41 protein-coding genes and 1 tRNA gene (2 of these 42 running past the window's edge) are annotated in these 57,671 nt (G+C 34.1%); 20 read left to right on the top strand and 22 right to left on the bottom strand.

The window, feature by feature from the left end:
• The 5 genes from ACJTDF_RS04115 to rpsF all read right to left on the bottom strand — a co-directional run.
• Positions 1-1,485 carry the 5' portion of a replicative DNA helicase gene (locus ACJTDF_RS04115; RefSeq protein WP_407965073.1) on the bottom strand. 15 nt of this gene lie to the left of the window's left edge, so the window shows 1,485 of its 1,500 coding nt (coding positions 1-1,485); it begins with the start codon at positions 1,483-1,485; its stop codon lies beyond the left edge, outside the window.
• A 109-nt stretch (positions 1,486-1,594) separates the two neighbouring features.
• The gene (gene rplI, locus ACJTDF_RS04110; protein WP_407965072.1) at positions 1,595-2,173 is read right to left on the bottom strand and encodes a 50S ribosomal protein L9; all 579 of its coding nucleotides are present in this window, start codon (positions 2,171-2,173) and stop codon (positions 1,595-1,597) included.
• Positions 2,174-2,199: 26 nt separating this feature from the next.
• Complete coding sequence (locus tag ACJTDF_RS04105) at positions 2,200-3,177, bottom strand: hypothetical protein (protein WP_407965071.1); 978 nt, start codon at positions 3,175-3,177, stop codon at positions 2,200-2,202.
• A 143-nt stretch (positions 3,178-3,320) separates the two neighbouring features.
• Complete coding sequence (rpsR, locus tag ACJTDF_RS04100) at positions 3,321-3,569, bottom strand: 30S ribosomal protein S18 (protein WP_407966218.1); 249 nt, start codon at positions 3,567-3,569, stop codon at positions 3,321-3,323.
• Positions 3,569-3,976, bottom strand: coding sequence for a 30S ribosomal protein S6 (gene rpsF / locus ACJTDF_RS04095; protein WP_407965070.1), 408 nt, complete (start codon positions 3,974-3,976; stop codon positions 3,569-3,571). Before rpsF ends, rpsR begins: the two co-directional genes overlap by 1 nt.
• 387 nt (positions 3,977-4,363) lie before the next feature.
• On the opposite strand from rpsF, the gene ACJTDF_RS04090 reads away from it, so the two are divergent.
• The 7 genes from ACJTDF_RS04090 to gmk all read left to right on the top strand — a co-directional run bounded on the left by ACJTDF_RS04090 (position 4,364) and on the right by gmk (position 10,514).
• Positions 4,364-4,948: an undecaprenyl-diphosphatase gene (locus ACJTDF_RS04090; protein WP_407965069.1), complete on the top strand. Its 585-nt coding sequence runs from the start codon at positions 4,364-4,366 to the stop codon at positions 4,946-4,948.
• An 80-nt stretch (positions 4,949-5,028) separates the two neighbouring features.
• Positions 5,029-5,973, top strand: coding sequence for an ACP S-malonyltransferase (gene fabD / locus ACJTDF_RS04085; RefSeq protein WP_407965068.1), 945 nt, complete (start codon positions 5,029-5,031; stop codon positions 5,971-5,973).
• Between the two features lie 18 nt (positions 5,974-5,991).
• A complete protein-coding gene (fabG, locus tag ACJTDF_RS04080; protein ID WP_407965067.1) occupies positions 5,992-6,729 on the top strand; it encodes a 3-oxoacyl-[acyl-carrier-protein] reductase in 738 nt (245 codons plus the stop codon).
• A 255-nt stretch (positions 6,730-6,984) separates the two neighbouring features.
• Positions 6,985-7,221: an acyl carrier protein gene (locus ACJTDF_RS04075; RefSeq protein WP_013544895.1), complete on the top strand. Its 237-nt coding sequence runs from the start codon at positions 6,985-6,987 to the stop codon at positions 7,219-7,221.
• Positions 7,222-7,325: 104 nt separating this feature from the next.
• Positions 7,326-8,585, top strand: coding sequence for a beta-ketoacyl-ACP synthase II (fabF, locus tag ACJTDF_RS04070; protein WP_407965066.1), 1,260 nt, complete (start codon positions 7,326-7,328; stop codon positions 8,583-8,585).
• Between the two features lie 107 nt (positions 8,586-8,692).
• Complete coding sequence (gene mltG / locus ACJTDF_RS04065; protein ID WP_407965065.1) at positions 8,693-9,796, top strand: endolytic transglycosylase MltG; 1,104 nt, start codon at positions 8,693-8,695, stop codon at positions 9,794-9,796.
• Between the two features lie 52 nt (positions 9,797-9,848).
• Complete coding sequence (gene gmk, locus ACJTDF_RS04060) at positions 9,849-10,514, top strand: guanylate kinase (protein ID WP_407965064.1); 666 nt, start codon at positions 9,849-9,851, stop codon at positions 10,512-10,514.
• A 50-nt stretch (positions 10,515-10,564) separates the two neighbouring features.
• Here the strand turns inward: gmk and rsmA are convergent, their stop codons facing one another.
• The 6 genes from rsmA to lptF all read right to left on the bottom strand — a co-directional run bounded on the left by rsmA (position 10,565) and on the right by lptF (position 18,585).
• Positions 10,565-11,395 (bottom strand): 16S rRNA (adenine(1518)-N(6)/adenine(1519)-N(6))-dimethyltransferase RsmA, encoded by an 831-nt coding sequence (rsmA, locus tag ACJTDF_RS04055; protein WP_407965063.1) that lies wholly within the window; start codon positions 11,393-11,395, stop codon positions 10,565-10,567.
• Positions 11,389-12,399: a 4-hydroxythreonine-4-phosphate dehydrogenase PdxA gene (pdxA, locus tag ACJTDF_RS04050; protein ID WP_407965062.1), complete on the bottom strand. Its 1,011-nt coding sequence runs from the start codon at positions 12,397-12,399 to the stop codon at positions 11,389-11,391. Before pdxA ends, rsmA begins: the two co-directional genes overlap by 7 nt.
• Positions 12,399-13,358, bottom strand: a complete 960-nt coding sequence (locus ACJTDF_RS04045; RefSeq protein ID WP_407965061.1) for a SurA N-terminal domain-containing protein — start codon at positions 13,356-13,358, stop codon at positions 12,399-12,401. The genes pdxA and ACJTDF_RS04045 overlap by 1 nt, the downstream gene beginning before the upstream one ends.
• A 92-nt stretch (positions 13,359-13,450) precedes the next feature.
• Positions 13,451-15,802, bottom strand: coding sequence for an LPS-assembly protein LptD (locus ACJTDF_RS04040; protein ID WP_407965060.1), 2,352 nt, complete (start codon positions 15,800-15,802; stop codon positions 13,451-13,453).
• A 6-nt stretch (positions 15,803-15,808) separates the two neighbouring features.
• Positions 15,809-16,900 (bottom strand): LPS export ABC transporter permease LptG, encoded by a 1,092-nt coding sequence (gene lptG, locus ACJTDF_RS04035; protein WP_407965059.1) that lies wholly within the window; start codon positions 16,898-16,900, stop codon positions 15,809-15,811.
• A gap of 536 nt (positions 16,901-17,436) precedes the next feature.
• Complete coding sequence (gene lptF, locus ACJTDF_RS04030; protein ID WP_407965058.1) at positions 17,437-18,585, bottom strand: LPS export ABC transporter permease LptF; 1,149 nt, start codon at positions 18,583-18,585, stop codon at positions 17,437-17,439.
• Between the two features lie 773 nt (positions 18,586-19,358).
• On the opposite strand from lptF, the gene ACJTDF_RS04025 reads away from it, so the two are divergent.
• Both ACJTDF_RS04025 and ACJTDF_RS04020 read left to right on the top strand, forming a co-directional pair.
• Positions 19,359-19,808: a DNA polymerase III subunit chi gene (locus ACJTDF_RS04025; RefSeq protein ID WP_407965057.1), complete on the top strand. Its 450-nt coding sequence runs from the start codon at positions 19,359-19,361 to the stop codon at positions 19,806-19,808.
• A gap of 155 nt (positions 19,809-19,963) precedes the next feature.
• Positions 19,964-20,230: a hypothetical protein gene (locus ACJTDF_RS04020; RefSeq protein ID WP_407965056.1), complete on the top strand. Its 267-nt coding sequence runs from the start codon at positions 19,964-19,966 to the stop codon at positions 20,228-20,230.
• On the opposite strand, the gene ACJTDF_RS04015 is transcribed toward ACJTDF_RS04020, so the two are convergent.
• Positions 20,222-21,511 (bottom strand): MFS transporter, encoded by a 1,290-nt coding sequence (locus ACJTDF_RS04015; RefSeq protein WP_407965055.1) that lies wholly within the window; start codon positions 21,509-21,511, stop codon positions 20,222-20,224. The two genes, ACJTDF_RS04020 and ACJTDF_RS04015, sit on opposite strands and share 9 nt — an antisense overlap.
• 513 nt (positions 21,512-22,024) lie before the next feature.
• Here ACJTDF_RS04015 and ACJTDF_RS04010 point away from each other — a divergent pair.
• The 4 genes from ACJTDF_RS04010 to bafA (ACJTDF_RS03995) all read left to right on the top strand — a co-directional run bounded on the left by ACJTDF_RS04010 (position 22,025) and on the right by bafA (ACJTDF_RS03995) (position 32,436).
• The gene (locus ACJTDF_RS04010; protein ID WP_407965054.1) at positions 22,025-23,890 is read left to right on the top strand and encodes a BID domain-containing T4SS effector; all 1,866 of its coding nucleotides are present in this window, start codon (positions 22,025-22,027) and stop codon (positions 23,888-23,890) included.
• 929 nt (positions 23,891-24,819) lie between these two features.
• Positions 24,820-27,213 (top strand): BafA family autotransporter, encoded by a 2,394-nt coding sequence (bafA, locus tag ACJTDF_RS04005; protein ID WP_407965053.1) that lies wholly within the window; start codon positions 24,820-24,822, stop codon positions 27,211-27,213.
• 365 nt (positions 27,214-27,578) lie between these two features.
• Positions 27,579-30,368, top strand: coding sequence for a BafA family autotransporter (bafA, locus tag ACJTDF_RS04000; protein WP_407965052.1), 2,790 nt, complete (start codon positions 27,579-27,581; stop codon positions 30,366-30,368).
• Between the two features lie 91 nt (positions 30,369-30,459).
• Positions 30,460-32,436 carry a BafA family autotransporter gene (gene bafA, locus ACJTDF_RS03995; RefSeq protein ID WP_407965051.1) on the top strand — a complete coding sequence of 659 codons (1,977 nt, stop codon included), beginning with the start codon at positions 30,460-30,462 and terminating at the stop codon, positions 32,434-32,436.
• Between the two features lie 112 nt (positions 32,437-32,548).
• Here the strand turns inward: bafA (ACJTDF_RS03995) and ACJTDF_RS03990 are convergent, their stop codons facing one another.
• Positions 32,549-34,429 (bottom strand): ABC-F family ATP-binding cassette domain-containing protein, encoded by a 1,881-nt coding sequence (locus tag ACJTDF_RS03990; protein ID WP_407965050.1) that lies wholly within the window; start codon positions 34,427-34,429, stop codon positions 32,549-32,551.
• 248 nt (positions 34,430-34,677) lie between these two features.
• On the opposite strand from ACJTDF_RS03990, the gene ndk reads away from it, so the two are divergent.
• On the top strand, positions 34,678-35,100 hold the full coding sequence (gene ndk, locus ACJTDF_RS03985) for a nucleoside-diphosphate kinase (RefSeq protein WP_407965049.1): 423 nt from the start codon (positions 34,678-34,680) through the stop codon (positions 35,098-35,100).
• Positions 35,101-35,348: 248 nt separating this feature from the next.
• Here ndk and pgsA read toward each other — a convergent pair whose 3' ends face one another.
• The 4 genes from pgsA to ACJTDF_RS03965 all read right to left on the bottom strand — a co-directional run bounded on the left by pgsA (position 35,349) and on the right by ACJTDF_RS03965 (position 39,488).
• Complete coding sequence (pgsA, locus tag ACJTDF_RS03980; protein WP_407965048.1) at positions 35,349-35,930, bottom strand: CDP-diacylglycerol--glycerol-3-phosphate 3-phosphatidyltransferase; 582 nt, start codon at positions 35,928-35,930, stop codon at positions 35,349-35,351.
• Between the two features lie 71 nt (positions 35,931-36,001).
• On the bottom strand, positions 36,002-37,981 hold the full coding sequence (gene uvrC / locus ACJTDF_RS03975) for an excinuclease ABC subunit UvrC (protein WP_407965047.1): 1,980 nt from the start codon (positions 37,979-37,981) through the stop codon (positions 36,002-36,004).
• A 161-nt stretch (positions 37,982-38,142) separates the two neighbouring features.
• Positions 38,143-38,988, bottom strand: coding sequence for a 23S rRNA (adenine(2030)-N(6))-methyltransferase RlmJ (locus tag ACJTDF_RS03970; protein ID WP_407965046.1), 846 nt, complete (start codon positions 38,986-38,988; stop codon positions 38,143-38,145).
• 424 nt (positions 38,989-39,412) lie between these two features.
• A tRNA-Lys gene (locus ACJTDF_RS03965) sits at positions 39,413-39,488 on the bottom strand.
• Between the two features lie 487 nt (positions 39,489-39,975).
• Between ACJTDF_RS03965 and ACJTDF_RS03960 the strand changes: the two genes are divergently transcribed.
• Positions 39,976-41,526, top strand: coding sequence for a TerC family protein (locus tag ACJTDF_RS03960; protein WP_407965045.1), 1,551 nt, complete (start codon positions 39,976-39,978; stop codon positions 41,524-41,526).
• Positions 41,527-41,751: 225 nt separating this feature from the next.
• On the opposite strand, the gene ACJTDF_RS03955 is transcribed toward ACJTDF_RS03960, so the two are convergent.
• The 3 genes from ACJTDF_RS03955 to secD form a co-directional block, all read right to left on the bottom strand.
• The gene (locus tag ACJTDF_RS03955; RefSeq protein WP_407965044.1) at positions 41,752-42,705 is read right to left on the bottom strand and encodes a YbhN family protein; all 954 of its coding nucleotides are present in this window, start codon (positions 42,703-42,705) and stop codon (positions 41,752-41,754) included.
• A gap of 27 nt (positions 42,706-42,732) precedes the next feature.
• On the bottom strand, positions 42,733-44,487 hold the full coding sequence (gene ybaL, locus ACJTDF_RS03950; protein ID WP_407965043.1) for a YbaL family putative K(+) efflux transporter: 1,755 nt from the start codon (positions 44,485-44,487) through the stop codon (positions 42,733-42,735).
• Between the two features lie 98 nt (positions 44,488-44,585).
• A complete protein-coding gene (secD, locus tag ACJTDF_RS03945) occupies positions 44,586-47,111 on the bottom strand; it encodes a protein translocase subunit SecD (RefSeq protein ID WP_407965042.1) in 2,526 nt (841 codons plus the stop codon).
• 598 nt (positions 47,112-47,709) lie between these two features.
• Here secD and ACJTDF_RS03940 point away from each other — a divergent pair.
• The gene (locus ACJTDF_RS03940; protein WP_407966217.1) at positions 47,710-50,070 is read left to right on the top strand and encodes a mechanosensitive ion channel domain-containing protein; all 2,361 of its coding nucleotides are present in this window, start codon (positions 47,710-47,712) and stop codon (positions 50,068-50,070) included.
• Positions 50,071-50,602: 532 nt separating this feature from the next.
• Positions 50,603-51,622 carry a ketol-acid reductoisomerase gene (gene ilvC, locus ACJTDF_RS03935; RefSeq protein ID WP_407965041.1) on the top strand — a complete coding sequence of 340 codons (1,020 nt, stop codon included), beginning with the start codon at positions 50,603-50,605 and terminating at the stop codon, positions 51,620-51,622.
• 54 nt (positions 51,623-51,676) lie between these two features.
• Here ilvC and ACJTDF_RS03930 read toward each other — a convergent pair whose 3' ends face one another.
• Positions 51,677-53,083, bottom strand: coding sequence for an amino acid permease (locus ACJTDF_RS03930; RefSeq protein WP_407965040.1), 1,407 nt, complete (start codon positions 53,081-53,083; stop codon positions 51,677-51,679).
• A 1,026-nt stretch (positions 53,084-54,109) separates the two neighbouring features.
• Positions 54,110-55,999 (bottom strand): peptidyl-prolyl cis-trans isomerase, encoded by a 1,890-nt coding sequence (locus tag ACJTDF_RS03925; RefSeq protein ID WP_407965039.1) that lies wholly within the window; start codon positions 55,997-55,999, stop codon positions 54,110-54,112.
• A gap of 154 nt (positions 56,000-56,153) precedes the next feature.
• On the opposite strand from ACJTDF_RS03925, the gene tpiA reads away from it, so the two are divergent.
• The 3 genes from tpiA to ACJTDF_RS03910 all read left to right on the top strand — a co-directional run.
• A complete protein-coding gene (gene tpiA, locus ACJTDF_RS03920; protein ID WP_407965038.1) occupies positions 56,154-56,918 on the top strand; it encodes a triose-phosphate isomerase in 765 nt (254 codons plus the stop codon).
• A 79-nt stretch (positions 56,919-56,997) separates the two neighbouring features.
• On the top strand, positions 56,998-57,435 hold the full coding sequence (secG, locus tag ACJTDF_RS03915) for a preprotein translocase subunit SecG (protein WP_407965037.1): 438 nt from the start codon (positions 56,998-57,000) through the stop codon (positions 57,433-57,435).
• Positions 57,436-57,575: 140 nt separating this feature from the next.
• Positions 57,576-57,671, top strand: the 5' portion of a protein-coding gene (locus ACJTDF_RS03910; RefSeq protein WP_407965036.1) for a CTP synthase. The gene runs 1,533 nt beyond the window's last position; only the first 96 of its 1,629 coding nucleotides appear in the window; it begins with the start codon at positions 57,576-57,578; its stop codon lies off the right edge, out of view.

Genomic DNA, 57,671 nt, shown 5'->3' with positions numbered 1-57,671 from the left:
TGGAAGATAATTACTGTCTGCCAGATCACTGAAACGTGTGAAATCAGCTTGGAAAGAGAGTTTGACTATACCTGTTGGTCCATGACGTTGCTTTGCGACGATAATATCAGCTTTCCCAAAAACTTGATCCATTGATTCTTGCCATTTTAAATGTTCTGGACCTCCTATCTTAGGTTCCTCATTTTTAAGATAATACTCTTCACGATATACAAAAATAACAACATCAGCATCTTGCTCAATTGAACCAGATTCACGTAAGTCTGATAGTTGTGGACGTTTATCTGTCCGATTTTCGACTTGGCGTGAAAGCTGTGAAAGAGCAATAATGGGAACGTTAAGTTCTTTAGCTAAAGCTTTTAATCCCGTGGTGATTTCTGTAATTTCTTGAACACGGCTTTCAGATGAGCGTCTTGAATTGCTTGTCATTAGCTGTATGTAGTCAATAATTAAAACATCTAAACCATGTTGTCGCTTAAGGCGACGTGCACGGGCAGCTAATTGAGTAATAGATATGCCACCAGTTTGGTCGATATAAAGTGGGACTTTTTGGAGACGATTCATTATGCGTAATAATTTTGCAAATTGCTCCTCTGAAATATTGCCTCGACGAATGTTAGAAGAAGAAATTTCTGTTTGCTCAGAAATAATACGCGTTGCAAGTTGTTCTGATGACATTTCAAGCGAAAAGAATCCGACAATTCCTCCCTCATTTTCTGGCGATGAGTCTTTTTTTGCATCACAGTTATAAGTGTTGGCAATATTGAAGGCAATATTGGTCGCGAGAGAGGTTTTTCCCATACCAGGACGTCCAGCAATGATAATTAAATCAGAAGGCTGTAATCCTCCTATTTGTTCATCAAGTTTTTTTAGGTGAGTAGCGATACCTGATAATCGTGAAGATCGCTTTTTTGCTATTCCTGCCATATCAATAGCTTTTTTAATCGCTTCATCAAAACTCTCAAATCCACCACCATATTTTCCCTTTTCTGCCAGCTGAAATAAATCATGTTCGATTCTTTCAATTTGCTGAATAGGTGTCAATTCTAAAGGAGCATCAAATGCGGTATTGACAACTTCATTTCCAAGATTAATTAAAGAACGCCGGATAAAAAGGTCATAAATTACTCGTCCATAATCTTCAGCATTAATAATTGTCACTGCTTCTTTAGCCAAACGAATAACATAATTAAATACAGTAATATCTCCGATTTTTTCTTCAGCTGGAATAAAAGGTTTGATAGTAACAGGGGTTGCTAATTTTCCTTTTTTGATAATTTGCGATAAAATTTCAAAGAGTTTTTGATGTAATTGTTGGAAAAAATGTTCTGATTTTAAAAAATCTGACACGCGATCAAGTGCATCGTTATTAATAAGAATAGCACCAAGCAATGCTTGTTCAGCTTCAATATTATGTGGCATCTGCCGAACAAAAGTGGATTCTTGTTTTTGCTGAGGAATGAGATTAGAGATGCCGGTTTCTTCCATAACAATCTTTCTATTAATAATATTCAGCCTTTTGGCTGAATATTATCATGATATATCAATTTTAATGGGAGAAAAGAAAAAAAACAGTCAAATAGGCACAAGATATTCATTAACTTTGACTTTCTTCATTAAGATTATTTTCTTCATGGTCATCAGTTTCTTTTGTTAATGCTTGTTCTTGAGCACCATATATTGCTTCAATAGAAGTCAGAGTTTCACCTTCTGCTTGACGCTGTGCTTCATTAGCTGAACGTGCAATATTAATTGTTACAGAAACCTGAATCTCGGGGTGTAAGCTAAGCGAAATTGTGTGAAGACCGATGGTTTTAATTGGGTGGTTAAGTTCAACTTGATTACGTCCAATAGAAAAGCCGTTCTCTGTTATAATATCAGCAATATTACGTGTTGATACGGAACCGTAAAGCTGTCCTGTTTCACCAGCTGAACGGATAATAATAAATGATTGTCCCTCAAGTTTTTCAGAAATTTTTTTAGCTTCGTTTTTGCGTTCAAGATTACGTGTTTCAAGCTGTGCGCGCTGTGTTTCAAAGTGTCTTTTGTTGGCTTCGTTAGCACGTAAAGCTTTACCTTGAGGTAATAGAAAATTGCGTGCATAGCCATTTTTAACTGAAACAATATCGCCAATCTGACCAAGATGAGTGATGCGTTCAAGCAAAATGATATCCATAGTTTTTTCCTTTCGAATTAAGTCAATTAGTAAGATTTGCGTGATTGGCTATTATATTGAATGGTTGCCCAAATACCCATAAGCAGCAGCATAAAAGAAATAGGTACAGTAAAAATAACAGTTAAAATGGCAATGTAAACAAGGGATAATATTATCATTCGGCCACTTATCTCTTTTGTAATATTATGGAGATACGCTAGACCACTAATTGATATGACAAGTGTATAAGCGGTAGTAAAAACATTTGCGCTCAAATTAAAAATGAAACCAATTTCAATCGTTGCGGCTATAAAAGCAGCAATGAAAATGATGAGACCCCCAATTGGAAGGCGGAAATTTTGTTTCCAATCATCACGAGGTCTTTTTAGCCAATCTATATGATGTGCTATCATCATTGAAAAGTAAAGATTAGCAATAAAAAACAATAAACTATAAACAGCCAATATTACTGCTGTGAGAGTTGCTGTATGTGTCGTTAAGAGTTCACTAAAAGAAAGAATATCAGTTTCTTTTATAGATTGCGATTGTCGCATAGTTTGTACTATATTTTCGGTAATTTTTTTTGCAATAATAGGAGAAGTTGGATGATTTTGAACATAAACTCCAATAAAAGTTGATATACAAGCAATAAAATTTGTTAAAAGAAAAATGATTGATGATAATGGATACCATATCAATGAATTTTCTTCCTTTATTGGTTGCGCAAGCCCAAGGAGCCAAGAAGCATAAACAGCAGGAAGAAAAAATAATAACATAAAACTAAAACCAATATAAATATTATTGGTTACGGAGAGAACAAAGGTAGCGCTAATTAAAGCGACAAGACTAGATAATGTACCATATCTGAATGCTGTGGCAAAGATAGGAAGCGAAATAAAACAACCCAAAAAAAGAGAACAATAAGGAATGATATTTAAAACGCTGATGATTGCCATTCCTATACTAGCAGTAAACAGTCCTGCTAAAACACCAATTATTGTTTTATAAGAATAGGAATCTTCCATTGACCGCTGTCCTGCTTTTTGCAGTTAGAGGTATATAATACCCCAACTTTTCTGGATATATTATAATTAAAATGTTTTTTTAAGCATTAAACAAAAAGAATAAGTAGCCAGAAGAGATTCTGGCTACACAATAAATTTAAAATTTATTTGATAACGTACGGAAGTAAGCCAAGAAAACGAGCGCGCTTAATAGCATTGGCCAACTCACGTTGTTTTTTCTGACTAACAGCCGTGATGCGCGAAGGAATAATTTTCCCACGTTCTGAGATATAACGCTGTAACAGCTTGACATCTTTATAATCAATTTTAGGAGCATTTGCACTTGAAAATGGACATGTTTTACGACGGTGATGAAAAGGACGACGTGTCGGAGTTTGATGAATGTCAGTCATCATGCTATTTCTCCTGTTGGATTTTCGTGTTGACGGCGTATATTTTGAGCTTTCCCTTCATTTTGACCAGGAAGGCCATCACGGTTGAATCGTGAAAGTGTTGTCGATTGTTCTTTCTCATGTTTTTCTACGCGGATAGTCATATAACGTAAAACATCCTCATTAATACGCATTTGACGTTCAAGTTCAGTAATTGCTTGAGCTGGAGCATCAATATTTATCAATACGTAATAAGCTTTACGATTTTTGCGGATTCGGTAAGCAAGAGAACGAAGCCCCCAATTCTCTATACGCCCAACTTTTCCACCATGCGCTTCGATAACACCTTTATAAGTTTCTAAAAGCTCATCAATTTGCTGCGGTGCAATATCTTGTCGGGCAAGGAAGATGTGTTCATAAAGAGCCATTATTTTGCCTTTCTTCAATTAAATTCTACTGGTTTTGGCGCAAAGCCTCTGCGACTTGTCTTTATTGGAAGACCCAAAGAAGAAAGGACGCGTTTGCAATTCGAGACACTCGAGAGCGGAGATACAGGAGGCCGGAATTATTATATTCCCACTGGTTGTTTCCCAGCCCTCCGTTCAACCCCCAGCCAAATACCGGTAATGAACATTGGATATTTACAGCTTATCTTTTAAAATAGCAAGTTTGTGTTTACAAAAAATATGATTTATTAAATTTCGGGATATTTTTTATATATTTCACGTTTCATTCTACTCCATCATATCACTGTTTTCTTTACCAAACAGTGATATGATGGAGTAGAAGATAATGATATAATAAGTGAGATAAGAATGAATTTTTTACACCAGATTGATATAGCACTTTTCGAAATGCTTGCTGATAATTATCAAACGGGGTTAGTCTTGGTTTGGTTTGGTATTATTTGTGCAAAGTTTTTAGTTTATATTATTCCTATACATCTTTGTGTATTATGGTTTTGTGGTGGATATATGGAAAGGCGTGTTGCTTTAAGTATTGGTGTTAGTATTTGTGTTGCCCTTGTTATAGGCTATATTATTTCTCTTATTTATTATCGTCCGCGTCCATTTGTTGTAGGTCTTATGCGACCTCTTATTAAACATGGGGAAACAGCTTCTTTTCCAAGTAATCATGCATTAGTGATTGTGTCTTATTTTGTTAATCTTTATTTGTGTCGATACAAAATTACCTCTAAGTTAGCATTGATATTTTTGTTATTAATTTGTTGGGGGCGTGTTTTTACAGGTGTACATTATCCTTTTGATGTCTTGGCTGGTATGGTTTTAGGAAGCTTCGTGAGTTGGTTTATTATTCGGTTTGTTGCGTCATATTTTCCTAAATTTCTATATCAACTTCCACCTTTGAAATATAATTTTCATATAGGTATTCAATTCTAAATAAGTTGATTTGTTGTAATTTATGTTTATTGAATTGGTTGAAAAGAAGATAAATCTAAAATTTAATTTTGGAGATGATGATGGTAGCAGCATTCACTTTCCCAGGACAGGGGAGCCAAGCTGTTGGTATGGGAAAAGTACTTGCAGAGCAATTTGTCGAAGCGCGTATGGTTTTTGAGGAAGTTGATGATGCTTTAGGTGAGAAATTATCACGAATTATTTTTGAAGGACCAGAAGAGACTTTGACGTTAACAGCAAATGCACAGCCAGCATTGATGGTTGTGTCTATGGCAATTATTCGTGTAATGGAAAAGTTGGGATTTAATATAGCAAAAAAGGTGAAATTTGTCGCAGGCCATTCTCTAGGAGAATATTCAGCACTTTGTGCTGCTGGTGCATTTAGTTTAGCTGATACAGCAAAGCTTTTACGGATTCGGGGAAATGCTATGCAAACAGCTGTTGCTGTTGGTGAAGGTGCAATGGCTGCAATTATTGGTTTGGATGAGCGAACTGTTGAAGAAATTTGCAAGCTTGTTTTAGGAGAGGGAGTGTGTCAGATCGCCAATGATAATGGCGGTGGGCAGATTGTTATTTCAGGTGAAGCAAAAGCTGTCCAGTTGGCGATCAAGATTGCTTCACAAAAAGGAGCTAAACGTGCATTGCTTCTTTCGGTATCGGCACCGTTTCATTCAGTTTTGATGGGTCCTGCCGCTGATGCGATGAAAGATGCTCTTAGAGCTGTTAATATAAAAGCACCTGTTGTTCCGCTTATTGCGAATGTTTCTGTTACACCAGAAAGTGATCCAGAGCGTATTCTTACGCTTCTTGTTCAACAGGTGACTGGGCGAGTGCGATGGCGTGAAACAATCGAGTGGTTTGGAGCTAATGGGGTTGATGTTCTTTTTGAAGTTGGTTTTGGAAAAGTATTAACGGGCTTAACACGCCGTGTTAATAAGGATATCAATGGTTTAACAATTGGGACGGCTGAGGAAATTGAAAAAGCATTACAAATTCTAGGTATTTAATCTTAGGGAGTCTAAAAGATGTTTAAATTAACAGGTCGTAAAGCTCTTGTCACAGGAGCATCAGGAGATATTGGTGAAGCAATTGCGCGCGCTTTACACGCACAGGGAGTGATGATTGGGCTACATGGAACGCGTGAAGAAAGACTCAAAGAAGTTGCTTTAGATCTTGGTAAAGACGTTTTTATTTTTCCTGCTAATCTTTCTGATCGTGATGCTATTAGACAATTGGCTGAGACAGTAGAAAAAGAGATGAATGGGGTTGATATTCTCGTTAATAATGCCGGGATTACTCGAGATGGCCTTTTTGTACGTATGCAAGACCAGCAGTGGGATGATGTGCTGACAGTTAACTTAACAGCTGCCTTTACTTTAACGCGTGAACTAATATATAATATGATGCGTCGGCGTTATGGACGTATTATTAATATAACTTCTATTGTTGGTGTTGTTGGTAATCCTGGACAAACAAATTATTGTGCTGCGAAAGCTGGTTTAATAGGTTTTTCCAAGTCATTGGCACAAGAAGTTGCATCACGAAATATAACGGTTAATTGTATTGCTCCAGGATTTATTAAATCCGCGATGACCAATCAATTGAATGAAAAGCAGAAAGAAAAAATTATATCTACGATTCCGATGAAGCGTATAGGAACGGGGCAAGAAATAGCTTCTGCGGCTGTTTATTTAGCCAGTGATGAGGCAGGATATGTAACTGGACAAACAATACATGTCAACGGTGGTATGGCAATGATTTGAGTATTTGCTTTATTCTACATTGATTTACAGCCATTATTATTTTAGATAACGATGCAAAAAGTAAAATAATAAGTTTATTTTTTAAGTATGATAATTGTCCAATCAGGATATCAATTTAGTGCATTTGAGAGGAGATATCCATGGAATATTGTGTGTTTATCGCTAAAGTTTTGGAGCAATGCATCTATTACTTGATTATATGAACTTATATCGCTAACCAAGTATAGGAAAACAATATAAATTCGAGGATACAATATGAGTGATACAGAAGAGCGCGTTAGAAAGATTATCGTGGAGCATCTTGGAGTTGACGCAGATAAGGTAGTAGAAAATGCAAGCTTTATTGATGATCTAGGAGCAGACAGCCTTGATACAGTTGAGCTTGTTATGGCTTTTGAAGAAGAGTTCGGTATAGAAATTCCGGATGATGCTGCCGAGACAATCTTCACAGTTGGTGATGCAGTGAAGTTTATTGATAAAGCTTCTGTATAATTTTACTTAAAAGGCAAAAGTATTTTATGCTTTTGCCTTATTTTCTAGTTAGGTCATATTGTGACAATATGGCTTCTAGCGGTGGGTGATTCAAGGTTAGAAATATGAGACGTGTTGTTGTTACTGGTTTGGGATTAGTATCTCCACTAGCTGGTGATGTTGAATGGAGTTGGAAGCGGCTTCTTGAAAGAAAAAGCGGTGTTCGGCGCATCACTGAGTTTGATGTTGCTGATTTACCATGTCAAATTGCTGGCCGTATTCCTTTAGGTGATGGAACAAATGGTACATATAATGCTGATTTACATATGGAGCCTAAGGAACAACGTAAGGTTGATTCATTTATTACTTATGCAGTAGCTGCTGCTGATCAAGCACTTGCAGATGCTCAATGGTTTCCAAAAAGTGATGAAGATCAGATACAAACAGGTGTTATGATTGGTTCTGGTATTGGTGGAGTTGAGGGCATCGTTGAGGCTGGTTATACACTTCGCGATAAAGGTCCACGGCGAATTTCTCCTTTTTTTATTCCAGGGCGTTTGATTAATCTTGCTTCTGGTTATGTTGCTATTAAGTATGGTCTGCGTGGCCCTAATCATTCAGTCGTAACAGCTTGTTCAACTGGTGCTCATGCAATTGGTGATGCAACTCGTTTAATTGCATTGGGTGATGCGGATGTAATGGTAGCAGGAGGAGCTGAATCCCCAGTTAATCGTATATCTCTTGCTGGTTTTGCTGCTTGTAAAGCTCTTTCTACTGGGTACAATGATGAACCTGAGCGTGCATCACGTCCTTATGATGCAGATCGTGATGGTTTTGTTATGGGTGAGGGAGCTGCTGTTATTGTTTTGGAAGAGCTTGAACATGCAAAAAAGCGGGGTGCTCGTATTTATGCAGAAGTGATTGGTTATGGTTTGTCTGGTGATGCTTATCATATTACAGCTCCTTCGGAGAATGGTGAAGGTGCGCAACGTAGTATGATATTGGCTCTTAAGCGCGCGCAAGTGAATGTGTGCGATATTGATTATATTAATGCTCATGGTACATCAACGATGGCTGATGTTATAGAACTGGCTGCTGTTGAGCGTGTTTTAGGTCATCATGCGTTGAAGGTATCCATGTCATCAACGAAATCATCTATTGGGCATCTACTTGGAGCAGCTGGTGCAGCTGAGGCTATTTTTTGTATTTTAGCTATACGAGATAATATAGCTCCGGCAACACTCAATCTTGAAAATCCGTCTGTTAAAACAAAAATTGATCTTGTACCGCATACACCACGTGAGAGAAAAATTGATATAATTCTTTCTAATTCATTTGGTTTTGGTGGAACAAACGCATCTTTAGTAATGCGGCGCTTTAGTTAATCATAAACAATTTTATTTGTTATGGCTGCTTCCATAAGCTTTTTAATTATAAGATTTTGATGAGAAATTATTAGTAAAATACCTAAAATGATTAAGGTTAGTAAGTTATGTCTGATGTAAAAAGTAAGTCATCATTGCAGGATATAGACGATTTTTCATTAAATTATTCGCCACATAATAATGGATTGTCACATGAAAAACGGAAAAGATCGCATATTTTGCGCAATCCGTTTATTATTATTGGTAATTTTTTTCTAATGCTTATTGTAGTTGTTCTTTTGGTTGTCGGTATTCCTCTCTATATTGTAAAGAACATTTTTGAGAGCAAAGGGATAGCTGAGAAAGAACAAGTTATTCTTATTGATTCTGGAAAAGGAATTCGTGAAATTGCATCATTGCTTGAAAAACGTGGTCTTATTCGGTCATCTGATATTTTTATTTATGGGGTTGGTTATTACCAAAACACAACACGTCTTAAAGCGGGTGAATATTTAATTCCAGCATATGCTTCGATGTATGATATTATGAATATTTTTGTAAAAGGAAAATCTATTGAATATAGCTTTACAGTGCCTGAGGGTTTAACGGTTCAACAGGTATTCGACCGGTTATCAGCTAATGAAATTTTGATTGGTGATCTTCCAGAAGTTTTACCTCCAGAAGGCAGTTTAGTGACTGATACTGTTCATTTTGTTCGCGGCACAACACGTGCGGAAATTATAAAAAGGTTACGTGAAGAACAAACAAAATTAGTTAATGCGATATGGGCTGCTCGTTCACCAGATTTACCCATCAAGTCTATTGATGAATTTGTTATATTGGCATCAATTGTTGAAAAAGAAACAGGGATTGCAGCAGAGAAACCGCAAGTGGCTGCAGTATTTTATAATCGTCTTGCTAAGCGTATGCGTCTTCAATCTGATCCAACAGTAATTTATGGTATTTTTGGTGGAAAAGGTAAACCTGTAGGTCGTCCAATTTATCGGTCAGATCTTGAGAGAGAAACACCATATAATACTTATAAAATTGATGGGTTGCCACCAACAGCTATTGCAAATCCAGGTCGCGATTCTTTAGAGGTGGTGGCAAGTTTTCCGAAAAGTGATGCGCTTTATTTTGTAGCTGACGGTTCAGGTAGACATATTTTCTCTAAAACTTTGGATGAACATAATGCAAATGTTCGTAAATGGCGTGCATTAGAAAAACGATAAATCTTCTTAAATTTAGAATTCATATTTAGAAAATTTTGAAAAGAGTAACATTATGACATTATTTGATCATGAATTGAGTGCTCAGAAAAAAAATAAACGTCGCGGTTTTCTATTTATTCTTTCTTCTCCTTCAGGTGCTGGTAAATCAACAATTTCACGGTTAATTCTAAAAGATCAACAACTAGAGCTTTCTATCAGTATGACAACGCGGGCAAGGCGCCCTAGTGAAGTAGATGGTGTTCATTATCATTTTATTTCAAAAAAAGAATTTGAACGTAAGTGTGCAGGAGAGGAATTTATTGAGTGGGCAGAAGTGCATGGGAATTATTATGGAACTTTACGTGAAAGTGTTGAAAATGCATTGAGTGCTGGTCGGGATATGTTATTTGATATTGATTATCAGGGAACTGAACAACTTCAAAAAAAAATGCCAGGCGATACTGTTTCTGTTTTTATTCTTCCTCCATCAATGAAGGAGCTTGTTGCTCGTTTACATCGTCGAGCAGAAGATAACCAAGACATTATTAATTTGCGATTAAACAATGCACGAACAGAAATTCAGCAATGGCGCTCTTACGATTATGTCGTAATTAACGAAGATTTGAATCAGTCATTATTACTTATTAAAGCGATTTATTTAGCAGAAACAATGAAACGTAAGCGTTGTCATTTTCTTAAATCTTTCGTTGATAAGCTTATTGCTGAAAAAATTGATTAATATGCTTATCATTTTAAGAGAAACTTCGAATTAAAAAGGGTTCTATTTCTTTAAGTGATTAGGTTAGCTAAAGTTACGAATTCAGAAATAGAAAGTGTTTCTGCTCGGCGTGTTCCATCAATGCCAGCTTTTTCTAAAAGTGTTTTGCCTCCAATAGTTTTAAGACTTTGGCGCAGCATTTTACGTCTTTGTCCAAAAGCAATTTTTGTTACGAGGCTTAATTTTTTTATAGAGCAAGCGAGAGGTTGTGAGCGTGGAATAATGTGAACAACGGAAGAAGTCACTTTTGGCTCTGGTATGAAGGCTTGAGGAGGAATATCAAAAGCGATTTTTGCAATGCTACGCCAACCAGTCAATATGCTAAGACGACCGTAGTAAGGAGATTGAGAAGTTGCTGTAATACGCTTTGCAACTTCACGTTGAAACATTAAAGTCATTGATTCATAAAAAGGAGGCCATGATTTCGTTAAAAGCCAATTTAATAAGAGTTGTGTTCCAATATTATATGGCAGATTTGCAATAATTCGCGGTTTTTCGGGATATTCTTCAAAAAGTTTTGAGAAATCTTGTTTTAGTGCATCATTAAAAATAAGTTTGAGTTTTTGTGGATAGTGCTCTTCTATTTCTAAAAGAGCTGGCATACAACGCTCATCACGCTCTATCGCTGTTACAATAGCACCTTTTGCTAGTAAAGCACGAGTCAAACCACCAGGACCAGGACCAATTTCAAGAACAGGTTTTCCTTCTAGATTTCCTGCTTGATGAGCAATCTTAGTTGTTAAATTAAGATTGAAAATAAAATTCTGTCCCAAAGATTTATTAGCTTGTAACTTATATTTATTGATGACGTTACGGAGAGGAGGGAGATTATCTATTAGCATATGATTGGATTGTTTTTTGTGAGTTGATCTGCAAGTTTAAGAGCAGAAATAAAACTTTCGGGAGAAGCTATCCCTTTATGTGCAATATCAAAAGCAGTGCCATGGTCTGGGGAGGTACGAATGAAAGGTAGTCCTAAGGTAACATTAACAGTAGTATCAAAGTCTAATGTTTTAACAGGGATAAGAGCTTGATCATGGTACATACAAAGAGCAACATCATATGTTTTTCTTATACGTTCATGAAACATTATATCAGGAGAGAGGGGGCCTATAATATTCAGTCCTTTTTTTTTAAGATATTCAATAGCAGGAATAATAATTTTTTTCTCTTCTTTTCCTATTGCACCGTTTTCTCCAGCATGAGGATTAAGAGCAGCAATAGCTAAGCGGGGTGAATTCATTGCAAATCTAGTTTTTAAATCATTTTCAGTAATTAATGCAGTTTTAATAATTAAATTACAGGTAAGAGATGAAGATACTTTGTTAAGTGGAATATGAATAGTAATTGGTACCGTTTTTAGTTGAGGTCCAGCTAACATCATAACTGGATGATATTGTTGATTGGAAAATTTTTGAGCAAGATAAGCAAGAAATTCAGTATGACCTGGAAAATTGAATCCAAAATCGTAAAGACTCTTCTTTGCAATAGGGCAAGTAATTAGTGCGCGCCCGTGACCGCTTTGAATCAATTGAACGCTGCGTTCGATTGATTCAATTATTCCAGCAGCATTATCAGGTGAAGATAATCCTAGTTGATCACTTTGTCGATTTTTTAAAGGAATTATAGGAAGAGATATTGGAAAACTTTCTACAACATTATGAGTAGAAACAGATTTTATATCAATATTAAGTTGTAAAAAATGAGCGCGCGAACGAATAATTTCAGGATCGGCTAAGAGAACAAAGGGTGGAATTTGACGTATATTACGCATATTCCATGTTTTTATAACAATCTCAGGACCAATTCCTGCTGGATCGCCACTGCTAACGATTAGCGGAGTCATTATGAATTTTGAATACGTGCTGTTTGTCTCAATTCTTTTAAATATTTTTCACTGATAGCTTCAAGAAGTTGCGGAATATCTTTTTTTTGATGATCTTGGATAGAAAATATCAGTCTGGCTACACGATCATCAGAGACTCTTTTTATTTGACAGACAGCAACTGCTTCAATACCATGCTGCGTTTCTTGAAGGTTGGTCATTTTTCCAGCTGGTGTTGCAAGGATAGCTTGTTCCCAATTTCTAGGAAGTTGAGGTTCCAAAAATTTTCCCAAATGACGGATAGTAATATCTAAAATACCTTTTGCCTGGTTTTTAGCGCTATTACATCCACGGAAATTTGCACGGAACTGATTTGCTTCTTGTATGCGTTTTTCCAGAATTGCTGACCGCCGATGTTCAGGAATAACAAAAATAATTTGTTGTAGTGTATATTCGTTTGTTGAAGGTTTTACACCGCCATTTTTTAATATTCTATGGACAGCTTCTTGTTCTGTAAGAACGCCGCCTTCAGCTTGATAACGTGCGTTAACAAGACGTCCCCACCCCATTTGTCCAAGAATATATGCTTTAAAGTGCTCTACTGTAACGTCAGTTTGAGCGAGCATTTGACTGAGTTGCTCAACAGTCATATTATTTTGTGTTGCGAAATTCTCAAAAGCACTCTCAAGTTCATCTTTGCTAACCTCAATATTCCGCCGCTTTATTTCATTATTTTTAAGGGCTTCATCAATAAGCTCATTTTTAGCTTGTGCAGCAAGATCTCCTTGTCTCTGTTGCAATTTAAGAAAAGCAATGCGCCTTTGAATATCATAACTTGTAATAGCACTACCATTAACTGTGACGACAACTGAAGTTTGTGCAAAAGCTTGTGATGTAAAAAATATGCTTATGGATAAACTGCTTACACTCAAAAAAGTGATACAAAATAAAGCAAGAGCACTATTTTTTAGTATATTCATGTAAGTAAACCTTTATGATCAATTTTCACCCGTTACCCAAAATATATGTTTTTCTGCATAAAAACAATGATAAGTTAAGATCTATATGTTCTCTATTGTAAATCTGATTTTATTTTTTTGCCAATATCTGTGATTGTACGTAATGAAAAAGAAAAATTAAAGTTTTTTAAAGGCATATTTCTTTTGGGATTTTTTACTTGTTGATAGCCAATCGTTATTCCAAAACATTCATCTATATAACTTAGATTTATTCCTTGTTTTACCAAAGCGTTAGATGCTAAATCGTAACTAGCATTATTATTAATATACCAATAGTTGGAAAATTTAAGTCCCACTTGAAAAGAAATTTCTTGTCGATCTTGCGTATATTCATCATTTTGTTGATGTGAAATATAAGCATATTGCATAGATGCCCAAAGATTTGACCATTTTTGTGATGCTTCTAATTCACCACGACGGATTTTCCCTGTTTTTTGATTAAAACGTCCACGAGATGCTATAGAAAAACCACGAGTATGATTTGCTTCAAACATTGCCACATAGTCTGAGTAAGCTGTTTCAAGACCAGAGTATACACCTAAATTGACAAAGTCTTTCTCTGCGAACGAATTTTTTCCTGCGAGATGAAATGACTGTCCAAAAAGCCCATAAAGAGACCAATTATTATTAAAACTTCCAGAATATCTAAGACCTATATTTACTCTTGTTCCGCCTTCTACACGATCATAACCAGAGAATTTATCTCTTTGAAATAAGGTAGTTGCATCAAATACAAGGCTTTGCGCGTCTTCGTTTGGTAATTGTCTTACATATTGTTCGTTATTGCGTATAAAAATTTGTGCTATTGGTTCTAGTATATGTGTAGATATTGGGGCAGTAATAAGAAGAGGATACCGTAACTCCAAGCCTGCCGTTGCCATGCTACGAATTGTTGAGGAAGCAATATTGAAATTTTTCGAAGAGATATTTTCTATTCCAGTAATATAATTATTGTGAGTGTTTATTGTACTTGTATCAATGCGTAAGGCAAAGATGGGGGTTAATACTAAACCATTTTTTGTATTGAAACGTTTTTTCCATTCTAGTTCATTTGTTAAACGAAAACTGTTTCCAGCTATACCGGAAAGCTGAGGGGCATTATCGGAATAATCTGGCAAATTTGTATTATTAAAATCAGCATGACGACGATAAATTGATTGTATATTACTACGGAAGGTAAGATTTCCAGTATAAATTGATTTATTTGGTGTCAAAGAATAATCAATAATAGGAAGAACCCATGCTTGCTGAGAATGGCGATCGTTGGGGCTATCTTTAAGCATTGAATTTTGAATATTGAAACGGTAAAAACGCATGTCAAAATAATTTTTATCTGCAAGACCATTTAAATAAAACTGAGAAATTTTTACAGGGTCACTATAATTTTCAAGTTTGTATGTACGGCTAAAATTTCTGTCTGATTGTGCAAAGATATCCCAGCCGTAAATCCATCGAGAATTAATACGAAAGTCACCTCTTGTTGCTAGCATATAACGATTGGTATTTTGTGAATCAACCTTATCATTATCGAAGTTGTAAGGATTGATTTGGTATATATGAGCAAAGTGGATGTTATAATAACCTGTTTTTAAACGCTGTTGCCATGTACCTTCAGTTAAAAGCCCCTGTTTTGTATAGACTGTAGCAGCAAGTGTGAAATCATTATAAAGTGACAGATTCCAGAAATAAGAATTTTTTATGCCAATACCAAGGTTATCAGCATAAAAAAAATGAGGAGCCAGGAAACCGCTGATACGTCTTACTGTTGGGTCAGGGAATTCGATAACTGGAAAATATAAAATTGGGATGCCAAAAGTTTCAAAATAGCCGTTTTCAAATCGAATTGTTTTTTTTACATTGTCCCATATGATTTTTTTCGCTTTAATTTGCCACGAGACCGCTCTACCTGATTTTTTATGACAAAGTTCACATGCTGTATAGATAGCATTATTAAAAATTGTTATTTTATTCCTGTTGCGGTTAGCATTTTCAGCTGTGAAGTATGTATTATTAGTTGTTTTGATGCGTAAAGAATTTACAAATCCTTCTCCAAAGTCTTTTGTCATATCAATATAATTAGAATAGATTTTATTTCCATCCTGTTGAGTAATCTTAACATTTCCTTGAGCTATGACGCGTCCTGTTTTTTGATTATAAGTAACTCTTTGAGCGACAGCTTTATTGTTGTTATATTCAATTTGGACATTTCCTTGTGCAGAAATGATGTTTGAATCACGATTGTAAATAAGTTTATCAGCAGAGAGTAAGAAAGGACTTTTTGTATTTTGGAGATGATTTTGAAAAAAAGGATTAGAATTTTTTGCTATTGCAGAATAAGATATAAGGATCCCTCCAGAAAAACTGATGAGGCTTTTTATAACCAATGTTCTCAGTTTTGCTAACATTTTTATTTAACCATCCTCTGTATAAAGTAAAAAGGATATTCCAAAAAACAATGCCACTATAACTGGTACCCAAGCAGCAATGATTGGCGGAATGTAACCGGCGTTACCAAAACTTCGAACAAGCATAGAAATAACATAAAGTATAAATCCCGCAGTTACGCCACCAAGAATTAATGTTTTGGATTGTCCAAAGCGTGGAATTTTTAGTGATACAGTTGCTGCAATGAGAGTCATTGCCACAAGTAACATTGGTAACGCAATAAGTGATTGTAAATGCATATCAAATTTATTGGCAGAATAACCAAATGAGCGTGCAACAGCAATTTTTTTTGGTAATTTGTAAAATGGAATAGTTACAGGATCGGCTAAATATTCAGTTAAAAACTCAGGTTTTAAGTGAGTTTTTATTCGTAATTCAGAGAATTTTTCAGGAGTTTGTCCTATTTTATAGATTGTTCCATTTATTAATAACCAAGCACCATCTGTCAACATTGCTTTTTTAGTATTAATCCAGTTCTTTACGGTTGCATTCTCATTATATTGTACAAAGGTTGCATCAATAAGAGAAAGATCTTTATGTATGATTGATTTGGCGCCAATGGTTGTTCTTCCTAAATTTGTGTGTTGTGTTAACCATGGAATACGCGTGTTACTGATAGATATTTGGGTATTATTACTACGCCACGCTGCTACAATTTTTTCTGCTTGGGAAGAGCTCCATGCAGCAAGTGGATTAATAAAAAGAATAGAAAATAATCCAAAGAGAAAAGCTCCGAAACAAGCTGGTGTGAGAAATTGCCATGCGGAAATACCGATTGAACGAGCAATAACAAGTTCAAGTCTTTTATTAAGGGAGATAAGCATTGTTATTGCAGAAAATAATGCAATAAAAGGAAAGAGTTGTTGTATAATCAAGGGAATTCGCAGCAATGAAATAAGGAATGCTCCTTTTGCTGTATAATGAGGAAGCAACGCTAGTTTACTAAAGTTTTCTGTAAAGTCGATTAAGAGGACGAGAATAAAAACACCTAGCAAGAAACAACAGACTGTTTTGAGATAAAGCATGAAAAAATATCGTCCGAGCGTCAATCCAATCATGATACCTTATCCGAGAGATATTAAGAGTTTCGATGTGTAGATATCATGATGCATGCGAATATTCAATGAAACGCAAACTAGCTCTATCATAAGAGTTTGTAAACTGCATGATATGCTTTTATCACAACATTAAAAAGCATTAATGAAGGATTCAGTAGTTTAAAATTTCACCAATCTAACATCACTTTAATTTACAGTACATAAATCATTTTAATCATTTTACATGACCTACAATTTTAGATACTAATAATTCTTTAATATTTTGGATATCTGCTTTATATAAAAAAATATCTTGTAATTTGTCAGAAATGATAACTTCCTATAATTATAATTTAGGTTTAATCAGTTTTCTGTATTTTGTATCAGTATTATTTGTAGAAAATCTATGTCATAATAAAGTACGCATCACACTGAGCTTGAAGATGGAAAAATGGACAGTAGGAAGCTCAGCTATTATTAATCGTTTCCATATTGATACACTATCATTGATGTAAGTTATGATTCAGTTTGAATAAAAGAAAAACTATCTTTGTAAATCAATTCTTTGTAATTTTTTGAAAAATTATTTGAATGACATTATTAAATTTTTCAAGGAAACCAATTTTATGGTCTGTTATCAGCATAAAAAAGGTTAATAAGCATATTCCTATTGGAATGATATAAAGTAGTGGAATATAAGAGGGATTATTTTCTGCTTTCTGTGCAAAAAAATATCCTAACCAATAAATCAATAAGGAAAAAGTAATTGTAGAAAAAGTTGCAGATATATGCGCTTGTCGATATGAGTGTGCATTTCCTGCTATGGCTATTGCAATTAATGCAAAAACAATAGGATAGAGACATTCCGTGAAACGACGGTGGAATTCAGCTCTATATTGAAGTGGTTTTCGTTGATAATGAGGATCGTTTGGACTAGGGTTGGATAAATAAGAAAGAGGACGATCTTTAGGATAAATATTAGGTGTTTTCTTATTGGGAATAAATTCGCTTAGACTAAAAGTATGGGAGCTAAATTTGATAATTGAAACATTATCATTTTTATAATCAATTCTTTCTATTTCACCATCATTGAGGATTAAAAAATTACCTTTTTTATTGTTAACAATAGCTCCTTTTGTTGCATAGTAAAAAAGCCCAAGCTGAGGATTGCGTTGATCAGCAATGAAAAGACGGCCAATGGTTCCATTTGCATTTCGTTCACCAATTTCTATGTAAAGATTTTTAGTTAATTCTTGGAAGCTACCCTCACGAATGAAAAGACTAATAAGATCAGAATGAGCATTTGCTAACATTTGTCGCATATTAAGACGTGCGTGAGGGGCAATAAAATTAGTAATGGCAAAGGAAGTAAATGAAGCCAGAATTGCTAAAAGAAGAATTGGCTTCCAAACAATATTTTTGGATATGCCTGAGGCGCTGATAACAGCTAATTCTGTGTCTTGATTCATTGTCGAAAGGATGATTGTAATTGCAATAACTAATGCGAATGGTATAACAAGAGAAGTGACAGAAGGAATTAATAGAGATGAAAAATATAAAATTGTTAAAAATGTTTGTCCGCTTGTTGTAAGAAAATTGATTCGTGCAAGAATTTGTACAGTCCAACTGATGCCAATTGCTCCAAGCATCACAGCACTAAAAAGAATAAAAATGCGTTTTAATATATATAATTCAAGAATCCGCATAGAATAGATGTTATCCTCAGTTTTCACTTCAAAATAGATATTCTATAATGCGTTAAATTTAAGCATATAATCAAAATTTAAAGATTGTTTCTATGTGCGTATTCTTGTTTCCCATTAGCAATAGAAGATGATTAACTTATCTTAAATATGGTTAGCCTCATACGGACAATTCATTTATTATTTTGAATAATAAGTTTCCAACAGAATAATATTTTTCAGTCTTTCTTATTTTGAATTACAAGGTGTTTTATGTATGCATTATGTAACGAGACTAGTATATGAATAAAATCGTTTGAGAAAAGAATCAAGACATTTTGTATGAAATATTTAAATGCAAGGAAATTATAATATCAGGAATTAGTAAATATAATGGTGATGTTGGCTTGTTACTCTATAAACATAGCACTATTCTGAGGGCTTTTTACATTTGTGGATATTTTAGAGAAATGGGATTAGGTGAAAGTAAAAATTCCTCTTTAAAAGTTATATGAATTAGCTGCATCAAATGATATGTAGCTTTATGTGAAAGAAGCAATTCTATTAAAAAATGCAAAAAGAAAAGCTCTGATTGCAATTATATAATTCATCTTATTTTCTGGCTTATATTGATAATAATATAATTTTATAAATATCAATATATGATATTATTTTTTCAGAATATAATCATTAAAATAAAACAAGATTTTCAACTCTAACTTACTTTATTATATAAAATACTGAAGACTTAATGAAGAGCTAATAGTGCGTTATAATGAAAAGTATTGAGGATTAAAATGGTTGATATTCTTTTCTATCATTTAACGAAGTCAACTTTAAAAGATACTTTGCCTGTATTGGTGGAGCGTGCATTGAAGCGTTTTGGTAGAATAACAATACAATGTATGAGTAAAGAACAATGCAATTTTATAGATACTTGTTTATGGGTTTATTCTGATGAATCATTTATTGGACATGGGACAGAATATGATAACTATCCAGATTTGCAGCCTGTATTTCTTACTACAGGACAAGAAAATCCAAATGATTCACAAGTGCGCTTTCTTATAGAGGGAGCTGTTTGTTCAGATATTGATATTTATCAACGAATTGTGATTATGTTTGATGGTCATAATGATGCACAATTGAATCTTATTCGCGAGCAGTGGAAAGATTATAAAACAAAAAATTATAATTTAACTTATTGGCAGCAGACTGAAGATTATCGTTGGGAGCAGCAGGTTTGAGACATGAGATATCTTTATTTTGATTTTTTCAGTATTGAGCTCTCATAAATCAGAGCTCTTGTTTGGTAAATAATCAGGTTGAATTTTTCTTATGATTTTTATTTTAGGGGTTATAAAAATATAGCCTAAGATTAAAATATTCAAATGGAATGATAATGATATTTGATCGAGTTTTACTTATTCTGTGGGCTGTAATATTAGCTTTTTTTTGTGTTTCATGGTTGGGAACAACAAATATTCTATCGCAGATATTTTCTGTTTCTCATATTAATACTATTATTATTGATATCTTATTCTTTTTCCTTTGTGCATTATTTGCTGGAATATTATGGTGGACTTTACCTAAACCGATGCCCTTACAAATGAAATTAGCGGCATCTCTGCCGCTAATATTAGTTTCATTATATTGTATTTTAGTGTGATATCTCTTCATCTGTAAAGCCAATAAAGCAAACGAGTGAGATAAAAGAAGATAAGAAGAGATAATAACTAATATAAGAAGTACTAAAATTTTGTACTAGATATTCTGCAATATAAGGTGCAATAGCTGCGCCTAAAATACCAGCTAAATTAAAGGTTATAGAAACACCACTATATCGAACTTCTGTTGGATATGCTGATGAAAGAACTGCGCCAATCTGACTATATGTCATTCCCATCAGAGATAAACCAATAATAGACATTGCACAAATACCTAAAATTCCATTATCGAAGAAGTAAGGAATTGCAAAGGAATAAATGCCAGTAGCTATTGTAACCCAAATCATCAAACTTCTGCGTTTAATATGATTAGCAATTTTCCCTGTAAGAATAGTAAAAATACCAAAAAAAACAGCACCGATCATTTCCACTTGAAGTGCTTCATTAAATGATAATTGCAGATGATTTGTTGAATAACTTAGCAAATAAGTCGTAACCAAGTAAAATAAGACAAGAACTGTCATGCTACAAAATGTACCAAGAAACAAAATTCGCGGGTGTTTGAAGAATACATCTAGCACAGGTATTTTAGAGATTTTTTCGTGGCCGACATTTTTTTTGAATTCAATTGTTTCATTGATCGACATACGAATCCATAATCCTAAAATAATGAAGACAATTGAGCCAACAAAAGGAATACGCCATCCCCATGAAAAAAGTTGCTCTTCATCAAGCGCATGCCATAATGCTAAATAAACTATAATAGATACACATAAACCGATTGGAGCGCCTAATTGCGGAAACATTGCATACCAACTACGTTTTTCTGGGGGGGCATTTTCTGTTGCGAGTAACACAGCTCCTCCCCATTCTCCTCCTAATCCGATTCCTTGTCCAAAACGACACACTGTTAAAAGGAAAGGTGCAAGCCATCCAGCTGTTTCATAAGTAGGTAAAATACCAATAATAATTGTTGAAATACCCATTGTAAGAAGAGAGGCAATGAGTGTTATTTTTCGTCCAATTTTATCACCAAAGTGTCCAAAAATAACTGATCCTATAGGGCGCGATAGGAAGGCGACACCAAAAACAAGGAAGGATTGCAAAATAGCGAGTTGTTCATTTTGAGATGGGAAAAATAATCGAGGAAATATGAGAGCTGCGGCAGTTGAAAAAACATAAAAATCAAAATATTCTATTGTTGTGCCGATAAAACTCGCGAATAAAATTCGACTGGGTGAAGATTCTCGGTTAGTGTTGCATTTTTCTATGCTTGTAGACATGGATAGAAAGTTCCTTTATGTGTGAAATTAAATTACAAAGTTTATAATTATAAAAAATTCATATCAGTATCGAATCATTAGCTTTGTTGATTTTATTGCTATGAATTCTAAATTAAACAAAAATGAAAAACTATATATTTGCATAAAATACATATTTGCGTGCAATACGCGTTGCTTTTGCTAATCAGATTTGTAATTACATTTTGATATTTTCAATTGAATATAAAATCCATATAATAAAGTGTCACCTATAAGTCAAGAATGTATAATGTTCTTGATTTTTGTTGTATTTTTTATTGAAATTTTGTTATACTTAATTTAAATTCAAAAAATCAAAATGTTTAAATTAGACTAGCTTTAGTGTTTTGCAAGGCTGTGAGAATTTGTGCCTAGTTATTTAGTTAGTAAAAGGAGAGTTTTGTGATGATTTTCTGAAGTGCTGTGTAAAAGTATGTTTTTACGTTTTAGGTAAAATTTGAAGAGAGAAAGAGTTTCTTAAAAGAGATCTGTTAAATGTTTAAAAGAGAGATACAGAAACACGCAGTTTCGAAATATGCTTCGGATTATGCTATACCTCAAGCTCTAATAAAAAGGCGTCGTGAAACAGTTAATTCAGTTATCAGCGCGTGTATGCTTGAAGGGTATATTCTTAACTCTAAAACGTTAGACGTTTTAGAAAAATATGCGAACGGAGATTATTCACTAAAGCAGTTTAACACTGAGATGGATCATTCTGTAAAAGAAGTAAAGGCGCGAAAGAAATATTCAACTCATGGTGTTAGTACTACTAATGGAATGCTGATAAATAAATATGGAATAACAGATGCAGTTGCTCTTCGTGAAAGAAGTGCACATGATATAGCAAAAGCAATTATTAATCTATCTTGTGAAAAGGTACCAGAACAATTTGATTCCTCTTATCTTAAATATCTTCATAAGCGCTTATTTGGGAATATGTTTGAGTGGGCTGGGTGGACTCGCGAAGAAATTCCATATTTTGAAGATGTAACAAACGCTAAGCTGTTACCAATGGAAAAATTGAGGTCTGTAAACAGCAATGAAATTGAAGAATGTTTTAAAAGAATTGACAGAATTCTTTTTGAGAAGAATAATCTGAAAGATTTGTCGTGCGAAGAATTTTCTCATAATGCAGCAAGAATCTTTGTTTTGCTTAATGATATATATCCTTTTATCAGTGGGAATGAATGTACGCAACTGGTGTTTTTTGATCAGCTTGCTAAAGTTGCTAATTATAAACTTGATTTTTCAGTTATAACAAAAGAACGCATGAAATTTGTCAGCGATGCTGCAAAAACTTTAGAAGGCAATATAGGCGATCTAGCTCCTATAGAACATTTGTTTGAAGATATTTCTGATCCAAACAAAGTGTGTATGCTGAAAGAGTTTATCAAAAATAATGAGTGTAAAGATATAGAAAATCAGATTATTGTAGCTCCTCGTAAAGATGTTGTTTATGATGGTATCTGTAGAATCTGTAGCTCAAATTCCATTCTAGTCGAAACGAAAGATGCGTACGTTGTATGCTACAAAGATTATTTAATGCCAGAAGAATTAAAAACATTAAAATTAGGTGATCAAATGTCTTTTAAAGCTGTAATACCTAAGGCTCTTGAAGACGTTCTCATTCCAGAAGGAATATTAGTCTCTTTGACGAAAAAAGAAATTATTAAAAGAGTTAAAAAAGATTTCTCTGTTCAAAGAAGCCGGGAAAATGTTAAGTCTTATTCAAAATTGGTTTATGATAATTCAGACATATTGAAAGAAAAGATGGAATTGATTGATGAATTTGCATGTTTTGATACGCAGCTTGCGAAGCAGCTTGGGAAGCAAATTGCGGAGCAAATTATGGAAGCTCCTCAATCTGTTTATGCGCTTGCAGGTATTGAGATATTTGGTATAAGCAATTCAAGGCGTAAAAAAGCTGAAGAATGTTGTGGTGAACTTAGTTCTGCAATTAATCAATATACAGATAATGTAATATACACTAGAGATGCAATTTTACAACAACATGAAGCACACAATAGTGTTAAAAGGAAAGCTGTGGCAATGCCCAATAAGGAAATACAAGATGTTTTAAGTTTGCCAGAAAGTATGCGGCAAAAAATATTTGACACTTCTTGTTCATTACAGCAGGAGGTTTGTGATTTTATAAATAAAGTCATGAACCGTCTTTCATTTAGCGAGTATCAAGCACTTAATGATAATAATTATAAAAAGCTCGCTCAAAATTTGGGCGTGTCAGTGGATAAAGCAGAGAGAATTACAAAATTTGTTAAAGCGGGTGAGAAAGTGTATCTGCAAACTAGAGGTCTCAAAATTAATCACTTAGAAAGTATGGCTGTAGCTAGAGTCAGTTAAATTGTAAGTCATTGCCTCTTCATTTTTGTGCATGGATAGTATTTAAGAAAATAAAGAGGCTACTTTCTAAAAATTTTTGCTTTATTTTAGGTAAAGCAGAGGGGGTTTTTACGATTGAGTGTAGTGAAAGAGTGAATGGGTACGCTTATATTTTTTGAATGAAATTACCAATGATATTAAAGCTTAGCAGTTTTCATAAATTTTGCAGATGCATATATTAAACGATATAGTTTAGATTTTGATAGTTTATTTGCGAAGGTAGTTTAGTTATAGCGTATTCTGTATTAACTTATAGTGATTTTGCTAATTTGTTGTATTTTTGTCTCATATCATTTCAAAAATCAGATTAGAGCTTTATGCAGAATCTTTGATTTATTCAGAATGGTGATAATTTTCTGAGAGTGATAGGAAATATCTTCTGATATATTTAATTGTATTTTGTGATATAAGTCGCATAGTGATTTATTCGTGTTGGATGGATATTATTAATAATATTAGTGAAAGCATTATTTGAAAGTTTTCTATACTAATTATGTTACACCAAAGTTTAGAATAGCATGTTGAAATTGCTATTAAAAGTTCTAATTTCTGATTTTTATGTGTAGTGTATTTTTTACTTAATAATAAAAATGAATATTTTAAAAAATATCAAATGTATAATGTATATCGTTTAATTCTGAAGAATGTTTCCTGAAAAGATGAAACAATAAAAATATATGCTTGTTAAAAAATGCTTTTTTATAAAATGCTGAAAGGGTGGATACAAAATTTGGAAAGATGGAATGGTTTTGTATTTTAAAACACAAGCTATTAAAGGTCTGTACACTTTTTACTTTTTGTAAATTTTGATGGGTTCTGGTTGAAATGTAATTTTGCAGAGCTATTTACTCCCATTAGTTTGTCCAAGACGGAATAATAAGGGTGTAGTTATGCAATATAAGTGGAAGTTAGGTTATTGGATACTTATGATCAGTAGCTCTTTTGTAGGAGTTGCGAATGCAGATAAGAATGAAATGCAGAGATTTGATGGCAGCTATAGTGGTAATGTTGTTTATGATCAGAATGAGAAAGAAAAAAATACTGAGATTGTTAGAAAAGGCGAAATTACTGTTATTGAAGATGGAGCAATTTTAAAAAATTTCATAATAGACAATGATATTAAAATCTACGTTGGAAATGATGGTAAGCAAGATAATCCAGGTCAGTCTATCAATAACATAGTTAGAAATTCCGGAAACCTTTATATTTATGCAGGCGGTTTTAGTAAAGGTACTAAAATTGAAAATGGCGGTGTTGAAACTGTTATGGCTTTCAGCGGTAAACAAGGTTTTTCGAGGAATGCTATTATTTACAAAGATGGACAACAACAGGTTAAGAATGGAGGAAAAACAGAGGGAACGAAAATTTATGGTGGTAAACAGTTTATTTTCGGGGAAGGCAATGTTGGAGGCCAAATAACAAAGAGTTCTGCTAATGGTACTATCATTTATGGTCAAGGTGACATACTAGGAGAACAGAATGTATATGAAGGCGGTGTGGTGTGGAATGCAAAAGTGATGGAAGGGGGCATACAAAATCTTTATGCAACAGAGGATGAAGGAGAGGGAGGTACTGCAGTAAATACTGAAATTTTTAAGGATGGAAGACAGCGCGTTTTTACAGAAGGTACAGCTATTACTGTTGCTTTACATGATAATGCTGTCCAAGAGATATATAAGGGTGGTTATGTATACGATCTAACTATTAATGATCATGCGAGTTCATGGGCATATGCTGGTGCAATGTTAGAAGGAAATACAATAATTAATGATTCTGGCAAGTTTTTGCTTTATGCTGGTGATGAAAAAGATCAATCTACAGTAGAAAACTTTATTTTAAATGGGAAAGATACAGAATTATTTGTTATTAGTGCACGTGATGAAGACAGCGCTTTGATTAAGAAATTAAGTGGTAATGGAACTGTTAGTTTTATTCTTGATCAGGCTCAAGCACGTTATTCTCGTCTTCATATTGAGAACCTTTCTGGTGAATTAGGAAGTTTGCATTTTAGATTTAATACCACTATTGCAGAGGATCGTGGTGATTATCTTTTGATTGACAATGGTGATGGTAATCACATGATAAGCGTTGTTGATACAGGCGCTGAAATTACCACTCCTCTTTCACAACAACGTGATTTGATTACCGATAAAAGTGCAGGAGCTCATTTTACTTTAGCAGATTTTTCTGGAGCAAAAATTAATGCTGTTGATGGTGGCGCTTATATGTATAGTTTGAAACAAAGAGAAGATGGTTCTGAAAAGATTTGGTATTTAGCAGCAGATCATTTTGATCAGCCAAATCCTCCAGCTCCAGATCCGGCTCCAGATCCAGATCGAGTGCCAAAACCAACACCAATACCAACTCCGTCTACAACACCATCGACAGATGCAGTGTTATCTTTGGCAGTAACTCCTGAACTTGTTTTTAATAATGAGTTGCAAAGTTTGCGTTTTGGAAGAGGTATTTTAGGAAGGAACAAGAAGAATACAGCTTTATGGACATATGGGATCAAGGGTCGAGATCGTTTAGCTACAGATCATACGCATTTTAGACTTGATCAAACGGGTGTAATATTAGGTGTTGATTGGTTGAAAGAATTAATGAATGGGGATTTTTATATTGGTGGTTTTGGAAGTTATGATCAAGCGCGTATTACCCATGCACGAGGCGGTGTCAGTAGTATGGATGCTTACAGTGTTGGAGTTTACGCGACTTATTTTGATAATCAAGGATGGTATTTAGATAGCGTTTTGAAATATAATTATTATATCAATAATTTAAAGACTATTTCAACGAATGGTTTGGGTGTTCAAGGTGATTATAATCAATGGGCTATAGGTAGCTCATTTGAGGCAGGTTATCATTTTGATGTAGCGCCAGATACCTGGATACAGCCTTATACTCAACTCACAGGAATACGTGTTTCAGGTCAGGAAGTAAAACTTTCTAATCAGATGATCGGCGATATGGATAGCTCTCTTTCATTACGCAGTGAAGTTGGGGTATCTGTAGGTCATAAGTTTAATTTAAATAGTGATACTCACTTAATGACTTATATAACAGCAGCTTGGTTGCGTGAATATATAGATAGCAATCATACGATAATTAATAAGCAACATGAGTTTACCACTGATTTGTCTAGGGATGCAGGTAAATTAGGAGTTGGTTTGAATAGCTTTGTTGGTGAAAACTTATCGCTTTACGCTGAAACTCATTATCTTAAAGGACAGAAGGTAGAACAATCCCTTCAAGGTATTGTAGGATTACGCTATAGTTTCTAAAATCTAGCTGTGTTTTGTTTTCTGATCATTTTGTAATTATATTTTATAAGACAGATATTAATGATCAGAAAACTCTTTTTGAGAGAATATAGATATTGGATGCTTCTGCAATTTAATGTGCAATATCAATCTTCAATTAATTAAATTCATTTTGTACAATACATAGCGTACATATATTTTTCTCTTTAATTTTTCAATAATTCCTATAATCTAATATAATTTTGTCATAATAGCTCTTTGTTAGATATTATTATGTTGTAATATAAAATACATTATGATATATATAGACACATTATGATATATATAAACGAGCTATTTGATAGTTAGGGGGTATTAATCTAGCTTTTGGTGATGGAGTGTAGATCGTGCAATATTATAAATTAAGTTTTTCAGTATTAATGATCAGTACTTTTTTCATACAAAGTGTGAATGCGCGGGAACAAATGCAGGAGATGTCTGATGAAACTTTGGATTTAAGTGAAATAATAAGAGATTTCTCCTCTATGTTTATCAATGGAAAGGTATTGAAAAACTCTTCAATTGCTACTCAAGGTGTCAGTATGCACACTAAAATTGAAGAGGGTGGTCTTGAGATAGTTGAAAATAATGGAACTTCAACGAATGCCATTGTTTCTAAAGGTGGAAAACAGCTGATTACGCGTGGAGCTACTGCAATATCAACTCGAGTTGAGGGTGGTTCGCAGTTTATTTTTGAAGAAAATCCTAGAAATCTTGGTACAGAATCTAAGCGAAGTAGTGCTTATGATGCTATAATTGTTGGTACAAATGGAAATAGTGGGCAACAAAATGTGTATGATGGTGGGGAAGCGTGGAATACAAAAGTCATGGGAGGGGGAATACAATATCTTTATAAAGGAAAAACAGCAAAAGGTGGTTTTGCATCAAACACTGAAGTTTCTTCGAATGGTAAACAGCTTGTTTTAGCAGGAGGTGAAGCTTCGGGAGTTACTTTGAAGGATAAAGCTCTTCAAGTAGTGTATCCTGATGGGACAGTAAAAAATTTAACAATTCAAGATCAAGCGCAATCATGGGTACATGTTGGTGCAAATTTAACGGGGGCCACAAGGGTCAATGGTCGAGGATATCTTCATTTTTATGCTGGTGATGATATTAGTTATATTACAAAAGAAGATATTACTCTGGAAGGGCGAAGTCCTGAAAAACTATTTTCTGTCGGTGCACGGAATGGCAACCGTAATTCTGATATTCAGATTGAGGATTTAGGTGGGAATGGTGGAACAATAGGTTTTTCTTCTGTTGAATATGATAAACGTCATTCTAAACTTCATATTGAGAAGCTTTCAGGAAATTTACATTTCAATTTTAATATTAGTGATGTAGGGGAGGGAAGCGATTATATATTTATTAAAAATGGCTCAGGCAAGCATACAATAAGTGTTGCTGATTCTGGTCGTGAAATTACAACTTTTTTTTCGCAAAGTCATGGTCGTATTGCTGAGATCAATTTAGTTACTGATACAAGTGAAAATGGAGAAGCGAGTTTCACTTTGGTAAATAGTGCAGGTGAGTCAATTAGCGCTATCGATGGCGGAGCTTATATGTACACTTTACAAGAGAGAAATAAAAGTGGAAATTGGAAGGTTTGGTCTTTGTCTGCAGATATCGGTCAATCTCGTTATATAAGTCCCCCTCCTAAACGGTTAATTCAAAAACCAGTTCCAAATTTTCCATCTACTTCTAATGGTAAATCGGATAAAAGTAAGCTAAAAAACAACAAAAATTCTCGTCAACATTTAGAGACTCGGTCCCGCCCTCCTCGGCATGTGAGACAGTCTGAGCAGAGTTCTTTAGCACTTAGTTCGGGGGAGGTACAAACTTCTTTATATAAGGAGTATCAAAATGATGAGTCAAAAAGTCGAAAACGTATCTTACAGTCTCATGATAGTGGTGATGGGGGTACGTATAATTATCCGGTGTTGAGTGGTTCTCCAATCTTAGATTCAAAGCAATTGAAAATTCCTGATATTGAAGTGGTTCCATATAAATTGGGACAACAGATTGATGTTAATGAAGAGATTCCAGCTTACTCAAATCAGATTCCGGCTTACTCAAGTCGTTTGCATCTAAAAGAAGATACTAGTTTAGAAGACCTAAAAGAAGATACTAATTTAGAAGATCAAGAAAGTGCCCCACAATTAATGAATCAAGATGATGAGGAACAGTTTCCAATATTAGACTCGATCTCTACTCCTGCTCTATCTACTACTCCATCGACAGATGCGTTGCTATCCTTGTCGGTAGCTCCTGAGCTTATTTTTAAAAATGAGTTGCAAAGTTTGCGTGCTGGAAGAGGCTTTTTAGGAAGAAATAAAAAGAGTACTTCTTTATGGACATATGGGATTAAGAGTAAAGAAAATCTTTCTACAGATCATACAAATTTTAAGTTGGATCAAACTGGTATAATTCTAGGAATTGATGGGTTAAACGATTTAATGAACGGGCAACTTTATATTGGTGGTTTTGGTAGTTATGACCAATCAGATATTGCTCATGCACGAGGTGGTATTAGTCGTATAAATACTTATGGCGTTGGGGCTTATGCAACTTATTTTAGTGATCGCGGTTGGTATTTAGATAGCATTTTGAAATATAATTATTATCAAAATAATTTGAAGGCTATTTCGACGAATGGTTTAAATATCAAAGGAGATTATAATCAGAAGGCGATAGGTACTTCATTTGAAGTAGGGCGCCATGTTAAGCTAGCACAAGATACTTGGGTTCAACCTTATGCCCAATTAATTTGGTTAAAAGTTGAGGGTAAAGAAGTAAAGCTTTCCAATGAAATGACAGGTAATATTAGTCCATATACTTCATTGCGTAGCGAAATTGGGATATCTATAGGGCATGAATTGAATTTAGGTACTCCTGGTCAGATGATGACTTATCTAACAACAGCTTGGTTGCATGAATATATAGATAACAATCATACAATAATTAATAAACGGCATAAATTTAATACTGATTTATCTGGTAATGTTGGTAAATTTGGTGTTGGTTTGAATAGTTTTGTTAGTGAGAATTTGAATTTTTATGTTGAAGCTCATTATCTCAGAGGGAAGAAGACAAAGCAATCACTTCAGGGCGTCTTAGGATTGCGTTATAGTTTTTAAACAAGAATAGCCTCATTCTCTATTTTGAGATGTTGTCTCGTGATGATGTGAGGCTACTTAATTCATTAATTTTGATAGTAGAGTTTGAATAATGCGCTATAAATTAGTTTCTGGAATGTTAGTAATGAATATTTCTCTTGTACAAGCTGCTTCATCTAATTCTAATATGAATATAGAAAGGCAGGGACAAGTATTATTATCTGCACCTTCAAATGATCTAAAAACTTTCCCTTATGGTCAAGGTGACATACTAGGAGAACAGAATGTATATGAAGGCGGTGTGGTGTGGAATGCAAAAGTGATGGAAGGGGGCATACAAAATCTTTATGCAACAGAGGATGAAGGAGAGGGAGGTACTGCAGTAAATACTGAAATTTTTAAGGATGGAAGACAGCGCGTTTTTACAGAAGGTACAGCTATTACTGTTGCTTTACATGATAATGCTGTCCAAGAGATATATAAGGGTGGTTATGTATACGATCTAACTATTAATGATCATGCGAGTTCATGGGCATATGCTGGTGCAATGTTAGAAGGAAATACAATAATTAATGATTCTGGCAAGTTTTTGCTTTATGCTGGTGATGAAAAAGATCAATCTACAGTAGAAAACTTTATTTTAAATGGGAAAGATACAGAATTATTTGTTATTAGTGCACGTGATGAAGACAGCGCTTTGATTAAGAAATTAAGTGGTAATGGAACTGTTAGTTTTATTCTTGATCAGGCTCAAGCACGTTATTCTCGTCTTCATATTGAGAACCTTTCTGGTGAATTAGGAAGTTTGCATTTTAGATTTAATACCACTATTGCAGAGGATCGTGGTGATTATCTTTTGATTGACAATGGTGATGGTAATCACATGATAAGCGTTGTTGATACAGGCGCTGAAATTACCACTCCTCTTTCACAACAACGTGATTTGATTACCGATAAAAGTGCAGGAGCTCATTTTACTTTAGCAGATTTTTCTGGAGCAAAAATTAATGCTGTTGATGGTGGCGCTTATATGTATAGTTTGAAACAAAGAGAAGATGGTTCTGAAAAGATTTGGTATTTAGCAGCAGATCATTTTGATCAGCCAAATCCTCCAGCTCCAGATCCGGCTCCAGATCCAGATCGAGTGCCAAAACCAACACCAATACCAACTCCGTCTACAACACCATCGACAGATGCAGTGTTATCTTTGGCAGTAACTCCTGAACTTGTTTTTAATAATGAGTTGCAAAGTTTGCGTTTTGGAAGAGGTATTTTAGGAAGGAACAAGAAGAATACAGCTTTATGGACATATGGGATCAAGGGTCGAGATCGTTTAGCTACAGATCATACGCATTTTAGACTTGATCAAACGGGTGTAATATTAGGTGTTGATTGGTTGAAAGAATTAATGAATGGGGATTTTTATATTGGTGGTTTTGGAAGTTATGATCAAGCGCGTATTACCCATGCACGAGGCGGTGTCAGTAGTATGGATGCTTACAGTGTTGGAGTTTACGCGACTTATTTTGATAATCAAGGATGGTATTTAGATAGCGTTTTGAAATATAATTATTATATCAATAATTTAAAGACTATTTCAACGAATGGTTTGGGTGTTCAAGGTGATTATAATCAATGGGCTATAGGTAGCTCATTTGAGGCAGGTTATCATTTTGATGTAGCGCCAGATACCTGGATACAGCCTTATACTCAACTCACAGGAATACGTGTTTCAGGTCAGGAAGTAAAACTTTCTAATCAGATGATCGGCGATATGGATAGCTCTCTTTCATTACGCAGTGAAGTTGGGGTATCTGTAGGTCATAAGTTTAATTTAAATAGTGATACTCACTTAATGACTTATATAACAGCAGCTTGGTTGCGTGAATATATAGATAGCAATCATACGATAATTAATAAGCAACATGAGTTTACCACTGATTTGTCTAGGGATGCAGGTAAATTAGGAGTTGGTTTGAATAGCTTTGTTGGTGAAAACTTATCGCTTTACGCTGAAACTCATTATCTTAAAGGACAGAAGGTAGAACAATCCCTTCAAGGTATTGTAGGATTACGCTATAGTTTCTAAAATCTAGCTGTGTTTTGTTGTGTTGTGATTTCTATTGTATGAGAAGTTTTTAAAGGCCTTTTTTATGGAAGAGCTATTATTCTATTAAGCGAGATAGCTAATGGTGTGGTGGTTATGTTTTTGCATGATTTTTTGTTTCATATTGATTAGATAAATCAAACCAAAGTGTTTCCGCTTCTTCTAGTTTTTTCATTGTTTTAGCGCGTTCTTTTGCTTTTTCAGAAAACTGATTATGGGACAAAGCAGGGATTAATTCTTTGTCAAATTGTTCAATTTGTTTTTGAAGAGAATTGATCAATGCTTCAGTCTCAGCGATTTGTTTGCGTAATGGTGCAAGAAGAGAGCGATTTTGTGCATTGATCTTTCTTTGCTCATTTTTAGAAAGAAAACGTTCTTTTTTAGGAGAGGTATTTGTTTCTTTTTTAGAGGAAAGGCCAAGAACTTCTGTGCGGTAAGTGTTGATATCACCATCATAAGGTAGAACGGTTCTATTTTTTACAAGCCAAAACTGGTCCATTGTTGCTTCAATAAGGTGACGATCATGAGAAATGAGTATAATTGCTCCATTAAAATTATTAAGTGCATGGATTAGTTCTTCACGACTATCAATATCAAGATGATTGGTAGGCTCATCAAGGATAAGAAGATGGGGCCCTTTGAAAACCATAAGTCCCATAAGTAAGCGTACTTTTTCACCTCCTGAGAGATCTTTGACTTTTACCATCATTTTTTCTGTTGATAGTCCCGTCTGTGCTACTGTAGAACGTATTTTGGTTTCTGATTGTTCTGGCATTAGATAGCGCATATGTTCTATTGCATTTTTCTCTGGTATAAGATCATCTAATTGATGTTGTGTAAAAAAGGCAATTTTTAGATGGGGAGCGAGTGTTATTGTTCCTTGTTCTGATTTAATACGGCCTGCAAGTAATTTGGCAAGAGTTGATTTGCCGTTTCCATTTGAACCTAAGAGAGCGATACGGTCATCATTATCAATTCTCAAATTTAGTTCTTTAAGAATAGGTTTTCCTTTTTCATAACCAATATTTACATTTGATAATGCAATAATAGGAGAGGCTACAGGTTTATCAGCTTTCGGAAAAATGAAAAATTGAGTATGTCTTATTTTCCATGGTGTAATTAGTTTAAGCTTTTCTAGTGCTTTAAGGCGTGATTGTGCTTGTCGGGATTTACTTGCTTTTGCACGAAAACGGTTAACAAAATCCTCCATATGTTTTTTTTGTGCTTCTTGTTTTTCCTGTTCTTTTTGTTGTAGTCTGATAGTTTCTGCTTTTTGGTGTTTAAATTGATCGTAATTACCACGCCAGAAGGTAAGCTTATTATTTTCGAGATGCATGATAGAGTTAACAGTATTATTTAAGAAGTCGCGATCATGGCTAATGAGAATAATTGTATGGGGATATTGGTGTATATACTCGATGAGCCATAAAGTGCCTTCAATATCAAGATAATTTGTTGGTTCATCGAGCAATAAAAGATCAGGTTCAGTAAAAAGTACAGCTGCCAATGCGATACGCATGCGCCATCCACCAGAAAAAGAGGATATAGGTTGTTGGTGTGTATGAGGATCAAACCCTAGACCAGAAAGAATTTTACTAGCGCGTGCTTTTGCGGAATGAGCATTAATATCATTTAAACGTGTATGAATGTTCGCAATATGCATCGGGTCAGTAGCTGTTTCTGATTTACGGAGAAGATTAATAAGTTCTTTGTCTGCGTCTAAAACAATTTCGAGTAAGGACTGTTCGGTTGCTGGTGCTTCCTGGGAAACTAAACCAATTCGTGCTTTTTGTGGTATGAGAACCTCGCCATTCTCAGGCGAAATTTCACCTGTAATAACGCGAAAAAGAGTTGATTTACCAGTCCCATTATTCCCAACAAATCCAGTTTTTGAGCCAGCGGGAAGTGCAACATTAGCGCCATTGATCAAAAGGCGTCCAGCCATCCGTATTGTAATATCATTCAATACCAACATAATGAAAAGTTTCTTTTACATGATTTTCCAATAAGCACAAGTTTATTCAATTTTTGCAGGAAAAATGATAATATGATTATTAAGATAAATGACTACTAATATTTTTATTGTATGAAGATTACGATCTTTAAAAGAATTATACAATTGAAAATTAATACAAATTTTTTTACCGTTACTTAGTAGAAGGTTCTTTACTTGTTATAGAGAAGTGAAGACAGTTTTGAAATGAAAGAAAGGTAGATAATCAAATGGCTGTAGAGCGGACTTTATCGATGATTAAACCGGATGCAACACGCCGTAATTTGACAGGGGCAATTACAAAAATGCTTGAAGATGGTGGATTGCGTGTTATCGCATCTAAGCGCGTGTGGATGAGTCGACAGCAAGCAGAAAGATTTTATGCAATCCATAAAGGGCGTCCATTTTTTGAAGAGTTGGTAACATTTATGTCTTCTGGTCCAACTGTTGTGCAGGTTTTAGAAGGGGAAAATGCAATCGTTAACAATCGTGAAATTATGGGAGCTACAAATCCTATTGATGCACAGGAAGGAACCATTCGTAAAGTACATGCTTTATCGATTAGTGAAAACTCTGTCCATGGTTCAGATAGTGCTGAGTCTGCAAAAACGGAGATAGCTTATTGGTTTTCCGACATTGAAATTGTTGGTTAATAAAAGGCTATTTAGAAAATGAAAAGTTCCGAAATATATTGCGGGACTTTTTTAGCAAAATTATTCGCTTTAAAAAGAGCATGTTGATATGGTTATGTCTAAAAAGTATTTTTCTACCTTCTTAGATTTTAATTATATACGTGCCTTGTTTTCCAAATGTTCTATGTATCAGTTGAAGTAATGGTAAATGCCTTATTATTTAGTGTAATGAGCCTTTATTCATGTTGTAATTTTATCGTTTATTTTTTTTATGTAATAACATGTTTCAAGCCGGCGCGAAAATAATCCCATCCTGTCCATAATGTAAGCAAAGCAGCAACCCATAGCATAGCAATGCCGAATTCTGTTGTGTAAGGAATTATTTTATTAGCAGCAGGTCCTGCTAAGAGTAATATAATAGCTATCATTTGTACAAAAGTTTTCCATTTTGCAAAACGAGAGACGGGAACACTTACTTTTAACTCAGCTAAATATTCACGTAGTCCAGAGACAAGAATTTCTCGGCAAAGAATAATAATCGCTGCCCAAAGTGTCCACCCAGCGATAGTACTTTCTGCGGCAAGTAAAAGCAGGCAGGCAGAGACGAGAAGTTTATCTGCAATTGGATCCAACATGCGGCCAATATTAGAAGTTTGTTGCCAAATACGGGCAAGATAGCCATCCAAAAAGTCAGTAATAGATGCAATAATAAAAATAGACACAGCAGTCCAACGAGCAATATCACTTGATTGTAGTCGTCCTTCTAAGAAAAAACATGCTACAACCAATGGGACAGCAATGATTCGTGCATAAGTCAGAATATTAGGAAAAGAAAAAGTATGATTTTTCATAGAGCAATTTTCAGTTTTTAGAGTATAAGTTATTGTATGAACGTAACAAGGCAAAGCTTATGAAACAAGCCTTATTTTTTATTAAAATAGTTATGAATTTTGTACGCAATTGCTTTAGAAATACCTACAACTTTTGTTAAGTCTTCAACAGATGCTCTGGAAACTGCTTTAGAGCTTCCGAAATAGTTAAGCAAAGCACGCTTTCTCGTAGGACCTATTTTTTCAATTTCATCAAGTGGATTCTTGAATGCTTCTTTTTTTCGTTTTGCTTTATGAGTTTCAACTGCAAAACGGTGTGCTTCATCGCGTAGACGTTGTAGAAAATAAAGAATAGGATTGTGTGGGGGGAGTGTAAAAGGTTGTTTTCCTTTTATAAAAAACCGTTCTAGACCGGCTTTCCGGTTAACGCCTTTAGCTATGCCGATTACAGTGATAAAATCATCTAAATCTAATTCAGATAACACTGCGTTGGTAATATTTATTTGTCCTTGTCCTCCATCAATTAATATAAGGTCAGGCCACGGGGGACAAGAATCTTCATAGCCAATATTTTTATTTTTTTTAGGTAAACCATACGTTTTGAGAAGGCGTAAAAATCTTCGTTCAATTACTTCTTTCATCATACCGAGATCATCACCAGGTTTGATATTGGTCGAGCAAATATTAAATTTACGATATTGATTTTTTACAAAACCTGTTTGGTCAACAACAATCATTACACCCACTGCATTAGTTCCCATAATATGTGAGTTGTCATATATTTCTATACGGCGCGGGGTATGGGACAGTTGAAATGTTTTAACAATACTATGAAGGAGTTTTTTGTGTGCTGATGTTTCAGAAAGCTTGCGTTGGAGTGCTTCATGGGCATTAGTGTAAGCATGATTCACGAGAGCTTTGCGTTCTCCTTGTTTTGGTAAAGATAAAGCTATTTTGTGGTTTGCTTTCAGGCTTAATGCTTGAGTGATAAGTATTTCTTCTTCAATTGTATTAGACAAAAGGATAAGCTTTGGAATTGGCTTATTATCATAAAATTGTATAAGAAAACTTGCTAGAATTTCAGAGCTGGAAAAAGACGGATCTGCTTTTGGAAAATAGGATCGATTTCCCCAATTTTGGCCCATACGGAAAAAAAATACTTGAATACAAGTCATTCCTTCTTGTTGTGCAATTGCGAAAACATCTGCTTCTTTCACAGTTTGAGGATTAATACTCTGATGGCTTTGTATGTAAGAAAGAGCTGATAAGCGGTCGCGATAGGTTATAGCGCGTTCAAAATCAAGATTTTCTGCAGCTTTATGCATAGCTTGAACCATATCATTTTTAATTGATTGACTTTTTCCTGAAAGAAAAGCTTTTGCTTTTTTAACAAGTTGTAAATAATCACTATTGCTAATTTCATATGTACAAGGAGCTGAACAGCGTTTAATTTGATAAAGTAAGCAAGGCCGTGTACAGTTTTCAAGAACTGAATCAGTGCAAGTTCGTAATAAAAAGGCGCGTTGTAAAACATTGATTGTTTGTGTAACCGCTTCCGAAGAAGCAAAAGGACCAAAATAATGGGCTTTTCGTGTTCGGGCACCACGGTGTTTGTAGAGTGCAGGTGCTCGGTGATCATCTGTGATAATGATATAAGGTAAAGTTTTGTCATCACGCAATAAAACATTAAAACGTGGATGTAATCTTTTAATTAAATTGGCCTCTAAAAGGAGGGCTTCTGTTTCTGTATGGGTAACAACAAATTCCATATGATCCGTTTCACGAATCATACGTGTGATACGGTTATTGTGACCATGTTCACGGGTATAATGTGAAACACGTTTTTTGAGATTTCGCGCTTTGCCAACATAGAGAATATCGCCATTTTCATTGAGCATCCGATAAACTCCTGGTTTATGAGGCAGATTTTTGACAAACTCTTGGATGAGTGCAACACCTTTAGATTGGTTACTCTTGTTTTTTTGATGAGCATTGTGCCATGTAATGTCAGATAAAAAAGGAAATTTTTCTTCATTTTTTGTATAGGGGAGTATACGATTGTCTAAGCTCATTAATTTACCTGAAACTATTTTATATTTGAAATATGAAATGTTTGTTTTTAGTCAAGCGCTTTGTTTATGAATTGCTATTTTTTATTTATGGCATCAAAATTGATAATTTTTAGCATGAATTTTTATTTAAAATACAAAATAATCAATATCGTAGGTTAGTTCTATGAAAGCCATTTTTGTATAATATGCGCATGCTTATCTTGTCCAAGATGATTGATAAGGAAAGGACCAATTTTTTTTATTTCGTCTTCAAGAAGATAAGGAGGATTAATAAGAATCATGCCACTACCATCCATTTTAGGTGGTGATGCGCTTTTCCGAATACGCATCTCGAGTTGTAAAATTTTTGGAATTTCTGTTTTTTGCAGTGCATAAAGAAAAATTTCAATCTCTTTATCATATTTAACAGGATACCATAACGCATATACTCCTCCAGAGAAACGTCTATATGCTTTCACTATTCCTTCAATAAAACGGGAAAGTTCCCCTGGTTGTTCAAAAGAAGGATCAATGAAAATGAGTCCACGCTTTTCTTTTGGTGGTAGGTGAGAATTTAAAGAAAGCCAACCATTTAGATGCAGAATTTTTGTTTGGTAATCACCAGAAAAGTGACGGGCTAGAATTTGGTAATCTTCATGGTGCAATTCAATTGCGGTTAGTCGATCTTTTTTACGCAATAGTTGGCGAACGAGAATAGGTGATCCAGGATAGAATACAATCTCTTTAGTTCTTTTATTGATTGCAAAAATAACATTATACCATGGAGCAAGAAGTTCTTTTAAGTCTTGGGGGATAGGAATTGAGAGAAGTCGCCCGACGCCTTCACGCCATTCTTCTGTTTTATGTGCTTCTGCAGAAGAAAGATCATAGAGTCCAATACCCGCATGCGTATCTATAACGCGAAAGGCTTTTTCTTTGCGCTTAAGATATTCTATTATGCGTGTGACAATAATGTGTTTAAAGACATCAGCAAAATTGCCAGCATGATAAATATGCCGATAATTCATGAGTAAAATTTATCATATATATAATTGTTTAACAAATTTCTTTTTAACGTAAATAATGGCTTTTGTAGCAGTAAAAGATCTAAACCTAGAAAAATTTAAATCTTTAAAATCTATGGAGATTATTAGAGTTTTAATAGCGTTGAGGATTTTATTGTCAAATTTTTATGATCTTTAATGTAAAAGTAAAATTTTTAGAATAATAAAAATTTTAACGACCATTGATATTTTCGAGTAGCTTAAACACATTCTATTACATTTCTGATATCAAGATATTTTGCAGAGATAAACATTAAAAATATTCTTTAGATTTAAGAGCATGCTGAATTTAAAGTAAATCAATTGTAGATAGAAAAGATATTTGAATCTAATGACAGTATATTTTTATAATTTTATTTATGTTTCTTTATTAACAAATTAACTTTATTGGTGGGTGATGAGGGAATTGAACCCACGACCCGCTGATTAAGAGTCAGCTGCTCTACCAACTGAGCTAATCACCCACATTTTTCAAGAGGTAAAAATGAGCACTCTCCTATAACGTTTCAAAAAGAAGATGTCTAGATAGGCTTGTTGTTTTTGATCTATTTATAGGGAATAAAGAGAGCTTATAGTTATATTATAAGTTAAAAAATATTCTTCTCCTCTTGATATTATATAAAAATAAACCTATTAGTTAAGGTATTCTATAAATAGATGTTCTACTTAATGTAGAGTGATAATTGGAGGGTCGTCGAGCGTAATGCCCGGGCAAGATTCAGGAGAGCCTTCTTGTAGTGTCAAGCGGTGTGGGTTATTATTGTTTTTTATATATTCCATCAATAACCATATGGGTTCAAACACTGCTTTGAAGATACTTACTTTTGCATGTAATTTATTTGTACTCAATATTATTGATTACTTATGCGGATGAAAGTTTATGATCTTTTTCATCAGCAACATGTGTTTAAGCTTTTTAATTTTAAAGATGTTTTTAAAGGGTGAGCTATAATGGAATGGATCACTGATCCCCATGCGTGGTTTGGCTTGGTTACATTAATTTTTCTCGAAATTGTTTTAGGCATAGATAATCTTGTTTTTATTGCGATCTTAGCAGAAAAATTACCGTTACATTTACGTGATCGTGCATGTTTTATAGGGCTAACTTTAGCGTTATTGATGCGACTTTGTCTTCTCACGGTTATTGGTTGGGTAATGAGTTTTGATAAGGTAATTCTTTCCATCTCATCCTTTGTATTTAGTTGGCATAACCTAATCTTGATTGGTGGTGGAGCTTTTTTATTAGCAAAAGGAACATTGGAGTTACACGAAAGATTAGAAGGTACGATGCATACACAAAAAAAAGGAGTTATTTATGCTGTTTTTTGGCAAGTGATTATTCAAATTGTTGTGCTTGATGCAGTGTTTTCTCTTGATAGTATTATCACTGCAACGGGTATGATTGCTAAAGAGCAAACAATGGTTATGTATATAGCGGTTATTATCGCTATGGGTGTAATGATGTGGGGATCAGGAATCCTTATGAATTTTGTTAATCGTCATCCTACTATTGTGATTTTGTGTCTTGGTTTCTTGATGATGATTGGTTTTGCTCTCATTGTTGAGGGTTTTGGCTTTCATATTCCAAAGGGTTATTTGTATGCTGCAATTGGTTTTTCAGTTGTCATTGAAGTTTTTAATCAAATTGGACGTCGTAATCGTGAAAAGATGATTACGACAAATGATCTACGTGAACGGACAGCTGATGCTGTCTTGAGGCTTTTAGGAGGTGGGAAAAAAGGTGGAAATCTTAGCGAAACTGTAGATGTCATTGTTGAACAAGCTACTACTTCAGAAATTTTTCGGCCAGAAGAAAAAGAAATGATTCGTGGTGTTCTTGATTTAGCAGATCGCCCTGTACGTTCTATTATGTCACCACGTAATGAAGTTGAATGGTTAGATTTAAATGGTGACGAAAATGCAATGCGTGAAGAATTGCAACGAGTTAAACATAGTCGCTTAGTTCTTGCGCGTGAAAAAGTAGATGAATTTGTCGGTGTTGCTTTGACAAAAGACCTTCTTTTAAATTTAGCTGAGGGTAAAAAGATTAATTGGCAAAAAGCTATGCGTGAGCCACTTGTTGTTCATGAGAATACAGGTGTTTTAAGATTAATGGAGAAATTACGTCATTCTCCAATTCAACTTGCGATTATTGTTGATGAGCATGGATCTTTGAAAGGTATTGCAACACCAACAGATATTTTTGAAGCGATTGCAGGTGATTTTCCTGATGATGATGAATCTGTTGTGGCAGAAAAACTCGAAGACGGAAATCTACTTGTTGAGGGATATGCTGATATCCGTCGTTTAAGCGGTTATCTTGAGCGTAATCTTGTTGATGAAGCAGACCGTTATACTACGCTTGCAGGGTTCATGCTTTGGCGTTTGGGGTATTTACCAAATGAAGGTGAAAGTTTTGAAGCTGAAGGTTTATGTTTTAAAGTCGTTGAAATGGATCGCCGGAATATCTCTAAAGTTCTTATTTCTCCAATTGTTATGTAGTAGAAATACTAATTGTTGTGGTAATAAAATAAATGGAGAAGCAAACTTAATTATAGTCAATAACTGAAATAATGGAAAAATCATTTGTATCGATTACGCAAATATTATCACACTAGTAGATTGCTAATCATATGTGAAGAGATTAAGCTTCAAACGAGTTTTCCTGTGGAAATCTTATTAGTTAAATTTAGATATTAGTTTGTATCAACATAGTATAATTCTTTTTTATTCAGGCGGTTTTTTTTGTATGCGTTTAAAATATTGTTTGGTTTCAAAAATTGCTATAAAGAATAATGAAATGATAAACGGTATGATCAAATAAAGCATTCTAAATACGATAAGTGCTGCAATAACATCGGTGGGGTCTATATTAGGCATACCTGTTATAAATAAAGCCTCAAGTACTCCCATACCTCCTGCGGGGGCATTAGAGAGAAGAGTTATAGAGAAAGATGCAAGGAATACACCAAGTACAGAGATAAAATTAATATCAGCATCATGTGGTAGTACAGCATATATAATTCCTGCTGCTCCTAAAATCTCTAATGGGCTAATAATAAGTTGTCGAATAACAATTTTAAGCCGTGGATAAAAAAGCTGAACTTTTTTGCTTATACGTAAGGGTTTTAACTGCAGCCAACTGCCGAAAATATAAAGAGCTATACAGGTGAGTAAAATCATACCAATTATCTTTCCTAACCATTGGGGAAGATCATTGTGAATGAGGGTAATAATTTCTGGTTGTAAAATTAAAACAATACCAGAAAGTAAGATTGTACCAATTACAAAAGTGAATGAACAAAAGCCGACTAATATAGCAATTTCTGTTCCACTTAGCCCTTTTATTGTATAAGCGCGATAACGTACGACAGCACCAGAAAAAATTGATGCACCGATATTATGTGAGAGTGCATAAGTAGTGAATGAACATATAGCTATAAATATCCAAGAAATTTTACGACCAAGATGTTGCAAGGCAATTCGATCATAACCAGCAAGAGCTGTATAAGCAATGAGTGAGCAAAAACAGGCTAAAAGCCAATGATGCGTGCTTAAATTAGAAAGACGTTCTAATACAGCACTAAACGAAATAGCAGATAACTTTATATAAAGAATGCGAATCGATATCAACATTGCTAAAATGCCAATAAATGGCCATATAAATTTCTGTAGTTTCACACTTCATTTACCCGTTTTGGTTTTTGTTTACGTTTTTTGTAAAGTTAATTCATTATTAGGCATATTCGTTACAGATCGCTGTCCAATTATATACTCAATAAAACCATTAGCGATTTCTTTGTCATTCGTTACTACAATATCTGCTCCTAAATCCATTAAATAAGATGTTTCTGATTCAGATAGTGCATGAGCAATTATTTGAAGGTTTTTGTTCAGATGGCGTATATTTACTATACATTGCCCCGCTTCAATAGTACTTCGCATTGTAATAACGACTTTACATGCGCTTTTAATATTGGCTGCATGAATAATTTCCTTTTTAATGATATTACCACAAATGGTTTCTATTCCATTTGCTATTGCTTTATCAGCAAGACGCTTTGATTCTTCAACTACTATAATAGGCTGACCTCTTTCTATTAAAGATAATGTTATGTATTTTCCAATACAGCTATAACCAATAATCACAATATGGTCAGTTTTTGAAGTAATTGATAGAGATTCTTCATCGGAATCTTCAGGATTGATATTAATAATTGTTTGTTTATCTTGCGAGTTAGCAGAAGAATTTTCTAGATATTTTTTAATTTTATCAACAGCAATAAAAACAAGAGGATTGAGCAAGATAGAAAGAATTGCACCTCCAAGAATTAAATCGCGAGCGTTGTTATTTAAAAGTCCAAGGCTTGAACCCAGTCCTGCAAGGATAAAAGAAAATTCTCCAATTTGTGCCAGGCTGGCCGAAATAGTCAAAGCTATTCCATTAGAATAGCGGAAAGCTTTAACAATAAAAAAAGCAACAGCAGATTTCCCTACGATGATAATCGATAAGGTTGCGAGAAGAGAAAAAAAGTTGGTCAGAATTTTCGTAGGATCGAATAACATGCCTACAGAAACAAAAAAAAGAACTGAGAATGCATCTCGCAGTGGTAAAGATTCTTCTGCTGCACGATGACTTAATTCTGACTCGCTCATCATCATACCTGCAAAAAAAGCACCAAGAGACAGTGAAACACCAAATAAATGAGCAGCTCCAAAAGCTACTCCTAATGCAATAGCAAAAACACTAAGGCGGAATAATTCACGCGATCCAGATTGTGCGCTCACTTTTAATAACCATGGTATAAAACGCTTTCCAATAACGAACATTAGAGCAAAAAATACAATGATTTTTAAAATTGTTAGGCCAACAATTCCCCAGGTGTTTAAATTGAGCCATTGAATAAGAGGGTCGATTGGTTCCTTTTTTGTATTACCAAGGATGTTTGCTAGTGCAGGCATAAGAACTAGTATTAGAACCATAGCTAAATCTTCAATAATTAACCAACCAATGGCAATACGTCCTTTTTCTGTTTCAATCAGGTATCGTTCTTGCAGAGCACGCAGCAAGATTACAGTACTTGCTGTCGATAATGCTAAACCAAATACTAAACCATCACTAAATCCCCATCCCATAATCCAACCGAGGCATAAGCCGAGAAAAGTAGCAAATACCATTTGTATAATAGCTGCAGGAATAGCTATGGCTTTAACAGATAAAAGATCTTTTAATGAAAAATGCAATCCAACACCAAACATCAGCAAAATAACGCCGATTTCAGCAAGTTGGTTGATCAAAACAGAGTCTACTTTAAAACTTCCGACATTAGGTCCTACGACGACACCAGCTAATAGATATCCTACTAATGGAGAGATACGCAAACGGTTAGCAATCATTCCGAAAATAAATGCTAAACATAAACCTGCAACAATAGTTGTAATTAATGGCGTATCGTGAGGCATAATTATAGTATAGTGCTTTCTTTAAAAATAGTTGTCACAATGATTATAATTTTTAAAAAGAAAAAAGAATAACATATTATATAAATTAACACGCTATTTTAATTAGTAGTTATATAATTTGAATTGTTGTTTCTTTTATTTTTCCTATAGCACCAATTATTTAATAATAATAAAATGGGAGCTGCAATAAAAATAGAAGAGGATGTTGCAATAATAATTCCAAAGACTATTGGCCACGCAAAATTATTAACAGCACTTCCTCCCCATAGAGCCATAGGTAACATAGCTAATATCGTAGTGGCTGATGTAAAAATACAGCGTATAAAAACCTGATTAATTGAGAGATCAATTATTTCACGCAATGGTGTTTGTTTATAAAGACGCATATTTTCACGCATTCGATCATACACAACGACTTTATCATTAATTGAATAACCAACAATTGTCAAAAGAGCAGCGATGGCTGTTAAATTGAAATCAAATTGAAATAAAACAAAAAAACCAATCATTTTTGTAATATCAAGGATAAGTGTAACTATTGCTCCAATAGCAAAAAACCATTCAAAGCGCCACCAGATATAGAGAGACATAGCCGCTATTGCTAGAATGACAGCAGTAACACCAGCTGTAGCAAGCTCACCTGAAATTTTAGGACCAACAATTTCTGTTTGATCAAATATTGTATCTGGGTAAATGCTTTGCAAAGTTTTTTTGACTTTATCAATAGCAATAGTGTGTTGAATTTCTCCACCATTTTGTTGTTGTATGCGAATCAGTATGGTATTTTCATTATCAATATTTTGTAATGTAACTTCACCAATATTAAGAGCAGAAAGATGTGAACGCAAAATTGCCAAATTTGCGGGTGTTTTTGTCGTAATGGTCATTTGGCTGCCACCAACGAAATCAATTCCAAAGTTTAAACCAGGTTTAAAAAACAAAAAAATTGAAAACAGAGATAAAACGATTGAAATACCAATACCAATGAAACGAGCATTCATGAAACGAAAAGTGGTGTTTTTAGGGATAAAATTGAAAAAAGACTGAAGCTTCAGTTTTTTTATTTTCCATTTATTCACTACCCAAATCATCATAATTCGTACTATGGTGATTTCAGTAAACATCGATATAATAATGCCAAGCAGCATTGTTACAGCAAAACCGCGAACTGGGCCGGTACCAAACCAAAATAATAAAACAGTTGCAATAACAGCTGTCACATTGGCATCAAGAATAGTTGCAAAAGCTTGTTTAAATCCACGATCTAAAGCAGCGAAGGCACTTATACCTTTTTGACTTTCTTCGCGAATACGTTCATTAATTAAAATATTGGCATCAACAGCGATACCAATACCTAAAATAATACCAGCAATGCCAGGTAAGGTAAGCGTTGCACCAAGAAGGCTTAGAGCAGAAAATATCAAAATAGCATGCAGTGCTATTGCTATATCAGCAATAATACCCCAGATGCCGTATAAAAGAAAAATAAAGACTGTAACGAGAATAAAGCCTATAATGCCTGTATATAGGCCCATTTTGATAGAATCAGCGCCAAGATTTGGACCTACAGTTCTTTCTTCAATAACGGTTAATGGTGCCGGTAAAGCACCAGCTCTTAGTAGAGCAGCAAGAGTTGATGCTTCTTTAGAATCAAAATTGCCTGTAATTTGTCCTTGTCCATTAGGGATGACACTATTAATGACGGGAGCAGTTAAGACTTTATTATCAAGAACAATTGCAAAAGGACGATTGATATGTTGGCGTGTTATTTCTGCAAATATCTTTGAGCCGATAGAATTCATAGTGAATGAGATGATAGAGCGCCCTGGTATTTGCGGATCAAATGCTGCCCGTGCATCTTTAAGAACATTTCCATCTAAAGCAATTTGGTCATAAATTGCATATTTTTGATTTGCATCAGTATAGCCAGAAAGAATTGAAACACCTATAGGTGGATTATTGATATCGACATTAGAAGGTACAAGATGAAAAGTCATTTTAGCAGTAGTTCCTATAAGATCACGTAATTGTTTTGGATCTTGTAGGCCAGGCAATTGAACCATAATACGATTGGTTCCTACCTTTTGGATAGCAGGTTCAGTAACACCGACTTGATCAATACGGCGGCGAATAATTTCCAAGCTTTGCTCGATAGCTTTGCTAACACGATCATTTATACCAGATTCAGTTAATGTCACATGAATAGTTTCATTTTGATTGTTAATCGCAATGTCACTAGTGGTCGTACCAAAGCTATTGTGTATAGGAGTGATTAATGTTTCTAAAGTAGTAATGGTTTTTTTATTTTGTGCGGTGTCATAAAGAACAACAACAATACTATCTTCAATGATACGGATACTGGATGTATGAATTTTTGCTTCACGCAATTTTGTACGTACATTACTTAAAACTGTACGTAACTGATCTCTCTTTAATGTTTTGGTATCTACTTCGAGTAAAAGGGAAGATCCCCCCTGAAGGTCAAGCCCAAGTGTTACATGGGTATTAGGCAGGAATTTTGAATTTTTGATTTGTTCTTCCGAAAATAAGTTAGGCAAGGCGACATAAATGCCGCTTAAAAGAATGAAACAATAAATAGTAGCCAGCCAGGCAGGTGTACGCATGATATATTCCAATTAGTAGATACGTTAAAATAATCAAAATTAGACGAGAAAAAAGTAAAATAAAATTGTTTTTATAAATCAAGTAAAAGGAAGTGAATGTTGATTTAAAAATTTTGCGTTTAAAGACTTTGAAATTGTATAGGAAAATTATGGCAGGAATTGAAAACACATTCAATACTAATATATTTTGAAAAAGTACAGCTATTAAGTTATGGTATTCATAGGATATTGCAATTTTTTATTTACAACTTTTATAACGAAATTGATTATATCTGTTTCTTTGAAAAAAGAGCACTATTTAAATTTTACAATCATTGTGTTGTTTAGATAGATATAGGTTTTTGAACCAAATGTTATCCAAAATGTGAGAATTGGATAAAAAAGAAAAGTTATAAAGAAAAAGAATTTCTTTTTTACAATGTGAATGCAAAAAAAACACAGTTAAGTGCTTTTTTCTATTGTTGATTTTAACTTATACTTATCAGCATTATTGGATGAGAGAAGGTTTTTATAAGCTTTTTTTATAAAAAAATGAGATGTTTATCGCATATCATAATTTTAAGGGAGTACTCAATAAATGCTTATTCTTAAGATAAATATGTCTTCATTTTTAAATAGAAACTTCCTTTTTTCCTTAGTTTTTCTAACCAATGTTTTCTCTAGTTTTAGTGCATGCGGAGATTTAGTATCACCAACTGCGACAGTCGTACAGTCAATAGGCTCACAATCAGTTGATAGAATGATTCAACAACAGGAAACGGTTATTGAGACTCTTGTGCAGAATATTAAAATTTTACAAACAAACTTAGAAAGCAAATCAGAAGATATACATGTTTTGACAAAATGGAGATTACAGGCACGAGATATCAGTAAACGAGCTTTAGACGCGGTATTTGTTTTGCGCACTTCTCTTAATGAAGTTAATGAGATTATCGATCAGTTGACTGCATTAGATGATAATCCAAAAAAATTGGAAAGCGAAAGAAAAAAATACTCAAATATCATAGAGCAAAAAAATAGAATTAATAAAGCACTTCATCAATTGGAGGAAATATTTTTAGCTGCAAATGAGATAGCGAAACTGACAATTTCTCAGTCTCGAGAACTTTTTGTATATATGTTTAAACAAGTTAAATTTTCAATATCAATGCTTCAAGAGGTTGTTGAAAAAACAAAAGAGGCCTTTTTTGATTTTATTTTATTATTTGATTCTTGGTGGAAATTTGTATCTTATTTTAAACCTTCACAATTATTTTGTGCTTTTTTTATTCCATTTGTTGTTACCTTAGGTCTTGCATATTTTTCTAGTAAATTTATTAAGCATGTAAGATCTTATGTTTTCAAAGAAAATGATGAGGTATCTTATCTACAACGTTTATTAATTGTTTTAATTTCAATTTTACTGCCTTCTTTTGTATGTGTTATTTATGTTTATCTGACGTTATTTTTATTTCGTAGTTTTGGCACAGATGTAGGAACACTTACAGATGTATTTCATACGATTGGGCATCAAATTATATTGGTCTTTTTATTGAATCGTACAGCAGTTATTCTTTTATCACCGCGTAGACCACATATACGTCTTTTAAATGTTACGCCATTGGCAGCATATCAATTGATAATTTGTATGACTCTTTTAGGTGTGGTTTTTGCATTGGATACGATTCTGGATAGTATTTATCGAATAATATCAGAATCTTTTTCCTTGATTATTGCAAAAAGCTTTATTGCTGTTTCTCTTGTAGGAGTCTTGTTGCTTATTATCTCGTTTATACCTTTGCGATTTAAGCGCCAAAGTATAAGAGAGGAAATTCCGTCTTGGCTGTTTTATATGCGTGTTTTGCTCATTATACTTGGGTTATTGCTAATTGTAATGAATTTCTTAGGTTATATTGGTTTAGCTCGTTTTATTATGCAACAAATTGTGATCTGTGGTGTATTTTTGGTGTTAATGTATTTAGGTATGCAAAGTGCTTGTGCTATCGGAAACGAAGGAGAACTTATCAGAACGAGTGTTGGTAGTGCTTTGATGAAAAGGTTTCATTTAGAAGAAAAAACAATGAATCGATTGGGGATCATTAGCAGCATTTTTTTAAATTTCGTTGTTATTGTATTTTGCACAATACCAATTGTTATGCAGTTTGGTTTTTCGTATTCCGATATGAAAACAATATTGTGGCAATTAATGACTAGTATTCAAATTGGGAATATATCCATTTCTTTGATTTCTATTATCATGGGAATAATCGTTTTTTTTGTTTTTTTGTTTTTTAGCCGCTTATTTATTAGTTGGTTAGATAGTATGATAATGGTGCGTGGAGAGTTCGATTCTGGTGTACGTAATTCTATCAAAACAGTCATAAATTATAGTGGTATTGCTTTATCAGCCTTAGTAGGGTTATCAATTGCAGGATTCAATGTTAGAAATTTTGCACTTATTGCTGGTGGGCTTTCGCTTGGTATTGGTTTTGGTTTGCAGAATATCGTCCAGAATTTTGTATCTGGTCTTATTATTCTGATTGGGCGGCCGTTTAAATTGGGCGATTATATAGAAACTGGAGCAGTGCGGGGTATTGTAAAACGTATTAGTGTACGTGCGACAGAACTTGAAACATTTCAGCGACAAACAATTATTGTTCCCAATTCAAGTCTTATTAATAATAATGTGAGCAATTGGACTCGTCCTAGTAAAATGGGACGAATTGATATACCTTTAACTGTTTCAACTAAAGTTGATCCAGAACGTGTTGTTGAAATGTTGTTGGAGGTTGCTTCAACAATAGAAGGAGTTTTAAAAAACCCTGCGCCACAGGCCAGTTTTACGGCATTTGATAGTAAGAATTTTTCATTTACTTTGGCTGTTTATGTGCCCAATATTACTTCTACATCTAAGGTTACTAATGCACTTCGTTTTATACTTTATAAACGTTTTGTTAAAGAAGGAATTGTGGAATGCTAAAATATAATTATATTATTTTGCAATAATCTTATTAGACATTTTTACTATAAAAAGTTTTTATGCAGTGATTAAAGATGCTGATTCAAAAGTGTAGCTTCTTGTTTTTGCTGAAAGGGAAATTCTTTCAAATATTCACTCAATTCCACTCACACAGTTATAAAAGTTGTATAAAAAACTATTTTATTGCTATTCGCTAATAGGCGAGCATTTTATAATAAAAATGGATGGTAATATATAGATTAAAGAGGGTAAGGTATTTTTAGAATAAGATAGTTTATTATTTTGCATAATATATTAGTTGCTATAAAATTATCACTAAATTTTATTTTTAGATCTAAATATACTTTTACATTTTTTCCAATGTATAATTTGTTGTTTGCAATGTGAAAATTTAAATTTATTAAGTTTTATCTTATTATTAAGCAATGCTGTGATTATCTGCGAGATATAAAGTACTTAAGAGGAAGAGATTGCTTGTTGTCCATAAAATTTTTGAGTTTAAATTTAAATATGGTTATAAGGAAATATTGTTATGCATGTTTATTATGATAGTGATGCAGACGTTAATTTAATTAAAAAGAAGAAAGTAGCTATTGTTGGTTATGGTTCTCAAGGATGTGCACATGCATTAAATCTTAAGGATTCTGGTGTTAAAGATCTGAAAATTGCTTTGCGATCAGGGTCAGCAACAGTTAAAAAGGCTGAAACAGACGGTTTTGAAGTTGTTAATGTTGTTGATGCGGCAAAGTGGGCAGACTTCATTATGATGGCAGCACCTGATGAATTGCAGGCGGATATTTATAAAGATTCTATTCATGATTATTTACGTGATGGAGCAGCAATTGCTTTTGCTCACGGTTTTAATATTCATTTTAGCTTAATTAAAGTTAAAAAAACAGTCGACGTTGTAATGGTTGCACCCAAAGGGCCTGGTCATGCGGTACGTAGTGCATATCAACGTTATGGTGGTGTCCCTTGTTTAATTGCAATTGAACAGGATAATTCGGGACAAGCTCATGATATAGCATTGTCTTATGCTTGTAACATTGGTGGTGGACGTGCTGGTGTGATTGAAACAACGTTTAGAGAAGAATGTGAAACGGATCTTTTCGGTGAACAAGTTGTACTTTGTGGTGGGCTGGTTGAGCTTATTCGTGCAGGTTTTGAAACACTTACAGAAGCAGGTTATGCATCAGAAATAGCTTATTTTGAATGTTTACATGAAGTTAAATTAATTGTTGACCTTCTTTATGAAGGTGGTATTTCCAATATGAATCGTTCAATTTCCAATACAGCTGAATGGGGTGAATATATATCTGGGCCACGGATAATTACTGGTGAAACTAAGGCTGAAATGAAGCGTATTTTGAAGGATATTCAGACAGGTAAATTTACATTAGATTGGATACAAGAATATAAAACTGGAGCAACTCATCTTAAAAGTATGCGTCGTTTAAGTGATGTCCATCCCATTGAAGAAGTTGGTAAAAGAATTCGTACTATGGTACGGTCAATGAAATCTGGTGCTTTAGTTAATAAGGAACACAATTAAATTTTATATTGAATTAATCCAAAAGTGATCTCTTATATAAAAGAGTAAAAGAAATTATCCTTTATTTATTTGATTGATAGAGTCTTTTGTTCCAAAAATGGAATACATGATTCCTAAGAAAATAAACCACAGTGGAGTGCATTTTAAAGCTGTCAAGGTATCAGATTCTAGTGTCAATAAAAAAAGAATAAAGGCAAAGAAAGCTAAAATAATCCAACACATAAAAGTACCTCCTGGCATTTTATAGGTAGAAGTAATGTGCTGCGTAGGATAGTTGCGACGATAAATTATATAACTGATTAAAATTATAGACCATACAAATATAAATAAAATTGCTGCAATGCTGGTGATAATTGTAAAAGCGCTTATAATTGTTGGTGATAATAACAAAAGTGTATAGCTTAATAAAACACATAAACAAGAGAAGAATAGTGCATTAGCTGGAACATAATTGTTAGAAAGTTTTCCTAAAAAACTAGGAGCTCCCCGTCTAGTAGCAAGACCGTATATCATACGGCTAGTAGAAAAAATTCCACTATTTGCGGAAGATACAGCTGATATGAGAACAATAAAATTAACTAATCCAGCAGCAGTTGGAATACCAGCTAGCAAAAACATGTCGACAAATGGGCTTTTATCTGCAGCAATCTGATTCCAAGGAGTAACTGACATAATTACAATGAGAGAAAAGATATAAAAGAGTACGATACGGGTAGGGATTGAGTTGATCGCTTTTGGCAGGACTTTTTCAGGCTCTTTAACTTCAGCTGCAGTGATTCCAGCTAGTTCAATACCCACGAAAGAAAAAATACTAATTTGAAATCCGGCAAAGAAACCTGCAATACCTTGAGGGAAAATATCTCCATCATTCCACACGTTACGGAGAGAAGAAACGGTACCATATGGAGAAGTGAAGCCAATAAAGATCATATAAGATCCAATAACGATTAATGCTAAAATTGCTACAATTTTAATAAGGCCAAACCAAAATTCAAGTTCACCAAATAATTTTACTGCTACGAGATTAAATATTAAAAAGAAAACAATACAGATGAAAACAGGAATCCATGGATTAAGTTCATACCACCAAAATTGCGCATAATTGGCTATTGCGATAATATCTGCTGTTCCGGTTACAATCCAACATAACCAATAAGTCCAGCCGATAAAAAATCCAATCTTTGGTCCTAAAAAATGAGCTGAAAAATCAATAAAAGACTGGTATTCTGTATTTGAGAGAAGCAATTCTCCCATAGCGCGCATTACAAAATAAAGAACACAACCGATAATGGCGTAAACTAATATGATTGAAGGACCAGAGATACTAATTGTTTTTCCTGAACCCATGAATAGACCGGTTCCAATAGCACCGCTGATAGCAATGAGTTGTACATGACGATTGCCCAATCCACGTTGTAATTTCCTTTGATGATTTTCAGCTAAATTTTGTTTATAGTCCATTTTTATGAAGACCTCCTTATTATTAAGGCTAAATTACGCTAAAAAAGGCAATTACTCATATAGACGCATGATATAAGTGAGTCGTAAAAAAGAAAACATTTTTAATGGTTTTAAATGACTTATAAATTCAAAAAATGAAGTGAGCTGATAATGATTTTATTATTTTATTTGGATGAGTAACAATAGAAAGTTAGATATAGTACTTTAACTACTCTTTGGAAATTGAATTGTTTTTTTCTGGGCTAATGCATAAATGTTATTCTCGTTTATATAGAAAAAACTATTTTCGTGCTTATCAATGTATTCTAATATCTGTTTGGTTGTAGGAGATTTTCAATTATCTTAATTGTTTTTTCTAAGTCATTGACTGCATCTACTTTCATTATATGTTCTGTACTTGAAATTCAAAATAGTATATCAATATTATAGGCTTATATTGGGATTATTATTTTATCTTTATACACTTAAAATTTTAAAAAAAGCAATAAAATACTTTTTGTTTTTTATTGTTAATATTTTAGGAAGGAATAAGTACTCTTAAATAAAATAGCAGATTTATGAATGAAGCAGTTGAAGGTTAAGAGGCATATATATTAGTTTATAATTTCTTCTTTTATAAATTAAAGTGGTCAAAGCTAATTGTAGTAATCATTTCGCTTGTTGTGTTTGTGGGAATAGAAATCTTACACACTATAAGAGATAAAATTTGTACATATCAAGTCAAGAAAATTTTTTCTAAAAAGGTAAGTAAATACAGTATAGTTTTGAGGAAAAATAATATTAATATTACTAATGATAATGCAAAAAAGCATAAATTATGCTCTGCTAGTATTAAATCAAGAAAAAGTTATGCTGAGGAGGAAAAGTTTAGCTTTATCGGATGTTTTAATAGAATTTGAAACGAAGGAGCACTAATTAATATACAGGGATAAATAATTAGAGAAAGTTCTCCTAAATTGAAAGTTAAAGCTGTTGTCCCACAAGTTTCGAGCTATCTTCTTTTCCCTATATGTTTTTCTTAATACTTTATTGAAAATTATTGAGAATCCGAGTGTAATTAGAGTTATTAATTTCTATAGGATATTCTTTATTTGCAGCTTGTAACATTTCTAATTTTAAATCTTCTCTTATCATCATATCTATATTAGTGCGTATATCAGGTAAAAGAGTATGAGCTGTAATATCTTCAGGTATGATTGATGTCGTTATTTTATAAATAATACGATTTTCTGCATTTACACCTTTTACTACGCCGTAATGATCTTTGGGACTATAAAACAGTGCTTTAACTCCTTCAACGCCGAAGATTTGTGAGGAATCTTGGCGTCGCAGAGCTGGAGTTGTTTGTTTTATAATACCAAGCTCTGTTGCAAGAGCATCAAGACTTTTTCCTTTAGCTAGTTGTTTGAGAGTATCTTGAGCTTTTTCATCAAGAAGACGCTGAATTTCTTCCTCTTTCCATTGAATAATCACGTTTTGTTTTGCTTCTGAAAGTGTTCTATCACGGGCAGGAATAATCGTATCTACTTGATACCAAAGATATCCTCCTTCTGGAAGAGAAAGTGGATCCATATCAATACTTTCATGTGATTGATAAATAGCATTTAATAAAATATCTTTCTGAGGTAAGTCTGTGAGTGATATTCCTTCAGTTGTCTTTCCTGTTTGATCAATAGTAATTTTGCGTAGAGGTAATTTATATTGTTTTGCCAGCTCTGCAAGAGAAGCACCTTCAAAACGAGCATTTTCAATTTCTGTATACTTATTACGTACATGAGTTGTAGCATAGTTTTTGGCAAGTATTTGGCGAATCTCTTTTTCTACCTTTTGAAGGGGAATTGGAGTTGAAGGCGTAATATGTGCAACGCGAATAATTACAGGGCCTTGCAGATCATTAATGACAGCACTAATTTGCCCTTTTTTGAGCTCAAAAATCTCAGATGCTAAATGATTAGGAAGTTCATTTTCTGCTAGAGGTCCCTTCGTTATATCACTGAGTTTTTTTTTCTCTTCTTTAACTAAGGCATCAAAACTTAAGCCCTCGGCTATTTTTTTTGCTGCATTATCAGCGGCTTCACGTGTAGAGAAACGTAGTTCTTCAATTATACGTTTTTCAGGAATAATAAAACGCGAAGCATTTTGAGTATAATAAGTCTGTATTTCATTTACTGAGACGTCTTGTGGTTTTAAAAATTCTTCTGATGTTATAGATAATAAAGAGACAGTACGATATTCTGGAGCACGAAATTTTTTCTTGTGAGTATCAAACCATTTTTCTAATATCTCTTGATTAGGATCAGCAACTTTTTCCCCTTTTTTTAGATTTATAACGAGGTAATCAGCGATGCGTTTTTCTTCGTGATAAGTAGCAAGTGCTTTGTAGAAAATATCTGGTGCTTTCATACCAGATAATGAAGCTAAAATAAGCTGATTACGTTTTTCTTTTTTTGTATAATAGTTTAAGAAATTCCTTTCGTTAGTATGTAATTGTTGAAGATAGTTGAGAAATAAATCGCGATTAAAGGTTCTATTACGTTGAAAAATATTATCGTTACCAATGATCCGAGCTAGCATATCTTTTGAAAGATTAATTTTCATTTTACGCGCTTGTTCATCAAAAAGGACATCCTGTTGCAACTGATTTAGTACAAAAACGGGAATTTTATATCTCTGTATTTCATCTGGTGTAAACATTCGTCCAAGATGAGAAGTAATCGCTAAACGTAAACTTTGATCAGCAAGTGCGAGACGATAATTATCAATAGTTATTGTAGATTTCCCAGAAGTAAGAAGCTCCTTTTCATTCATTATATGTAATTGTGGTACACCCCATAGAAATATAAAGCATAAAAGCAAAGTGGTAAGAAAAATCTTGGCAACCCAAGAATTTACAGCCTTTCTTATGGTCTTAAGCATTATTCTATTAATCCTATAATTGGGTATATTGATTATTAACAAGGATAGAATTTGCAATAAAGATGAAGAAGATGCAAGCTTAAAGACTTGCTTTTGTTGTATAATTTGATACTTAACGCAAAAAATGTATTAAGATAGCCTTTGAGGTGAAAATATGGCTTCGGATCTCCAACCTTTGATTGCTGGAAATTGGAAAATGAATGGAACAGGCGAATCTCTTGGAGAGCTGCGAGCTATTGCTGCTGGTGTTAGCTCTGATTTGGGTCGTTTGTTTGAGGCACTTATTTGTGTTCCAGCCACACTTTTGTCACGTGCTTCTGATATATTACATGATGAAAAGCTTCTTTTAGGAGGACAAAATTGCCATTTTGACAGGAATGGCCCTTATACTGGAGATGTTTCAGCATTTATGCTTAAAGAGGCTGGAGCTAGTTATGTGATTATTGGACATTCAGAGCGTCGTATAGCCTATAATGAAAATGATGCTGTTGTTTATGCTAAAGTAAAAGCTGCATGGCGAGAAGGTCTTGTTTCTCTTGTTTGTATTGGTGAGACGTTAGAAGAACGTGAAGACGGTAAGGTATTTGATGTAATCAAACAGCAGCTTGAAGATTCTTTGCCAGATGGTTCAACAGGAAAGAATACAGTTATCGCTTATGAGCCGGTGTGGGCTATAGGTACGGGGAAAATTCCTACTTTGACAGATGTTGAGAAGATCCATAGTTTTATTCGTGAAAAGATTAGCTTTCGCTTTGGTGATAATGGGTATAAAATACGCTTGCTGTATGGCGGATCAGTAACGTCGTCTAATGCATTTGAGCTTTTGAGCATCCCCCATGTTAATGGTGCTTTGATCGGTGGAGCAAGCTTGAAAGCAGTTGATTTTTTAAATATTTGCGATGTTTATCGTAGATTATAAGGAGTAAATCATAATTACCTCTTGGATTATATTTAATTTATGTGTAGGTAGTTGTGAGTAATTATAAAGAGCAAAACTTATGCAAACAGTACTAATTGTTATTCATTTTTTGGTTGTTATCGCTTTGGTTGGTGTTGTGTTACTTCAGCCTTCGGAAGGCGGTGGATTTGGCGGTGGTTCAGGTTTTATAAATACCCGTGGTACCAAAAGTGCATTGACGCGTTTGACGACTCTTTTAGCAATTTGTTTTTTCGCAATATCGATTGGGCTTATTGTGATTGGAAATTTATCAAATTCTAGTTCTGATATTCTCAATCGTATTCCAATTAACTCGGAACAAAATTCAACAAAAGAGAATACGTCAGAGAGTACACTATCAGTTGGGGATGAAGCTCAGCCTTCTATTATTGATCAATTGGGTGGTATTCCTGAATCTTCTCAACAACAAAATGGTTTAGCTGTGCCTAAAAATGAAGATCCACTTCCTCCACCAGTGGGTAATCCTATTTCTAAATAATAAGCCTAAGTGGTTTTATATAAATTCGTATAGATCATTATGAAGTATTGTGTTCCGCATTTTTATTTTGTGAAATAAAGATTGTTTTTTTTCATTTTTTACTAGAAAAATCATCATGAATTATTTATCATCACAATCCCATGGCACGTTATATTTTTATTACTGGTGGTGTGGTTTCTTCTCTTGGAAAAGGCATTGCTGCGGCAGCTTTAGCCGCATTACTTCGGGCTCGTGGT

The sequence above is a fragment of the Bartonella bennetti genome (assembly GCF_045945445.1).
Taxonomy (GTDB): Bacteria; Pseudomonadota; Alphaproteobacteria; order Rhizobiales; family Rhizobiaceae; genus Bartonella.
The sequence above is the reverse complement of the archived record's forward strand: the minus strand, read 5'-3'. Positions and strand labels throughout refer to the sequence as shown.

Coding starts and splice junctions, on each gene's coding strand:
- ACJTDF_RS03960 (WP_407965045.1), top strand. CDS start 39,976: ATGGAATGGATCACTGATCCCCATGCGTGGTTTGGCTTGGTTACATTA.
- tpiA (WP_407965038.1), top strand. CDS start 56,154: ATGGCTTCGGATCTCCAACCTTTGATTGCTGGAAATTGGAAAATGAAT.
- secD (WP_407965042.1), bottom strand. CDS start 47,111: ATGCGTACACCTGCCTGGCTGGCTACTATTTATTGTTTCATTCTTTTA.
- fabF (WP_407965066.1), top strand. CDS start 7,326: ATGAGACGTGTTGTTGTTACTGGTTTGGGATTAGTATCTCCACTAGCT.
- lptF (WP_407965058.1), bottom strand. CDS start 18,585: ATGCGGATTCTTGAATTATATATATTAAAACGCATTTTTATTCTTTTT.
- rpsF (WP_407965070.1), bottom strand. CDS start 3,976: ATGGCTCTTTATGAACACATCTTCCTTGCCCGACAAGATATTGCACCG.
- rsmA (WP_407965063.1), bottom strand. CDS start 11,395: ATGCTAATAGATAATCTCCCTCCTCTCCGTAACGTCATCAATAAATAT.
- ACJTDF_RS04040 (WP_407965060.1), bottom strand. CDS start 15,802: ATGTTAGCAAAACTGAGAACATTGGTTATAAAAAGCCTCATCAGTTTT.
- ACJTDF_RS04025 (WP_407965057.1), top strand. CDS start 19,359: ATGGTTGATATTCTTTTCTATCATTTAACGAAGTCAACTTTAAAAGAT.
- ACJTDF_RS03970 (WP_407965046.1), bottom strand. CDS start 38,988: ATGAATTATCGGCATATTTATCATGCTGGCAATTTTGCTGATGTCTTT.
- ACJTDF_RS04105 (WP_407965071.1), bottom strand. CDS start 3,177: ATGGAAGATTCCTATTCTTATAAAACAATAATTGGTGTTTTAGCAGGA.
- ACJTDF_RS04045 (WP_407965061.1), bottom strand. CDS start 13,358: ATGAATATACTAAAAAATAGTGCTCTTGCTTTATTTTGTATCACTTTT.
- uvrC (WP_407965047.1), bottom strand. CDS start 37,981: ATGAGCTTAGACAATCGTATACTCCCCTATACAAAAAATGAAGAAAAA.
- rplI (WP_407965072.1), bottom strand. CDS start 2,173: ATGGATATCATTTTGCTTGAACGCATCACTCATCTTGGTCAGATTGGC.
- ilvC (WP_407965041.1), top strand. CDS start 50,603: ATGCATGTTTATTATGATAGTGATGCAGACGTTAATTTAATTAAAAAG.
- ACJTDF_RS04010 (WP_407965054.1), top strand. CDS start 22,025: ATGTTTAAAAGAGAGATACAGAAACACGCAGTTTCGAAATATGCTTCG.
- bafA (WP_407965053.1), top strand. CDS start 24,820: ATGCAATATAAGTGGAAGTTAGGTTATTGGATACTTATGATCAGTAGC.
- gmk (WP_407965064.1), top strand. CDS start 9,849: ATGACATTATTTGATCATGAATTGAGTGCTCAGAAAAAAAATAAACGT.
- ybaL (WP_407965043.1), bottom strand. CDS start 44,487: ATGCCTCACGATACGCCATTAATTACAACTATTGTTGCAGGTTTATGT.
- fabD (WP_407965068.1), top strand. CDS start 5,029: ATGGTAGCAGCATTCACTTTCCCAGGACAGGGGAGCCAAGCTGTTGGT.
- ACJTDF_RS03940 (WP_407966217.1), top strand. CDS start 47,710: ATGTCTTCATTTTTAAATAGAAACTTCCTTTTTTCCTTAGTTTTTCTA.
- bafA (WP_407965051.1), top strand. CDS start 30,460: ATGCGCTATAAATTAGTTTCTGGAATGTTAGTAATGAATATTTCTCTT.
- pgsA (WP_407965048.1), bottom strand. CDS start 35,930: ATGAAAAATCATACTTTTTCTTTTCCTAATATTCTGACTTATGCACGA.
- mltG (WP_407965065.1), top strand. CDS start 8,693: ATGTCTGATGTAAAAAGTAAGTCATCATTGCAGGATATAGACGATTTT.
- secG (WP_407965037.1), top strand. CDS start 56,998: ATGCAAACAGTACTAATTGTTATTCATTTTTTGGTTGTTATCGCTTTG.
- fabG (WP_407965067.1), top strand. CDS start 5,992: ATGTTTAAATTAACAGGTCGTAAAGCTCTTGTCACAGGAGCATCAGGA.
- ACJTDF_RS04020 (WP_407965056.1), top strand. CDS start 19,964: ATGATATTTGATCGAGTTTTACTTATTCTGTGGGCTGTAATATTAGCT.
- ACJTDF_RS03990 (WP_407965050.1), bottom strand. CDS start 34,429: ATGTTGGTATTGAATGATATTACAATACGGATGGCTGGACGCCTTTTG.
- ACJTDF_RS03930 (WP_407965040.1), bottom strand. CDS start 53,083: ATGGACTATAAACAAAATTTAGCTGAAAATCATCAAAGGAAATTACAA.
- ndk (WP_407965049.1), top strand. CDS start 34,678: ATGGCTGTAGAGCGGACTTTATCGATGATTAAACCGGATGCAACACGC.
- ACJTDF_RS03925 (WP_407965039.1), bottom strand. CDS start 55,999: ATGCTTAAGACCATAAGAAAGGCTGTAAATTCTTGGGTTGCCAAGATT.
- pdxA (WP_407965062.1), bottom strand. CDS start 12,399: ATGACTCCGCTAATCGTTAGCAGTGGCGATCCAGCAGGAATTGGTCCT.
- ACJTDF_RS04090 (WP_407965069.1), top strand. CDS start 4,364: ATGAATTTTTTACACCAGATTGATATAGCACTTTTCGAAATGCTTGCT.
- rpsR (WP_407966218.1), bottom strand. CDS start 3,569: ATGACTGACATTCATCAAACTCCGACACGTCGTCCTTTTCATCACCGT.
- ACJTDF_RS04075 (WP_013544895.1), top strand. CDS start 6,985: ATGAGTGATACAGAAGAGCGCGTTAGAAAGATTATCGTGGAGCATCTT.
- ACJTDF_RS04015 (WP_407965055.1), bottom strand. CDS start 21,511: ATGTCTACAAGCATAGAAAAATGCAACACTAACCGAGAATCTTCACCC.
- lptG (WP_407965059.1), bottom strand. CDS start 16,900: ATGATTGGATTGACGCTCGGACGATATTTTTTCATGCTTTATCTCAAA.